Raw genomic sequence first — 41,318 nt, 5'->3', positions numbered from 1 at the left:
TCCCGCCCCGTGTTGAAGGTGTCGCTGCCGCATGGGATCTGGGCATCGGAACCCGCCGTGCGCTGGCACCTCATACAGCAAGCCCAAGGCTTGTGGAGGACACACCGCACGTTGGCGAAGGCGCTGCCTCGTGTCTGAATTGGACGAACTGTCCGAAGCCGTGGGTAATGCCGTCGCGATGGCAGGTGAGGCGCATATGCACACGGGTAACGCTGAGGAGTTGGCGAACCGTATCGCCCAGTTGGGGCACGGTATCGGGTTTGGTAACGACCCGATGCTGATCATCGCCGCTAGCGAGCACATTACGAACGCACTCGGGGTGCTGTTTTCGGCAGCCACCGACCTGGAACAGGCCCAGGCGTTCATTACCCAAGCCCGCGAACAACAGTAAGGGGGATCAAGAGGCCATGTCTGTCCACAGTTACACCGAACAAGGCCCGTGGGGTGACGTGCACGTGAGGGTGTTTGACCCCGAAAGCGCGCCCACACTGCGCTTCGGGCTGATGTACCCACACGGGCCACTGGCTGACAGGGCACGCAAGGTCGGTGAACAGTTCGAGATTCCGAAACGACACCTACCGAAACGGCGCCTCAGAGCCGTCATCGCCCTCGGCTTGTTCCCCCTCTTGTGGGTGCTTCCGAAATGCGGGGAGTGCGGGCAACCCTGGCCCTGCACTCCCTTGACTGACCATTTCAGACACACTCTGGGGTGGGCAGGAGACCTCACAGCGAAGTACAAAGCCATGTCCACGAGGCGCCGTCGCGTCAAGGCAGCCAAGAGAAACCCGACGGCCATCTCGCATCGAGCGCGAGCCCGACGACGTTGGGGAAGATGACGCGACGGCAGATGCAACTCCCCCTGCCACGGCGACTTAAAGAGCGACAGGTTCACGGGGATTGGCGAAACGGCGAGGGAGTCACCAAAAGCGCCAAGGCGCGACGGGAACCAAGTCCTCGTCTCCACGAACGACACGTCCACGAGAGCTGACGACGCGACAGTGGCGGCCCCCCTGATGCTGGGGGCCGCCACTTCGCATGGCACGGAAAAGCCTTCGTACTAGGCGAACATCCTGGCGTTGACGCCCTCGGTGTTCACGTAGTCCTGCTTGGCGAGGCCGACCGAGCGGCCGATCTGGTTCAGCAGGTGGTTGAGGTCGCGCGCGGCGGAGTCCCACTCGCGGCGCTGGGCCTCGTACGACTCCTTGTCGCCACCGGACCACTGCATGCCGTCCAGTTTGGAGCGCAGTCCGTCCAGAATGTTGTCCAGCTCGGCCGACGAGGACTGCAGCTTGCTCGCGAAGCCCTCCAGCTCGGCGGGCGACACCTTGATGATGTCCATGTCTCTCCTTCTCCTGTGGATTAAGGGTTTCAGGCGTTGCCCGACAGCACGCCCATCAGGTTGTTCATGCTGCGGGACTGCAGGTCCTCGTTGCTGGAGTGGTTCGCGGCGGACTTGTCGACCAGGTTGGCGATGGTGTCCAGGGCGTTTTGGAGCTTGCCCGACTTGGTGTCGTACTCGGTCATCAGGTTGCCGAAGGACAGCGCCGCCGAGCCCGACCAGAACGCCTGGGAGGCGGAGACCTCGCCGCGGATCTTGCTCAGCTGAGCACGCGCCTGCTCCACGGCGTCGCGCATGTTGCTGGAGCCGGTGGACAGTGACGCGTGATCGACAAGGATTGGCACGTTGGGCATGTGTCGACCTTTCTGTGGTGGGTGCAGGTTCCTCGACTCTAGCAAAACGTTTTGTAAAGCTCAATGGGGTGAAGGGTCAGCCGCCGTGGACGGGCGGGGACCACGCGGTCTGGATCAGCTGGTTTCCGCTGCGGCGCACCAGCATCCCGCGCCCGGGCGGGCGCGGCAGCGGCTTGACGTCGCCCAGCAGCACTCCCTCGTCCTTGCTGCCCGACATCAACAGCCCCGGCGTCTGGATCTCCCGCAGCCGCTGGACCACGGGCTCGTACATCGCCCGCGACGCCCCGCCCATTCTGCGGGCCAGCACCAGGTGCAGGCCGATGTCGCGGGCCTGTGCGAGGAGTTCCAGCAGCTCCAGGATCGGGTTGGTGGACGCCGAGGACACCAGGTCGTAGTCGTCGACGAAGACGTACAGGTCGGGGCCGCTCCACCAGCTGCGGGCGCGCAGCTGCTCGGGGGTGACGTCGGGGCCGGGCAGCCGCGTGCGGATCGCCTCGGCGGCGTCGCGCATCAGCTGCTGCGCCTCCCCCGCGCCCGCCGCGTAGCCCGCGACGTGCTTGTCGCTCAGCTCCCCCAGCAGGCCGCGGCGGTAGTCCACCACCAGGAAGCGCGCCCGCTCCGGGGTGAAGCGGGCCGCGACCTGCGCGGCGACGGCGCGCAGCAGGTTGGTCTTGCCCGACTCCACGTCCCCGAACGCCAGGAAGTGTGGCTCGGCGGCGAAGTCCAATGTGACCGGGGCCAGGTGGCTTTCGTTGATGCCGATGGGAACCGCGGTGGAGTTGTCCTGCGGCGGGATCCGTCCGATGTCGACCGTCTCGGGCAGCAGACGCACCTTCGGCGCCGCGCGGCCGGGCAGCGCGGAGGCCACCGTGTCCACCAGACTGGCGACCCCGTCCACGAGATCCTCGGTGGAGGAGCTGCCGTCCAGGCGGGGCAGGGCGATGAGCATCTGCATCGCGTCGGGCGACACGCCGCGCCCCGGCGCCCGTTCGGGGACGTTGCGGGCGGCGCGGCGGTTGATCTCGGACTCCGAGGGGTCGCCGAGCCGCAGCTCCAGGCGGGTGCCGAACAGGTCGCGCAGCGCCGCGCGCATGTCCGTCCAGCGGTTGGTGGTGGCCATGATGTGCACCCCGAAGGCGAGTCCGCGTTGGGCGATCACCTGGATGTCGTCCTCCAGGTCCTCGAAGTCGGTGCGCACGGTGGGCCAGCCGTCGATGACCAGGAACGCGTCCCCGAAGGGGTCGGAGGCGAACTCGCCCGCCGCCTTGCGGCGCCGATACCCCGCCATCGAGTCGATCCCCGCCGCGGCGAACGCGGCCTCGCGCTCGTCCAGCAGCGCCGCCAGCTCGGCGATGGTGCGGCGCACCTGGTCGACCTGCTTGCGGCCCACCACCCCGCCGACGTGCGGCAGTCCCTCGAGGGCGCGCAGGGTGCCGCCGCCGAAGTCCAGGCAGTAGAACTGCACCTGCTCGGGGGTGTGGCTCAGCGACAGCGAGGAGATCGCGGTGCGCAGCGCGGTGCTCTTGCCCGACTGGGTCCCGCCGACGACGATCAGGTTGCCGCCCGCGCCCGACAGGTCGATCCACAGGTTGTCGCGGCACTGCTCGAACGGACGGTCCACAATGCCCACGGGGACCCGCAGGCTCCCGTGCGCGTTGCCGATCGGCAGCCCCGACAGGTCGGGGGACTCGCCCAGCGGCTCCAGCCACACCTGGTGCGCGGCGGGCCCCTGACCGTGGAGGCGGCCGGTGATGACGGCCATCAGCGAGTTGTTGATGTCGTCCAGCGAGTCGCCCGCGGGCTTGGGCGCGTCCAGCTCGCTGGCGGGAAGCGGGACGTGCCCGGAGGTGAACAGCCGCAGGCGATCGGACAGCCCGCGCTGGTCGCCGTCGCCCGCCGAGGGCCGCCGGTACGGGCCCGACACGTAGGCGCTGCGGAACCGCAGCATGGTCTGGTTGTCGATCTTCAGGTAGGCGTGGCCGGGGACGTTCGGCAGCTCGTAGGCGTCGGGCACCCCCAGCACGATGCGGCTTTCCAGGGCGGAGAAGGTGCGCAGCCCCACCCGGTAGGACAGGTGGGTGTCGAGGCCGCGCAGCCGCCCCTCCTCCAGCCGCTGCGAGGCCAGCAGCAGGTGGACGCCCAGCGACCGCCCCAACCGTCCAATGGCGACGAACAGGTCGATGAAGTCGGGCTGCGCGCTGAGCAGCTCGCTGAACTCGTCGCACACGACCAGCAGGCTGGGCAGCGGCTCCAGGTCGGCGCCCGCGCGGCGGGCCTTCTCGTAGTCGCGTTGGGAGACGAAGTTTCCCGCGCTGCGCAGCAGCTCCTGGCGGCGCGTGAGCTCGCCGTTGATGGCGTCGCCCATCCGGTCGACCAGGTGGATCTCGTCCTCGAGGTTGGTGATGACGGCGCTGGTGTGCGGGAGCTTGTCCAGGGTGGCGAAGGTGGCGCCGCCCTTGAAGTCGATGAGGACGAAGTTGAGCTCGAAGGACGAGTGCGTGACGGCCAGGCCCGTGACGATGGTGCGCAGCAGTTCCGACTTGCCGGAGCCGGTGGCGCCGATGATCAGGCCGTGCGGGCCCATGCCGCCCTGGGCGGACTCCTTGATGTCCAGGATGATCTTGTCGCCCGAGGGGTCGAGGCCCAGCGGGATGCTGAGCCGGTCGGCGGCGGTGGTGGTGGCCTTCCAGTGTTGGTGCGGGTCAAGGCTTCCCACGTCGCCGAGGCCCAGCAGGTCGGGCAGCTCCGCCGACACCGCCAGGGGTTCGCTGGTACTGGTGGCGGTGGCGGGGCGGAAGCGGGCCAGGCGGCGGGCCAGGGCGGTGGCCTCGGGCAGGCTGAGCCGGTCGGGGGTGCCGAGGCTGGATGTGCTGCCGCTCAACGTCATCGACAGCTCGTCGTCGTCGACGACGTCGAGGCGCAGCAGCCAGGGCCTGGGGTAGCGCGGCACCAGGCCGTGGACGTCGAGGACGGTGACCCCGGACAGGCCGCTGCCCGCCAGGTCGCAGTCGGCGTCGGCGGCTCCCCCGTCCACGATCACCAGCAGATGGGGACGCTCGTGGAAGGAGCCGGGTTCGTCCACATTGCGGGAACGCTTGGACAGCTCCTCCGACAGCAGCTCCTCCAGCTCGGTGAGGCTGGGCACCAGGAGGCGGCGCGGCCCCAGGGCGTCGACGGCGCGGTCGTGGGCGGCGTGCGGCAGCCACTTCACCCAGTCCCACAGCGCGGCGGTCTCGGCGCCGGCGACCACGGCGATCTTCAGGTCGTCGGGCGAGTGGCTCGTGGCTGCCTGGCACAGCATGGCGCGCACCAGATCCCGCTCGGCGTCCAGGTCGCCGCGCAGCACGACGCGGCGAAACGCCCGCACGCGCAGCGCCATGGCGATGCCGGGCAGGTTGGAGTAGGTGCGCACGAAGCGCCGCAGAGCCAAGGCGCTCATGGGTTCCAGGTCCTCCACCGGTTTGGTCTCGGGGGTGACCATCTGGACGGCGAGGCGCTGGCGCCCCACCGACACGCGGATCTCGCCGAAGTCGCCGTCGGTGAAGCGCCGCTCCCACAGGCGGGGGGAGGCGGCCAGGGACCACAGTGCGGCCGGGGAGCGGTGGCGCCAGCGCATGGCGTCGCGCTGCTGGCCGGAGGCGCGGCGCACCTGGCGGCGGACCTGGGCGAGGTAGCGCATGTAGTCGCGCCGCGCCAGGGTCTGGGCGGACTTCTGGTCGCCGCCCGAGGACATGAGGCTGCCGACGAACATGCCCACCATGGACACGCCCATCAGGCCGCCGACCACCATCATGACGACGCCGCCGCCGCGCCCGGCGTACATGAAGACCATGGCGCCGACCATGGCCAGCATCGGCAGCAGCATGAGCATCTGGCCCGCGCTGCGTTGCCCGGGGACGGGCAGGTCGGGCGGCGGCTCCAGGACCAGGTCGCCGGTGGGCATCACCGGGCCCTTCTTGCGGGGCGGCCTGGAGAAGACGCGTTTGCTCATGCGCGGGGCTCCCGTCGTGAGGTAAGCCCCTGCATTCTATGCAAGACGTTTTGTATCGTGGTAGGGGCGCCGCGCTTCGCGGGGCGTTCACAGCCCGGCGAGGAGGAATTCGTCCATGTCCCTTGGTACCCAGCAGGTTCGGGTCACGGTGGTGGCGCCGAACACCCGGATGGACGTGGCGCTGCCCGAGCACGTCCGCCTCTGCGATCTGCAATCCGATTTGCTCGACCACGCCGCGGCCGGCCCCAGCGGCGAGGAACTCCTCGACTCCAGCGGCACCGGCGACGGCTGGGTGCTGACCCGGATGGGCGGCGCGCCCCTGGACGCCCGCCTCACCCCGCGCCAACTGGACATCGTGGACGGCGAGGAACTCTACTTCACCCCCGCCGACCAGGCCGCCCCCGAGACCGTCTTCGACGACGTGATCGACGCCGTCGCCAGCGCCAACCGTTCGCGTGGGCGCAAGTGGACGGTGGCGGCCAGCCGCCGCTTCGGCATCGCCGTCGCGGTCGCCGCGCTCGTCGGCGGTGCCGTCGCCGCGGCCGCCTCGGGCACGACCGTGGCCCGCTGGACATCGGTGGCGATGGCGCTGGCCTGCCTGTGCACCGCGCTGATCCTGGCCCGCGCCCTGGGCCGCACCGCCGAGGCCACCGTGATGGGCCTGGTCGCGGGCGTCTACGGCGCCGTCGGCGGCGCGCTCGTCCTCGGCCGGCCCTCGCCCTTCACCGCGCCCAGCCTGATGGTGGCGGGCGCGGGACTGGCGGTGGTGCTGGTGGCCGCGGGCATCGGCGTCCCCCGCTCCGCGCCGATCTTCCAAAGCGGCGCGATCGCCGCGGCGGCCCTCACGGGCGCCGCCGCCCTGTGTGTCCTGGCCGACGCCACCGTCGCCCGCGCCGCCGCGACCGTCGCCACCGTCGCCCTGGCCCTGATCCCCGCCGCGCCCATGCTGTCGTTTCGCGTCGCCCGCCTCCCGATGCCCTCGGTTCCCCGCTCCCCCCAACAACTTCGCACCGACACCGAGCGGGTCGACGGCCCCACCGCCCTGATCCGCAGCGAACGCGCCGACCAACACCTCACGGGAATCCTCACCGCGGTCGCCGCCACCCTGGGAGCCGCCGCCGTCGCCCTGGCCCTCGACGCCAACCTCCCCGCGCTCCTTTTGGCGTCCCTGTTCACCCTCCTGGCCTTCATGCGCGCCCGCGTCTTCGTCTCGGTGCGCCAACGTCTCCCGTTCCTGCTGGCCGCCACCCTCGGCGCGGCCGCCCTCGCCTACTGCGCCTGGACCAACAACCCCGACCCCACCACCCGCCTCACCCTCCTTTTGGGCGCCCTCGTCCTGGTCGCCGCGGCGGCCCTGGGCTTCGTCCTGGGCATCGCGGGCAAACCCATCGCCCCCACGTGGGGCCGCCTGGTCGACATCGCCGAGGTGACCCTGTTCGTGGCCGTCGTCCCCCTCACCCTGTGGGTCTGGGACGCCTACTGGTGGGTACGCACCCTCAACGGGTGAGCGTGTGCCGGTGGACTTACTTGGTCGCGATGATCAAATAGGTCGCCGGCAGCTGAGACGCCGTCTCGCCCAGGCCCGCGTACATGCCGGGCACCGGGTGTTCTTCGAGGCGCTCTACACACAACCCCGCACTGATCAGCGCGGTAACGACGTCGCTCACCGGCCAGATGAACGACACGAACGCGGAGTCGGATCGCCAGCCGACCGGAAGTTTCGCGACATCGACGCCGTGGGTGTCGCGGGAACGGTTGCGTCCGAAGTAGTCGGCGCCCACCTTGAGTCGGTCGCCATCGACGGTGAGGGCCTCCCAGATCGGATGGTGCTCGTACAAGACGAACCTGCCGCCGGGCACCAGATGATGGGCGACGATCTCCGCCCACTTGCCCAGGTCGGGCATCCAGCACACGGCCCCGGCGCTGGCGTACACCATGTCGAACGCCCCCAGACCGGGCGGTAGACCGTAGACGTCGGCGGCGAGGAATCGCACATCGAGGCCCGCGTCACGCGCGATCCCACGTGCCAGGTCGATCGCGACGTCGCTGATGTCCACGCCAACCACTCGGGCGCCGCGTACCGCCCAGGACAAGGACTCATTTCCATTGGCGCACTGCAAATGCAGCAGTCGCAACCCCGCGACGTCCCCCGCCGCGGCCACCTCGCACTCGTCCAGCGTCGTCCCGCCGGCGGCGAAGAATTCACCGGTCATGGGCCGACGGTCGGGCGCGATCGCGTTCCACTGCACGCGATTGTGCGCGGTCATCTCGAACAACGGGTCCATGCGTCGCACCGTAGGACCGACACCGTTGGACCGCAACAGGATTCGAGACCTTGGACCGGTTGCCCACGCGACAGGTGGCGCGACACGTTCACTCCCCGATGACGGGGGGCGGCGCCTTCTCGTCGGGGCTCCAGGGGTCGTCCTGGGTGTCGCGCCAGCCGTCGCGTTCGTCGCCGGCGGTGTCGTCGTCGGGTTCTTTGGGTTCGGGGTTCACCAGGCACCTCCGGTGAGGCTCGACGCGTACGCGGCGGGGCCGTGGACGCCGTCGCATCGCTTGGGGCGCAGGCCATGACGGCGCGCCAGGGTGGTCAGGTTGGCGCAGGCGGCGTCGACGTGGAAGCTGGGGTCGGCCACGCGCGCCAGGCAGCGGACGACGGGCCCGCGGCGCGGGACGACGTTGAGCGCCACCGACATCACGCACGCCTCTGCGTCCACGTCGGACAGTTCCGCCCACAGCGGCGCCAGGTGCGCGAGGTCGCCGCGCAGGCCGTAGCTGACCTGGTCACGGTCGGTGCCGCGCCAGCGCCGCCAGCGTTCGGTCGCCGAGCCGCCGGCCGCCAGCGTCAGGTGGGTGGCGTCGTTGAGATCGTCCCTGGACAGTGGACGAAGCGGGATTCCCTGGCGCCCCGCCGTTTTCACGACGCGGCCCAGGGCACCGCACAGCGCGCGGTTCACCCCCGTGACCCCCCCTCCTCGGTCGGCGGCCACGGGGAATGAACCGGGCACGTCCCTGCGTACCGCGAGCCAGGTGGCGCGAGAACCGGGCCCGCTGACCTGGGTGAGGAGCTGGACGGCGTTGATCCGGCCGTCCAGCATCGGCTCGGCCACCGCCAGGGCCTCCTCCAGTCCGACGGCGTCGGGGCAGGCCGCGGCGGCGAACCAGCCGCGGCCGTCGAAGGCGACGCCGATGTCGAGCCCGCGCTCGGCGAAGCCGTCGAGGCCCAGCACCGGTCCCGAGTGGACGCGGCGGTCTCTCAGGCGCCGCATGCGCAGCCGCCACCAGCGGGTCGGGGCCGAGCCGATCGCCCCGTGGTGGCGGCGCGGGTGGGGTCGGGGCGGGGCGGTGGCGGTCATGGCGTGGTCCTCGTGGCGGGTGATCGGGACGTCAGCCATACTATCCAAAACGATTTGCCCGCGTTGTCTGGGAGGCATCATGCGCACCAAGCGCGAACAGGTCGCCGCGCACCGCTTCATCGTCCGCCGCATCGTGTCGGCGATGGTCAGCGGCGAGCCCGAGACCCTGGATCTGCCGATGCGGCGGATGGCGACCACCGCCGTGGTGAGCGTCGCGATCGCCGCGCTGGTGTTCGCGGGCTTCTGGGTGGTCGGACTGGTGTGGCCGGGCGGCGCCCAGTCCTGGCAGCAGAACGGTGCCGTCATCGTCGAGGCCGAGACGGGCACCCGCTACGTCTACTGGGAGGGCACGCTGCATCCCGTGCGCAACTACGCGTCGGCCCTGCTCATCATCTCCAGCGGCGACCGCACCGTCCACGAGGTACACCAGTCGTCCCTGGCGGGGACCCCGCGCGGCGCCCTGCTCGGCATTCCCGATGCCCCCGACGCCCTGCCCGCCGCCGACAGCTTCACCGCCTCCCCCTGGCAGACCTGCTCGGCCCCCAGCGCCAACGACCCCACCAAGCGCGAGTCGCACGTGGTGATCGGAAGCGACCTGAAGGGAGGGTCCACACTGGGTGATCACGGGATCCTGTTGTCCTACGGCAAGAAGATCTACCTGGTCATCGGCTCCACCCGCTACCAGGTGCCCGGCCGCGAGGACCTGCCCGCGCTGGGTGCCCGCGCCGACGACATCGTCGCCGCCGACGCCGTCCTGATCAACTCGCTGCACACGGGACCCGACCTCGCGCTGTCGATCCCGCACGACGGGGACGCGGGTCCCGACATCGACGGCGCCTCCCACAAGGTCGGGGATCTGTTCTCCAACAACGGCCACGACTACGTCCTGCTCGACGACGGCCTGTCCCCCATCGGCAAGCTCGCGGCCGAGCTGATCGGCACCGCCGTCACCGCCCTGCCCACCGCCGTGATCGGCGCCAACCAGTCCGACACCGTCGTCGAGCCCGAGGGCTTCCCGTCGCGCCCGCCCACACTGGAGTCCCGCCTCGCCTCGGCCACGTCGGCGATCTGCACCCGCTACGCCAGGGGCGACATGGACGTGCGCGTCTTTCGCGACGTCCCCCAGCGGCTGAGCGACAACCTCACCGCCGCCCCGCAGGGCGAGGACTCCGTGGCCACGGCCGATCACGTGTGGCTGCCGGGCGGCTCAGGCGCGTTGGTGCGCGCCGCCGCCAGCCCGAAGGCCAAGGGCGGCACCGTTTTCCTGGTCACCGACCAGGGCTGGAAGTTCGGTCTGACGTCCGCGGCCCGCTCCGCGCTCGGCTATCGCGGCGTCAAGCCCGCGCCGATCCCGTCGGCGCTGGTGGCCCTGCTGCCCACCGGGCCGGACCTCAGCCAGTCCGCCGCGCTGAGCCCGTGACTGGCGCGGCGCGGCGTTTCGTACTACAGTGATCCGACAACGCACAAAACGATTTGCATTCGGAGGACGCCATGCCGCCACCCCCATCCGAGGGCAGCGTCAATGTCGACGTGGACGCCATCGAGGACTTCCAGCCCACCTTCAACCGGCTCGATGCCCGGGCCAGCACGGCCAGCGGCAAGATCTCTCCCGCCACGGCGCAGGGGCTCGGGTCCTTCACCGACGCCGCCAAGGTGATCAGCGATCACGACCGGCTGCGCACCGAATACCAGACCCGCCTGGAGATGCTGCGCGCCGCCGTGGCCGTGGCCAACCTGAAGACCTCGCGGCTGATCGCCAACTACCGCCGGACCGAGGGAGGCCACGTCACCAGCATGAACGCGCTCGTCGGCCCGATGGCCACCCTCTTCCAGGCCGTGCGAAAGGACTGACCCATGCCCTCATTCGGAATGTCCTTCGAGCAGCTCGAGGCGTACTTCTCCGAGCTGGAACCCACCGGACCGGCATCCAGCGCCCAGTCGACCTGGACCGCGGGCGCCGCCGAGGCCCGGCAGCTCGGCGAGGAACTGCGCCAACAGGTCGCGACGCTCAAGGAACACTGGTCGGGACCGGCCGCCACCGAGTACTACACCGCGATGCAGGCCATTGTGGACTTCGCTCTCGGCCTGTCCGACGACATGGCCAACATGGCCACCGGCCTGGCGTCCATGGCCAGCAACGCCGCCGCCATCCAGCCGCAGGCGCTGTCCATCATCGCCGCGGCCCAGCCGCACCCGTGGACCCGCGCGGCGGCGATCGCGCCGCTGACCGGGCTGCTCAACCAGCTCGGCGGCGGCTACCTGTCGGACAGCGGAACGTACTGGCACGAACCGACCAAGGAGCCGCAGCGGCTTCCCAAGGCCGGCGACGACGCCGACACCCCCGACCCGCAGGCCGACCGCCCCGACGACGTCCACTCCTCGCCGATCTTCGGCGACATCGGAAAGCTCGCCCAGTACGCGCAGCTGGCCAGCACCGCGTATCAGGCGTTCAGTCCCGAGAAGTTCCCCGACGGCTCCGGCGGCGACCTGCCGGTCGGTCAGCTGCCCGGGGACATCTCGACCGAACCCGGCCCCAACCTGCCCGTCGGCACCACCCCGGGCATGCCGTCCCCCAACGACCCCGACTACAAGCCGCTGCCCGACAAGAAACCCGAGATGTCGGAGTCGCCGGTGCAGCTGGCCGGTGCCACGCCGATGACGGCCGCCGGTACCCCGCCGGTGTCGCTGGCGGTCTCCGGCGGGTCGACCATGTCCTCCCCCGGCGGCACCATGCCCATGGCCGCCATGGGGATGGGGGGCATGGGCTCCGCCGGGGGCGCGATCAAGACCCCACCGTCGCGCCCCGGCGGGGCCGGAGGCGGTCCCGGCCTGTTCGGCACGGGAGGCGGCCAGCGCGGCGGCCGCGGCAAGGACGAGGAGGGCGTGCGCACCTGGCTCACCGAGGACGAGCTGGCGTGGGACGCCGACGAGGCACCCGACGGTGTCGTCGGTTGACACCGTGACCCGGCCCGCATCCCCGGCGCCGGGTCGGGTCACGGCCCCGCCGCCCCCCTGGTGGTGCGGCACAATGTTCTTTATGTCCGACCCCGATCGTCCCCTCTGTCTCGGCGGGGTGCCCATGCACGAGGTGGTGCGGCAACGCACCCCTGACCTCGCCGAGCGCCTCACCGAGGTGATTGCCTCCGAAGTGGACAGCTACGGGAAGTTCACCGCCTCCGATCTGCGGCGCTTCATCGTTCCCCTGGTGGCCCTCAATCTCCACCTGATCGCCGAGACCTTCGAGCGCCGCCGGGCGCCCGGGCCCGAGGAGATGGCGCCGCTGGGCGCCGCCGCCGGGCGCGGAGTCCAGGACGGCGTGCCGCTGGAGGACATCCTGTCCGCCTACCACCTTGGCGGCCGCCAGGCGATGGCCGCGCTGTTCTCCGACGCCGCGCCCGCCGACTACGAGGACATGACCGCCGCCTACGCGCTCCTGTTGGACTACAACCAGACCGTGTCGGCCACCCTGTGCTCCAGCTACACCATCGCCAGCGAGGCGCTGCGCAGCCAGGAACAGGACGCCCGCCACACCGTGGTGTCGGCGCTGCTCAGCGGCGAGCGCCCGGTGAACGCCGGGGCGCTGGCGGGGGTGCGGCTGGCGCAGCGCTACGTGGTGCTGACCGCCGCCTTCGACCCCCACCCCGAGGAGGCCGAGGGCAAGGAGTTCGCGATCTACGCCGGGCGCTCCAAGCTGCACCGGATCCGGGCGGTGCTGGACGACTACGGCCCCGAGCCGGTGCTGTCGGTGCTGGATGTGTCCGGTGGGCTGATCCTGGCGCCCGCACAAGAGTCGATGATGGACTGGGACTCGGCGGTGGCCCTGGTGGACCGGGTGGCCAGCGCCGCCGGCGCCCCGATCCGGGCGGCCGGTGAGCTGGCCGACATCGACGCGGTGTCGGCCGCCGCGCGCCTCACCCAGGAGGTGCTGGATGTGGTGCGCTGCTTCGGCAAGGCGCCGGGGCTGTACCGGCTGTCGGACGTGTCCCTTGAGTACCAGCTCACGCGGCCCTCGCAGGCGCTGGACGCGCTGGCCCAGTTGCTGGACCCCCTGGACGAGAACCCCGACCTGCTGCGCACCCTCCAGGCGTACATCGAAAACGGCCTGGACCGCCGCAAGAGCGCGGGCGTGCTGCACGTCCACCCCAACACCGTGGACTACCGGCTGCGCCGGGTCGTGGCGTTGACGGGCCTGGACCCTCTGGAACCGGCTCACCTGCAACGCATCGGGGCGGCGCTGGCGGCGCGTCGCTCGCGTGTGGACGACGCGGGCTAGACGAACGGCCCGGTGACCTCGAAGGTGATCCCGCCGTCGGCGGTGCCGCGGGTGCCGCGCTGCGAGGAGAAGTAGAGCCGCGAGCCGTCCGGGGAGAACGCGGCCCCGGTGATCACCGAGTCCTCGTGGCCCTCCAGACGCAGGAAGTCGGTGACGCGGAAGGTTTCCGCGCCGTCGATGGTGGAGCGCAGCACATTGTGGTCGGCGTCGTAGGCCCAGCAGACCCCGTCGCTCGTGGTGAAGTGGCAGGCCCCGGCCTCGTAGCGGCACTCGGCGCCGCGACCGACGTGCACGGCGCTGGGCACCTGGTGGCGGGTGGCGCGCTCCAGGATCCCCGGGGCGGGTTCGGGCACCGGCAGCCAGTCGACTCCCGAATCGTTGTGGCACAGCACTTCTAGCCGACCGATCGACAGGTCGGCCCACAGGTCGGGCCGGTAGCGGTAGAAGCAGCCGTCGGGTTCGTCCTCGGTGAGGTAGACGACCTGGCGCAGCGGGTCGCACGCGGCGTCGACGTGCGCGAACCGGCCCATGGCCGGATGGGGGCGGGCGGCGCGCGTGGCGCGGGGGTCGACCTCCCAGACGTAGCCGCGCAGGATGCCCTCGCACGACAGCCAGGTGTCCCAGCCGGTGACGCATCCGGCGCGGTTCAGGTTGGTGCACACCAGGACGGGGTACGCGCTGGTGAGGTTGCCGCCGGCGTCGAAGCGCAGCGCGGCGGCGCCGCCGGCCAGCGGGATCTCCGAATTGGACACGTAGATCCACCCGGCGCCGTCGGCGAAGCACGCGCCGCCGCCGGGCGCCGGGTGCCACACGATCCCGCCGATGCGCTGGCCGGACCGGGCGACGACGCGGCTGGAGAAACCGTCGGGCAGGCACACTCCATTATGGTCTCTGGGGCTCAACGCGCCGTACCGGGCGGGCGCGGGGGCCATCGTGGGAATCAACATCGCGATCTCCAAGGGAACTTCTGGGCGTGTTTCACATCCTCTGGGGACCGCACGTCGCGTGTAAATGGACGGGACGTCAAATCCGGTCGGCCGATTCTGTGACGGGTCACAAAACGCCCGTATCCGAGCAGGTCAGGCATCCTCCGGGCGCGCGATGACCTGCGGCCCTTGCGGAATCGGGTACGCGGCGTCGCGCGGCGGTGGCGGATGCGGCGTGAGCGAACCCGCGGTTGACGGCGGGTATCCGGCACGTGTACGGTTTTTTCAACACCTGATGAATTACGCCATGGGAGCCGGAGATGACCGCCGCCACCAAAACCGCGCTCGTTGTCCCACTGTCCGCCCTTGACCGGGACTGGCTGCCCGTCGCCGGTGGCAAGGCCGCCAACCTCGGCGAGCTCATCGCGGCGGGGGCACCGGTGCCGCCCGGCTTCGTGGTCTCCACCGTCGCCTACCGAAACACCCTGCGCGACAACGACATCGCGCCCGGAGACGACCTCGCCGCGCTGCGCGAACGGCTGTCGACCGTGCCGATGGGTGCCGCGATCGAACGGTCAATCCTGGACGCCTACCACGAACTGGGCTCGGGCGCCGTTGCCGTGCGATCCTCGGGAACCGCCGAGGACCTGGGCGACGCCGCCTTCGCGGGCCAGCACGACACCTTCCTCAACGTCGTGGGCGACGAACAGGTGCTGGACGCGGTGCGGCGCTGCTGGGCGTCGCTGTGGACCGACCGGGCGGGACAGTACCGCGCCGAGCGCGGCATCGACGGCTCCGAGGTGGCGATCGCCGTTGTGGTGCAACGCATGGCCGACTCCGACACCGCGGGCGTGATGTTCACCGCCGACCCCGTCTCGGGCGCCCGCGACCTCGCCATCGTGGACGCCTCCCCCGGTCTCGGAGAGGCGGTCGTGTCGGGCCTGGTGACCCCCGATCACTACGTGGTCAACAAGAAGAGCGGCAAGACCCTGGAGTCGCGCCGCGGCCGCCGCGAGGTGGTGATCCGCTCGGCCGAAGGCGGCGGCACCGTCGAATCCCGCGACGAGACCGCCGACGCCCCCGTCCTCACCGCCGCCCGGCTGCGCGCCCTGGTGGCGCTGGGCCGCGACATCGAGACGCATTTCGATGCCCCGCAGGACATCGAATGGTCGCTGGTCGGAGAGAAGTTCTACATCGTCCAGTCGCGCCCCGTCACGGCCCTGCCCGAGCCGATCGGCAGGGTCGGCCGCGTCAACCGCATGCTGGCCAGCATCATGTCCGAGATCGTCACGGTCCGCCCCTACCCGATGGACATGGACACGTGGACCACCGCGATGTTCGAGGGCGTCGGGCGGTTCGTCAGCACGGGCGGCATGCGGACGCCCGCACCGAGCGAAACGTTCGCCGAACGCGACGGCGTGGTGGAGCGGCTGCTGCCCGGCGCGCACGTCGGCATCGGCCCCGGCGTCCCCGTGGCGATGGTGCGCGCCATGGTGCGGGGCCGCAGGTTCCACGTCGACCGCTGGCGGGACGACCCCCGGCTGGCGCAGGTCCTCGACGACGTCAAGGAGCTGCGATCCACCGACGTCGCCGCGGTGCCGTGGGACGACCTGCCCGCGCTGCTGGATCGCGCGCTGGCCGCCTTCTGGCCGATCATCGAGCTGCGCTACGACTTCCTGCCCCGCGCCGCCGCGGCGGTGGGCCGCTTCAGGCTCACCCTCGCCATGTTCCACAGGGGACGCCTGTACACCCGTTTGCTGACGGGCGCGCCCACCAAGACCTCCGAGACCAACGCCAAGCTGGAGGCCCTGGCCCAGCGGATCCGCAGAGACGCCGCCCTGTCGGCGGTGTTCGCCGACCACGAACCCGACACTATCCACTCGCGACTGACCGCAAGCGAAGTCGGCCGCGCCTTCCTCGACGACTTCACGGTTTTCCTGCGCGACTACGGCCACCGCGAGATCAACAGCATCGCCGTGATCAGCCAGCCGACCTGGATCGACTCCCCCGACACGGTTCTGGGGATCCTCAAGGGCATGGCCGCCGCCGAGCCCACCCCGTCCGAGTCGGCGGCGGCGCGCGCCGAGGCCGAGCTGTTCTCGCACCCGTTGTTGCGGCGCGGTTTCCCGCGCCGCTACGTCGCGGGTCGGCTGCGGGCCGCCCGCGCGTTCACGGCGTTTCGCGAGGACACCCACTTCTATCTGACGATGCCTCAGCCCGTGGTGCGCCGCATCGTGCGGGAGTACGGGCGCCGCCTGGCGGAGGCGGGCTGCATCGACACCCCCGACGACGTCTTCCACCTGCGACGCTCCGAGCTCCCCGCTTCCGAACCCACCGCCGCCGACGCCCCCCGCCTGCGCGCCCTGGTCGCCGAGCGACAGGCCACAAGGGATGCATTCCGCGACACCCCGCTCATCGACCGCCGCTACCTGTCCACGGGCAACGTCCCCGCCGACGCCCTGCTCAGCGGCACCCCCGCCTCGGCGGGCACCGCCACGGGACCCGTGCGCGTGGTGCGCGGCCCCGCCGACTTCCACCGCCTGATCGACGGCGAGGTGCTGGTGGCGCCGTTCACCAACCCCGCCTGGACCCCGCTGTTCTCCCGCGCCCGCGCGGTCATCGTCGACACGGGCTCGGCCGTGTCCCACGCCGCGATCGTCGCCCGCGAATACGGCATCCCCGCCGTGTTGGGGACGCTGAACGCGGTGGAGACGCTGAAGGACGGGGATGTGGTGACGGTGGACGGAGACGCGGGGGTGGTGACACGCGGTGAGTTGTAATGCCAGCTAGATCGACCCACAATTATTAGTAGTACACTAATAATAATTGTTCTCATCATAATTGCGGGAGGGTGCGTTGCCGTTCACCAAACCGTCCGACATGTTCGATCGCGACTGGGAATGGAGTAGTCTCACTCGTTTTGTCGGCGACGAAAAGCCCATGGCCACCCTAGGGGTCGTTTCAGGTCGCCGCCGTCAGGGCAAGACCTTCCTGCTGATGGCGGCATGCGACGTCACGAACGGTTTCTATTACGCCGCTACGGAGACATTGCCTCGCTCGGAAGCGCTGCGACAGCTCGCTGAGGCCGTGGCGCGTTTCCTCAACCTCCCAGGCGAAATGCGTTTTCGCGACTGGGAGGAGGCCATCGACGCGTTGCTGGGACTGGGTGATCGGCGCGCGATTCCCGTTGTCATCGATGAATTTCCCTATCTGGTGCGCCAGTCTCCCGAACTCCCATCCGTCATTCAAAAGGCGTTGGCTCCGCGAAGGCCCGAACGCCTCCGTTCCCGAGCGCGCCTACTGCTGTGCGGTTCATCCATCTCGTTCATGGGTGGACTCTTGATGGGCAACGCGCCACTGCGGGGACGCGCCGCCCTGGAACTCGTCGTGCCGACCTTTGACTTTCGTGTGGCCTCCCAGTTCTGGCAATTCGACGACCCGCGGCTCGCCGCCCTGGTGTACTTCGTGCTCGGCGGCACTCCCGCCTACCGCACCGAGTACCTACCCAGCGCCGCGCCCGCCACGGTCGCCGACTTCGACTCCTGGCTAGTCGAACACCTGCTCAGCCCCGACAGTCCACTGTTCCGCGAGGTGCGGTCGCTGCTGGCCGAGGATCCGACCCTGCGTGACACGGGCATCTATCACACCGTGTTGGCAGCCGTGGCCGAAGGAAACGCAACACGCGGCGGCATCGCCAATCGCCTCGAACGTCGCGCCACCGACCTATCACACCACCTGACGGTCCTGGAAGACGCAGGCTTCCTCGTCGTCGACCCCGATGCCTTCCGCCGCAATCGATCCCAGTACCGCATCACCGAACCACTGGTGCGCTTCTACCATGCCATCATGCGCCCGAGATGGCCACAACTCGAACGCTTCAAACCTGGCAGGACCGAACAGATCTGGCGCAACAGCCAGGAAGTCTTCCGCAGCAACGTCATCGGCCCCGTCTTCGAACGCATGTGTCGATTGTGGGCGGAGGACTTCGCCTCCGAGGAGACCTTCCAGGGCATCGCGTCGCGCGCACTGTCGGGCACGGTGTACGACACCCGATCCCGTTCCAGTCACGAAATTGACGTCGCCGTGTTTGATTACAAAAGCAACCTGTTGAGCATCGGCGAGGTGAAGTGGGGCGATGTGATCGGGATGGGCCATCTGGAGCGCTTGGAGCATGTCGGCAGCCTGCTGGCTCAACAAGGCAAGAAACCCAAGGTGATCACGCTATTCAGCGGGAAGGGCTTCATGCCCACGTTGGTCGCGGCCGCCGAACGAAGTGACGGACGCATTCAGTTGGTGGATCTTCCTCGTCTGTACGGGGCTGATTGAGGTTAAGAGTCTATGTATGGACTCTTATCGCGCTTAAGAGTCCATACATAGACTCTTATTCGGTGTCGGCACGCCTGACGGAACGTCCGCGTGAACAGCTTTGACCTGCGCCACAAACCGCTTGTACAACCCCGATATGTAACGGATACTCCAGGTCTCACCCCTGTCACTTTTCCTGGAGCCCGAGTTGTCCGCACGCGGTGATGCCCTCAAGGGCGTCGTCCTGATCCTGTTCGCCTCGCTGTTCTTCGGCGTGAGCGGGCCTTTGGCGAAGTCCCTGATCCACACGGGTTTCAGTCCGCTTCAGGTCACCTGGCTGCGGCTGGCGGGCACGGGGGTTCTGCTCGTCATCGCGGCGGCGCCCGTGGTGCACAAGGTCAGGAAGCCTCCACTGTGGGGTCTGGCGGCGTTCGGGCTGACCGCCGTGGCGGGGGTGCAGGCGTTCTACTTCCTCGCCGTGCAACGGCTTCCCGTGGGCATCGCGTTGATGCTGGAGTTCATGGGGCCCGTGGTGGTGGTCGCGTGGATTCGGTTCGTGCGGCGGACGCGGCTGCCGCGCGCCGCCGTGGTCGGGACGCTGCTGAGCCTCGCGGGGCTGGCCGTGGTGGTGGAGATCTGGACGGGGCTGCGGCTGGACACCCTGGGGCTGTTGGCGGGTGCCGCCGCGTGCGCCTGCCAGGCGGGGTACTTCCTGGGCGGGGAGAAGCTCACCGAGAGCCTGGACATTCGGGTGCTGCTGGCCGGCGGGTTCGTCGTGGGGACCGCCGCGCTGACGCCGCTGGCGCGGCCCTGGTCGATCGACTGGTCGCTGGTCGCCCAGCCCGCGCACCTGGCGGTGCTGTCGATGGACGCCGCTATTCCCGTGGTGGCGCTGATCGTGTCGACCGCGCTGGCCTACGCGTGCGGGTTGCCCGCGCTGAAGCTGCTGTCGGCGCCCGTGGCGGGGGCCATGGGTTACACCGAGGTGGTGGTGGCCTCGCTGGCGGCGTGGGCGTTGCTGGGCGAGGCGTTGACCGTGCCGCAGATCGTCGGCGGCGTCATCGTGATCGCGGGTGTGTTCACCGCGCAGCGCGCCGTGGCGGCCAAGATGCCTGGTGAGGAGCCCACGGTGGGGACGAATAGGACTGAAGCGACGGTCGTTTCGTCCTTAAGGGAGTTACACAGGACGGTTGGATCGGCGGGTCGCTCCGATGTGGCCGCTGAGGTACATATTTCGCGACATCTTACACGGATGGGCCATAACTCAATTGGGCCAACGGTTATGGCGCACAGCGCCGTGTTTGCCACTAGGCTCAGGGGTGGATTTCGCGTCAATTCCTCCGGAAGGATCTGGCATGAACGAACCCCACAACCCCGCCGATGCCCTGTCGGGCAAGGCAAACTTCGACGATATCTACACCTCCCCCGACCCCCGAGCCTTCTTCACGCGCCTGATGCCGTTGGAGTACCAGATACCCCGTCACGCGGTCCGGCTGTTCCGTGCGCTGCTGCGATCCCACCCCAGCGAGGGCCATCGGGTGGTGGACGTGTGCTGTTCGTACGGCATAAACGCGGCCCTGCTGCGGTACGACGTCACATTGGACGACATGTTCGTCCATTATGCTATACCGGAGGCGGCGAAAAGCTCCACACAGGACCTCATCAAGCGGGATCGCCGATTTTACCGGGCGCGGCTGCGCCCCGACGCCCCCGCGTGCGTCGGAGTCGACATCGCGGCGCCCGCCATCGCGTACGCCACCGAGACCAGGCTGCTGGACGAGGGGTTCTCCGAGAACCTCGAGAAGTACCCGCCGAGCCCCGGCCTGAGTGCCGCGGTCTCTGATGCCACCCTGATCACGATCAGCGGTGGCATCGGCTATATCACCCCCGCGACCCTGACTCGCCTGCTCGACGCGGCACCCGGCACCGTGTGGGTCGCCGCGACGGTGCTGCGCAGCGTCCCCTATGAGCAATACGCCGACAGCCTCGACCGGTACGGCCTGGTGACCGAGAAGATCCCGGGCGTCACCGTCAAACAGCGGCGCTTCACCGACGACGACGAGCGCGATTCCACCCTGCGGCACCTGAAGGACCTCGGCATCGACACCAGTGGCAAGGAGGACGAGGGGTTCTACCACGCCGAGTGCTTCGTGTCCCGTCCCAAGGCCGACTGCGCGGCGCGGCCCCTCGAGAGACTCCTGGGCTGAGGTAGGGGTTCAACCCTGAGAAACATTCGGGGATCGTCCCCGATGTAGCGGATCCCACATTTCGACAGCATTGTGCGAAACCACAATGACTGGAGAAGACCCCCATGCCCACTGTCCGAAAACGACGTTCCCCTTGGCCCGCCGCGCTGGGGCTGGCCGCCGCTGCCGCCCTGGTGTTCGGCACCAGCCCCGTCGCGTACGCCGACCCCGCGCCTGAATCCTCGCTGCCCCACCTCGGGTCGTTTGTCGACGACTTCGTCAACAAGCAGCTCAAGGAGGCCGAGGTGCCGGGCGCGGCGGTGACCATCGTGTCCCACGGGCGCGTGGTCTACTCCCACGGTTACGGGTACGCCGACCTGGCACGCAAGACGCCCGTGGACGCCGACCGCACCGCGTTCTACACCGCCTCCACCGCGAAACTGTTCACCACCGCCGCCGCGCTGCAGCTGGCCGCCGACGGCGAGCTCGACATGCGCGCCGACGTCAACAAGTACCTCGGGAAGGTGAAGGTGCCCAACACCTATCCCGGCCACCCCATCACCATGGACAATCTGCTCACCCACACCGCGGGCTTCGACCCCGACTACGGGATGGTCGGGACCACCACCGACGATCCCGACGCGATCGGCACGCTCGCCGACGCCATCGGCGACCAGATGCCCGCGCGGGTGCGCCCTCCGGGCACCGCGATCGCCTACGACAACTACGGTTTCGCGCTGGCCGGGTACATCGTCGAGCGGGTCTCGGGAATGTCGTACGACAAGTACATCAACACGCATGTGTTCGGCGCCTTGGACATGCGCGACTCCACCGCCTCCCAGCCCCACCCGAAGCGCATCGACACGCTGATGGCCAACGGATACCTTGTCGACGGCGGCCGCCAGGAGAAGGCCGAGCGCGAATACAACCCGCTGAGCCCCGCGGGACCCGGGCAGGTCACCACCGCCGCCGACATGGGGCGGTTCATGATCGACCAGCTGTCGCGACACTCGAAGCTCGGTGACGGCATCCCCCAATTGATGCAGAAGCAGCACTACACACAGGACAAACGCATGCCCGGGCTCGGGTACTGCTACGAGGAACGCCCCTACAATGGACAGCGCGTCCTGTTCAAGGCGGGCGACACCACGGGCATGCACACCAGCATGGAGGTGCTGCCGTCCAAGGACCTGGGCATCTTCGCCGCGTTCAACGGCGACGGCAACGACGACTTCGACTCCGGCGACCTCGCCGACGCCGTCATCGACAAGTACTTCCCCGCCAAGAAGACCCCGACCCCGCACGGCATCGGCGACAAGGACGTGTCGCGGTACGCGGGCACCTACCAGACCTCGCGGCTGTCCCACCACGGTGTGGCGCGGGCCCGCGGCCTCACCCAGAAGACCGTCGAGGTGACCGCCAACGCCGACGGCACCCTCACCACCAGCGGCAAGACGCTGTCCACCCACGACGGCGACACCCAGAAATGGGTCCAGATCGACCGGGGCCTGTTCCAGGAGACCAACGGGCCCGGACTCATCGCCTTCGACCACGGCGTCTTGACCGAGTCCGGCAGCCAGAACCAGGTCTACCTCAAGATCGCCTGGTACGAACGACCCCAGCTGCACACGATCGTCGCGGCCGTGGGCATGCTCGGGCTCCTCATCGGACTGATCGGGTGGCCGGTGCTGGCGATCGTGCGCAAGGCGCGGCGCCGCGAGCCGCATCCGGGCGGCGCCAAGGCGGCGCGCGTCCTGGCCTGGTTCACCGCGGCGGCGTCGCTGACCTCGGCGCTCGTGCTGATCTCGATCCTCACCGACCCGGCGTCCCTGCAGCTGGTGACCCACGGGGCCTTCGTGGTCAAGGCGATCATGACGGTCGTGTCGGTGGCGATCGCCGCGGCGGGCGCCATGGTGATCGCGACGGTCGCGGCCTGGTGGCGCGGCTGGTGGCGGGTGCCCGGCCGGGTCTCGTACACGCTGTTCACCTTGTGCGCCTTGGGATTCGCGGTGATCGCGTACTCGTACAACTTCGCCGGTCCTCCGTTCGACTGACAATGGACGGTGGGGCCGCGGGCGGCCCCACCGTCGCCCACATGCCGGGATGCATACTGGTCCAATGTCACTCCCCACTCAGGTAGCCGCGGTCACCGGCGAATATCTCTCCACATGCGACAAAGACCTGCCCGGACGGGTGGTGGGGTTGTACCTCTATGGATCGGTGGCGCTGGACGACTTTCGTCCCGGGGTCAGCGACGTCGACTTCGTGGCGGTGCTGGACGGCCCCGCCGACCACTCCACCGCCCGCGCCCTGCGCCGCGTCCACGAACGGCTCGGCCACCACCAGGACCACCCCCGCTTCGACGGCGTCTACGTCACCTGGGAGGACCTGGCCATCGAGCCGGACGGCACCCACGGGCCCTACGCCTTCGCCAACAAGTTCCACATGTCCGGCGACTTCGAGCGCGGCCCGGTCACGTGGCACACGCTGGCGCAGTGCGGGGTCACCGTGCGGGGCCCGGCCGTCGACGGCGTCAAGTTCGCCCGCGACGCGGTCGCGCTCACCGAGTGGACACACACCAATCTGGACGGTTACTGGCGCGACTGGTGGAAGACCGCCTCCAACTCGCTGTCCAGGATCAGCCTGTGGTGCCTGCGCCCGCAGGGCGCGGTGTGGGCGGTGCTCGGGGTATCCCGGCTGCACTACACGCTGTCCACCGGGCGGGTCACGTCCAAGACCGGGGCGGGCGAGTACGCACGTGAGATATTTGACACCCGCTGGCACCGCATCATCGACGACGCGCTGCGGGTGCGCCGCGGCGAGCCCAGCGGATACCGCAACCCGATCTCCCGCCGCGCCGACACGCTGGCCTATCTCGACATGGTGATCGACGACGCCCACCGTCAAGATCCCGAATGGCGACCGAGCGGCAACACTCGGTAGCTCTCACCAGCGGCGATGCGGCACCACGCCCCGAGAAACTGATGTTAGGGTTGCCTACCCTAGCAACCAGAAAGGTCCGGTCGATGCCGCAAACCAACGCTCGCCGTTCCCGCCGCCCCGTCGAGCTGCGCGTGCTGCGCACCGAATGGCGGACGCCGCACATGGTTCGGGTGGTACTCGGCGGCGCCGGCATCGCGGACTTCCGCGACAACGAAGACACCGACCACTACGTCAAGCTGCTGTTCCCGCGGCCCGGCGTGAACTACCCCGAGCCCTTCGACCTGGAGGCCGTCGAGCGCGACCTCCCGCGCTCCCAGTGGCCGGTGCGGCGCACCTACACCGTGCGTCACTTCGACGCCGGCCTCGGCGAGCTGACCGTCGACTTCGTCTACCACGGCGACGAGGGCATCGCGGGCCCGTGGGCCGCGGCGGCCCGCCCCGGCGACGTGCTGCGGCTGATGGGACCGGGCGGCAAGTACCGCCCCAGCGCCGACGCCGACTGGCACCTGCTGGTGGGCGACGAAGCGGCGATCCCGGCGATCGGGTCGGCCCTGGACCGGATGCCGACCGGCGCCCGGGTGGCGGTGATCCTCCAGGTCGCCAACCCCGACGAGAAGCAGAAGTTCGAGACGCCCGCCGACGCCGACTTCACCTGGGTGTACCGCGACGACGCGAGCGACTTCCGCGATCAACTGGCCGACGCGGTGCGGGCGTGGGAGTTCCCGCCCGGACAGGGCCAGTTCTTCGTCCACGGCGAGGCCGAGGCGGTCATGAAGCGCATCCGCCCGTATCTCCTGTCCGAGCGCGGGGTGCACCGTGACTGGCTGTCGATCTCGGGATATTGGCGCGAGGGCAACAGCGAGGAGAGCTTCCGCGAGTGGAAGGCCGCCGAGGCGACCTCAAAGGGTTAGTTGCGTCACGCGCTGTGACAATACCGGCGATATCCGGCGAACGGTTTGAAAAGTTCGGCCGGATGCCATTGACCTAGTTCGATCTTCATCAATAGACTTGAAAGTCTCCTTGGGTCGGCCAGCCGTGCCGGGGCTGACCGCCCCAAGGGGGCTTATTTTTGCGCCGAGGCGGCGCGGGGGCCGTCGGTGCCGGGGGGCAGCACCCGCTTGGTCGTCATGACCGGAAGCGTCTCGGTCTTCGCCCGCTCCAACAGCGTCGCCGGGTAGTCGCTGATGATGGTGTCCACGCCGTGCTTCAGCGACCAGTCCATGCCCTCGGTGGTGTCCACCGTGTAGGTCGCCAGCGTCAGGTTGGTGGAGCGCACCCGCTTCAGCCCCGCGGTGTCGAGGTTGCGGTAGTCGGTGCCGAACTTGTCGGCCCAGCCGTCGAGCTTCTTCAGCTCCGCGCTGCTGGGCACGGTGGGGTTCAGCCACAGCAGCGGAACCTCGGGCCGCAGCACCGACATGCGGCGCAGCGACGCCGCGTCGAAGGACAGGAAGGTGAGCCGCCCGGTGGCGACCATGCCCTGCCAGCGGGAGTCGACCGCCATCTGGTGCGCCACGGTCTTCTCCAGCCCCGGCGACAGGTCGGGGTTCTTCAGTTCCAGGAACAGCCCGATGTCGTGGGGGTACACGTAGTCCAGGATGTCGCTGAGCGCGGGAATCCGCTGTCCGGCGTACTTCTTGCCGAACCACGAGCCCGCGTCGAGCTTGCGGACCTCCTTGTAGGTGAAGGTGCCCACCTTGTCGTGCGCCCGGTCCGGGAAGACCGTCTCCACATTGGTGGTCCGGGCGAAGGTGCGGTCGTGCACCAGGATGGGCACGCCGTCGGAGGTGAGTTGGACGTCGGCCTCGAAGCAGGTGGGGTGCACCTTGACCGACTTGGCGTACGCGGCGGCGGTCTGCTCCGGGGCCACGCCGGCGCCTCCGCGATGCGCCACCGACACCAGGGGGCGCGGTGACTGGGTGTAGATCGACTCGCCGAGAACCGGCCTGCCCATATGGGACGGTGGGGTGGGGTTGTCGTTGGCCCGGGCGACTCCCGCGATACCGAGAATCGCCGCCACGAACAGCGATGTCGCCGTGATCATCAGTGTGCGTCGTCCAAACATTTCTGTCCACTTCCGGCAGAGGAGTAACGCTTCGACTGCCCAAAATGTAAATGAGAAACGCACAAACGGGTAGACATTGGAACAAATCGTCGGCAAGTGTTCGTCCGGTGGACACCGGGAATTAGCGCGCCGAATGTCCACAAACCACGCGAAAGCCGCACCCGCGGGCGGCAGCCTCCACCTTAGAGGCCGCCGACCGCACCGCGGTCAATTCGGCGAAACTAGCCGCCGGGCCGGTTCTTGTTCTTGTTGACCAGCAGTATCACCGTGAGCACCACGCCCGCCACGACCGCCAGACAGCAGGCCAGGGCGAGGAAGTGCCAGGGTGCGAGGGAGACAGCACTCATTCAATCAGTCCAAAATGGTCAAAGGGGTTCAGGACTTCTTGACCGCCTTGTCGAAGTCGGCCAGCGCCTTGTCGAGATCGTCGAGCGCCTTGCCCAGCGCGGTGAAGTCCTGCTTCTTCATGGCGTCCTTGATGTCGCTCCTGGCCTTGATGACCCTGTCCAGCGCCTCCTGGGCCGTCGTCGACAGCTTTCCGTTGTCGCCGTGGTCCCCGGAGTTGTTGTCGCCGGGGTTGGTATCGGGCACCGCGGTACCCGTCAGATTCTTCAGCGCCACATCCAGGGGCCGCGCGTCAGACGTGTCCTTGATGTCCGGGTCGTTTTCGTCGAGTCTGACGAAGGTCTTCTGTTCCCCATAGGACACCAGCAGGCCCTGGAGCAGGGGCAGCCTGGTCCCCGAGGACTTCGGCGTGATGTAGACCGGTTCGACGTACACCATGCCGTTGCCCGCCGGCACCGCCAGCAGGTTTCCCCAGGTCAACGTGTTATTGGACGAGTAGTCCCGTCTGAAGCTGGCAAAGGACTTCTGGTCCGTGAGGGTCTTGAACTGCTGACTGGTCGAATTCACCTGGCCCGACCCGAACTGGTACAGCGTCAACACCGGGTTGTCGTGCTCGTCGTAACGTCCCGACATCATCCCCGACATCGACGAGTCGCGGTTCTTCGGCGAGAACGTCGAGGTCAACTGGAACTGCGGTTTGTCGCCCTGCTTGGGCAGCTTCGCCACCATGTAATACGGGGGCAGCGTCTTGTTGTTGTCCACTGGGTCGTCGGCGATCTGCCATTCCTGGCTGCCGTCGATGAAGGCGCCCGCCTTGCCGACGTGGTACTTCTGCAGCAGGTCGCGCTGCACCTTGAACTGGTCGACCGGGTAGCGGAAGTGGTCCGCCAGCACCGACGGGATCTTGCTCTCGGGCTTGACGATGCCGCCGAAGGCCTTGTTCCAGACATTCAGCACCGGGTCCTTGGCGCCGAACTTGTACAGCTCGACCTTCCCGGTGTAGGCGTCCACGGTGGCCTTCACCGAGTTGCGCATGTAGTTGATCGACTCGTCGGCCTGCTGCGACTCGCCCTGACCCGTGGTGCGGTCGGTGGTGGCGTCCTGCAGATTGACCTTCTGCGAATACGGGAAGGAATCACTGGTGGTGTAGCAGTCCAGCACCCACTTGATGTCCCCGTTGACGACCGTCGGGTACGGGTCGCCGTCGACGGTGAGGAACGGCGCCACCTGCTGCACGCGGTCCCGCGGCGAGCGGTGATAGAGGAGCTGGGAGTCCTTGTTGATGCGACTGGACAGCAGGAAGTTGGTGTCGCCGAACTCCCAGGCGTAGGCCAGCTGCCGACCGAACGAGCCGATCGGGACCCCGCCGTTGCCCTCGTACGTGGAGTAGACGTCGCCGCCGGTGGTCCTGTGCTTGCCCTTCTTGGCATCGGTGTCCGAGGTGGTGCCGCTGGCGGGGTGGTCGTACTCGCGCGGCTTCTCGCCCGTGGGAACCCCGGCGATCGCGAAGTCCTTGTCGAGCTCCCCGAAGTAGATCTGCGGGTGCTCGATCTTGGCGGCCTTGCGATCCTTCACATTCGGGAAGTCCTCATCGGACTTGCATGTGGAATTGTCGTCCGAGCCGTTGCCCTTCAGCTCGTTCAGCGAGCCCGACTCGAAGTACGGCCCGTTGGCGCACACCCGATTGCCCGAGGCGGAGACCAGGCCGTAGCCGTGGGTGTAGGTGGTGTGCCGCGCCGACCACAGCTGGGAGTTCGACACCTTGTCGGGGTTGATCTCCCGCACGCCCACCACGTAGTCCTGGACCTGACCGTCATTATCGGTGAAGTGGTCGACGTCCAATTCCTGATTGAACTCGTGGAAGCCCTTGGCCTGCTGCTTCTGCGTGAAGTTGTCGGACACGATGGACGGGTCCATCATCCGCAGGGAACCCAGGCTTTCCTCGTTGTCCTTCAGGCCCGAGATATCGGGTTCGTTCGTCAGCTTGAGATCCTGGGTCTTCAGGTTACCGAGCCCATACGCCGACATGGTGCCGTCGATCGTCCGCTGGACGTACGTGCTCTCCTTGTCCTGCGCGTTCGGCCCCGTGCTGACCTGGCTGACCACGTACGGATAGATGCCGCCCAGCGCGATCGCGGACACCAGCACCAGCCCCAGCGCCATGCCGGGGATCACCAGCGTGCGGGCGAAGTAGTTGGAGAACACCACGACGGCGACCGCCGCCAGTACCGCCACGAAGATCAGGATCTCCTTGGCGGGCAACAGGGCCGTCATCTCGGTGTAGCCGCCGCCGGTCACGCCGATCGACTGGTTGTCGTCCAGGGTCAGGGCGTAGCGGTCCAGGAAGTACGCCACCGCCTTCAACAGCACGAAGGCGCCGATCAGCAGCGACAGGTGCCAGCGGGCCGCCGGGGTGACGCGCTCGCCGCGGCCCGACAGCCGCAGCGCCCCGTACAGGTAGTGGCCGCCCAGCGCCGCGATGATCCCGATGATGATCATGGTGAAGCCGACGCCCACCACGTACTCCCAGAACGGCAGGTCGAACACGTAGAAGCCGATGTCCAGGTGGAACTGCGGGTCCTTGGTGCCGAAATTCTCGGAGTTGGAGAACATCAACCATTCGCGCCAGTGGTCCATGGCGGCGATGCCCGCGAAGACGCCGACGACCCCACCGATGATCCCGATCCACCAGCCGATGCGGGGCTGAATCATGGCGCGGTAGCGCTCCATGTTCTGCTGCTCGGGGGTGTGGGGGACGCTGTCGGGGCGGAAGCGGAACGTCACGTACAGGTTCGCCGCGGTCCACAGTGTCAGGAGGAGCCCGACGATCACGAACATCCAGATCCGGGTCCACAGCATGGTCGAGTACACGCCGCTGTAACCGACCGAGTCGTACCACAGGAAGTGCGTGTACACCCCCGTGAGCCATCCGGCGATCATCACCAACGCGATGGCCACCAGCAGCCCTATGAGTACGTAACGGCCGCGTCGGTTGATGCGTGGCATCGGTGCCCGCGTCGCCATGGATTCTCCCTAGAACGTCGCGTGAAAGGTAAAACTGGAACGTTAAGTTAAGCAGGTCGGCGGATTGCCGCCGGAGCTCAGGGTCTTGAGGGTCTGGACGGCGCCGTGCAGGGTGTGGATCTTCAGCAGGCGCAGCCCGTGTGGCGCGTTCTTCTTGGCGGCGGCGCAGTTCTCCGCCGGGGTGAGGAAGATGGACGCTCCCTGTTCGGAGGCGGCCACCACCTTCTGTTCGACACCGCCGATCGGCAGGACGTGCCCGTCCTCGTCGATCTCGCCGGTGCCCACGATGTCCCTGCCGCCGGTCAGGTCCTCCTTCGACACCCGGTCGATCATGGCCAGCGCGAAGATCGTCCCGGCGGAGGGGCCGCCCACGTTGAGGCCCTCGGCGGTGACCTTCAGGCCGTACGGGTCGTCCTGTACCGGCTTGACCTTGACGCCGGGCAGGTAGACGTTGCCCTTCCTGGTCTTGGCCGGAGCCAGCTTGACGGTCTTGTTCTTCTTGTCGCGCACGATGCCCAGCTTCGCGGGCTTGCCCGCCGCCTTGTCCTGCGCGTTCTCCAGAAGGGAGACGAACTTCTGCTGCGAGGTGACCTTGCCGCCGTTGACGGAGGCGATGACGTCGCCCGGCTTCAGGACCTTGGACGCCGCGGAGCCCTTGTCGACGGTCTTGACGGTGACGTGGACCGGGTGGCCGAGCTCCTGCAGGGCCGCGGTCTCGGCGGCCTGCTGCGAGTTCTGCCACATTTTCTGCTGCTCCTCGGCGATCTGTTCGTCCGTCTTGTCGGGCGGAAACTGCAGATCGCGCGGGATCACCGCGTAGTCCTTCGACAACCAGAAGTAAATGGCCCGCACCAGCTCGACGTGGTCGTAGATGCGCACGGTCACCAGCCGCAGCTCGCCTTTGGACTTGGTGGAGTACTTGTCGTCGGCGCTGATCAGTTCGACGTTCTTCTTGCCCACCTTGTATTTGGCGAGGGCGTCGTAGGTCGGCCCGGGGCCCAGCCCGACGTAGGCCACGTTCATGGACAGGGCCTGCCACGTCAACAAGGACACCAGGATCGCGCCGATCAGTACGGTCCAACCTCGCCTCTTCATTCCGGTGAGCTTACGTGGGTCCGCGGGGGCCGGAGCATCACGGTGAGGGCACCCACATCGGCTTGAGCCGTCAGCGAACCGGCGGTTCAATCGCCCCGGCCCGCGAATCATTGACGTACGGTGGGGTTGTGAGTCCGGATAACCCGTTCGGCTTTGGGCTTCCCGAAGGGATGCCCGACCCGAATGACCCGAGAATGCAACAGATGATGGCGCAGTTGCAGCAGATGATGCAGCAACAGTCCGGTTCGGGGCCCGTCAACTGGGACCTCGCGCGGCAGGTGGCCAACGAGCACATTGGCGACGACCCGATGGTGGATTCGGTGTCGTCCAAGGCCAATGAGGAGACGCTGCGTCTGGCCGACCTGTGGCTGGAGAACACCACGACGCTGCCGTCGGGAATCTCGACGACGGCCTCGTGGACCCGCAAGGACTGGGTGGCGCACACGGTGGGCACCTGGAAGGAGCTCGCCGAACCCTTGGCGGCCAAGATGTCCCAGGCTTTGGGAGAGATGGTCCCCGAGGACGTGCGCGGGCTGCTGGGCCCGATGGCGAACCTGATGCAGGGCATCGGCTCGACGCTGTTCGGCGCGCAGCTGGGACAGGCGCTGGCGGAGCTGTCCAAAGAGGTCATCACCTCGACCGAGATCGGCCTGCCCCTGGGCCCGGCCGGCACGGCGGTGATCCTGCCGGCCAACCTCGCCGAGTACGCCGACGGCATGACCGACATCCCCCGCGACGACGTGCGGCTGTACGTGGCGCTGCGCGAGACGGCGCACCACCGCCTCTACGGCCACGTGCCGTGGCTGCGCGCCCACATGATCGGCGCGGTCGAGGCGTACGCCAACGGCATCCACATTGACCAGTCGGCGATCGAGGCGATCGCCAACGACTTCGACCTGTCGGACGGCGAGGCGATCCAGCAGATCGATCTGAGCCAGCTGATGCGCCCCGACGACACCCCGGCCCAGCGCGCCGCCGTGGCCCGCCTGGAGCACATGCTGGCCCTGGTGGGCGGCTGGGTGTCGCACGTGGCGGCCGAGGCCGCCGGCGACAAGCTGCCCTCCCTGTCGAAGCTCACCGAGACGGCGCGCCGCCGCCGGGCCACCAACGGCCCGTCCGAGCGCACCTTCGAGGCGCTGGTGGGTCTGCAGCTGAGCCCGAAGAAGCTGCGCGAGGCGACCGTCCTGTGGGACAAGATCACCCGGGTGCGCGGCGTCGAGGGCCGCGACGCGGTGTGGAACCACCCCGACCTGATGCCGACGCCGGAGGACCTGGACAACCCCGACGCCTTCGCCGAGAACGACGCCGAGATCGGCGACCTGGACATGTCGATCTTCGACCAGCTGGCCGTCAACGACCCGAAGCCGCCGAAGAAGCGCGAGGACTCCGAGGACGACGAGGACTAGCGCGGCCGGGAGCCGCGCGGCGTGGACATGCTCGCGTCGGCGATGCCCTCGAGGTAGCCGCGGGCGCGTTCGGTCTTGGGGTAGCGCTCCACCAGGGACCAGAACTCCTTGCCGTGGCGCGGTACCACCAGGTGGGCGAGCTCGTGGAGCAGGACGTAGTCGATGACCCAGCCGGGCATGGTGGCCAGCCGGGTGGACAGGCGGATGGTGCGGTCGTCGGGGGTGCACGAGCCCCAGCGGCTGTTCTGGTTGTCGACCCAGCGGACGCTGGTCGGGGCGGCGGCCACCGGGTATTCCGGGTAGTAGCGGCCGGCCAGGCGGACCGCGCGGGCGCGCAGCGCCGAGTCGCCGCCCTTGCCGGCGCGCTTGTCCCGGGCGCTGAGCCGGCCGAGCATGCGGTCGACCCACTCGGCTTCCTCGGCGCTCGAGAACTGATCCGGTATCAAGACGACCACTCGTTCCCCGTCCCTGTAGGCCGACACGGTGCGGCGGCGGCGCGTACTGCGCCGCACGTCGACCGGGGGGCTGACTTTCCGGGCCATGTGGGTACGCTATCGACCTCATGCGACGGAGTACAGGTCATCGCCGTGTGACTTGTACCGATTCGTCCGTGTACGTACGCAAAAATCCCCGCCGGCGTCTCAGCATGCGGACACCGACGGGGGATGCGTTGCCGCCGCCGGCGTCAGTCGTTCTTTCCGAGGATGCGGTTCATCTTCGTCCCACAGACCGGGCAGGTCCCCTTGGCCATCCGGCGTCCGGTCTTGGTCTCGGTGACGGTTCCCTCGAAGTCGCGTTTTTCCCGGCATTTGACGCAGTAACCGTTGTATGTCTTCGCCATGCTGGCCCCCTTGAGTTGTCGGGCGTGGTGGCCCACGCGAACGTCAGAATGCCATGAAAGGGGCAATTCCGGCGCCAGGCACGCGGCGTGCCTCACGCATTCTCAGGCTCGGCTAAGCGTGCGCGTGCACACGCATGGCACGATTGGGGGCGTGACCGACATTCCGCGCGGGCCGGTAGCGCGCACCGCCCGACTCGCCGCCCTGCCGCTCGGCTTCGCCGGACGGGCGGCGCTGGGCATCGGCAAGAAGGTCACCGGGTTCGCCGAGGAGATCATCAGCGACAAGCTCCAGCAGCGCACCGCCGAGCAGCTGTTCAGCGTGCTGGGCCAGCTCAAGGGCGGCGCCATGAAGCTGGGGCAGGCGCTGTCGGTGTTCGAGGCGGCGCTCCCGGAGCACCTGGCCGCCCCGTACCGGGCGGCGTTGACCAAGCTTCAGGAGGCGGCTCCGCCGCTCCCCGCCGCCAGCGTCCACAAGGTACTGGAGGCCGAGCTGGGCGAGGGCTGGCGCTCCAAGTTCGCCGAGTTCGACGACTCCCCCGCCGCGGCGGCCAGCATCGGCCAGGTGCACCGCGCGGTGTGGAGCGACGGCCGCGAGGTGGCCGTCAAGGTCCAGTACCCCGGCGCGGGCGACGCCCTGGTGTCCGACCTGAAGCAGTTGGGGCGCTTCGCGTCCCTGTTTCGCATCCTGCAGCCCGGCCTCGACGTCAAGCCGCTGATATCCGAGCTGCGGGAGCGGGTCGTCGAGGAACTCGACTACACGCTGGAGGCCAAGTCGCAGCGCGCCTTCGCCAAGGCCTACGACGGCGACGCCGAGATCCTGGTGCCCAAGGTGGTGGCCGCCGCCGACAAGGTGCTGGTCACCGAGTGGGCGCCGGGCACGCCGCTGTCACGGATCATCGCCTCGGGCACCCAGGAGCAGCGCGACCGCGCCGGTCACCAGCTGTCCACCCTGCACTTCTCGGGCCCGGCGCGCGCCAAGCTGCTGCACGCCGACCCGCACCCCGGCAACTTCCGGATCGCCGAGGACGGCCGCCTGGTCGTCCTCGACTTCGGCGCGGTGGCGCGGCTGCCGCGCGGCCTGCCCACCCCGATCGGCACCCTGGTGCGCCTGGCTCTGGACGGCGAGGCCCAGCAGGTGCTCGACGGTCTGCGCGGCGAGGGCTTCATCCCCGAAGACGCCGACATCGACGCCGAGGCGGTGCTGGAGTACCTGCTGCCCATGCTGGAGCCCATCGCCAGCGACGACTTCCAGTTCACCCGCAAGTGGCTGCGCCACGAGGCGGCGCGGATCGCCAACCCGAAGTCCGAGGCGTACGCGATGGGCAAGCAGCTCAATCTGCCGCCGTCCTATCTGCTGATCCACCGGGTGACGCTGGGCTCGATCGGCGTGATGTGCCAGCTGGAGGCGCGGGCGTCGTGGCGCTCCATTCTGGAGAAATGGCTGCCCGGCTTCGCCGAGTGACGCCTCCCCATCGCGAAAGGGCCCCCGATCCGCTGCGGATCGGGGGCCCTTTGAGGGAAGAGATCATCGGATCGCCGCGCGATCCTTACCGGCTCCGCTCTTTGCGGTGGACGTCGGCGATGATCTGATACGCCCGGCGTTTGTGCCGATGCTCGTGCCGCCATAGGTCGCGCATTCGCGCGCGGGCCAAGGCTTCATTGATGAGATTCAACTTCTCGATTCCGTTCTTGAGCGCGGGCATGGCCCGCTTCGTGGTCAGCTGTTTGATCTGGTGAGTACGGGCGGTGGGAACCGTGGAGGTCTCCACGCCGTGGGGTTCGTTGTGGCGGTACATCTCAGGCCGCCTCCATGCCGGTCAGCACGCCCCGGGTCCGCTCTTCCAGAGCGGCCTGCGCGGCGGCCTCGACGACGGCGGCGTCCTTGCGGGGACGTCCCCGGGGCCGCTTGCGCGCCACGATGGCGCCGGCCTCGAAGATCTCTCCGCCCCAGACGCCCCAGGGCTCGGCCCGGTCCACGGCTCCGGCCAGGCACTCGACCTTCACCGGGCAGTCCGCGCACAGCGACTTGGCGAACTCCAGCTCGGTCGGGGTGTCGGCGAACCACAGGTCCGCGTCGTACTCGCGGCAGGGGATGTCCCTGCCCTTGTTGATGGCCCGCTCACGCAGGCCGGGGCCGAGGGTCAACACCTCGGTCACCTCGCTTTCGGTCGTGATCGTCATTTGTTCCTTCTCGGGTAAATGAAAGAGGCCGCGGATCCCGGTGACGGGTTCCGCGGCCTCGAGGTGAGCCGGTGGGCAAATGCCCAGCTATACCGGCCTGCCTCGAGGCGGAATCCCGCTACCGCGTCCCATCTGGACCCGCAGTGCTTTGCCCTCGGGCTTGGCATCGCGGTGGATGAGAACGGCATTGTCGGCGGTGGTCAGGGTGAACAGGTTGGTCCGCGAAGACGTGGTCTCGACAGCGGACACACCGGTCCCCTGGCCCGTCGCGGTTTGTGGCGCCATGCATCGAATCGCCGTGCTGATGCCGGACGCGTTCACGCCGTACGCGGACGCCGACAAGGGCGCGCTACCGCGATACCACTTGTTGATGATTGCCACCGTGAACACCTCCTCATCTGGTGACTCGATACCCGTCACTGTGACGGCGCTAGTCAGGCTATTACCGGCCACTTCGGTTTCGCAACCGAATTAACGGGGAATCTCAAAACTTTCTTTGAATCGCCCGTTCGGCCGATCCTCCACCGCCTCATTAGTCGGTGGAGGCGGGCTGTTCACCGGCCACAAGGGCCAGTACCGCCGCGCCGTACTCCTCGAGCTTACGCGGTCCGATTCCGGCGATGGAACTCAACTCGGTGTCGGATTTGGGACAACGTTCGGCGATCGCGGTCAGCGTGACGTCGGTGAACACGATGTACGCGGGCACCTCGGCGGCGTCCGCGGTTTCCTTTCTCCACTGTCGCAATCGTTCGAACAAATCTTCATCCATATTGGATGGACAGGTCTCGCAGCGGCCGAGCTTCCGCGCCCGGCCGTCGGTGAGTGTGGCGCCGCACACCCGGCACGCCGCCCGTGACGCGCCTCGCGACTTCGAGGACTTCTTCTTCGGCTTCGGCGCCGCCGACGCCCCGAAGCCCTTCCCGGCCAGGAAGGAGCTGGCGTCGCGGGTGCGTCCCCCCGCCGAGCGGGCCAGGCCGTAGGACAGGAACAGCCACTGCCTCGCCCGGGTCACCCCGACGTACAGCAGCCGCCTCTCCTCCTCCAGCTGCGCGGCCGAGCGGGCCCGGGTGGTGGGCAGGGTGCCCTCGGCCAGGCCGACCAGGAACACCGCGTCCCACTCCAGCCCCTTGGCCGAGTGCAGCGACGCCAGCGTCACCCCGTCCAGGCTGGGCGCGTGCTGGGCCGCGGCCCGCTGCCCGAGCTCCGCCACGAACTCCTCCAGCGACAGCTCCGCGTGGTCGCCGGCCAGCCGCACCAGGGCGGCGACCGCCTCGTGGCGCTCCCGCGCGGCGCCGCCGGGCGGCGGGGCGTCCGGGCGCCACCCGATCGCCTCCAGGGCCGTGACCACGATGGACGGAAGCGGGTCCTCTCCGGTGTCGGTGTGCACGGCCTGGCGCAGCGCCACGATCGCGCTGCGCACCTCCGGGCGCTGGAAGAACCGCTCGGCCCCGGACACCACGGTGGGGACGCCCGCCTCGGCCAGCGCGGTCTCGTACGCCTCCGACTGGGCGTTGGTCCGGTACAACACGGCGATCTCGCGGGCGGGCGTCCCGTCGGCGATCAGCCGGGCGCAGCGCTCGGCCACGGCGGCGGCCTCGCCGGCCTCGTCGGGATAGGTGTCGAAGGACGGCGCGGGCCCGGCGGGGCGCTGGCCCTGGAGCTGAAGCCGCAGCTTCGCCTCGGTGCCCGCGGCCGAGGCGATCACCTCGTTGGCCAGCGACACCACCTGCGGCGTGGAGCGGTAGTCGCGCACCAGCCGCACGATCGTGGCGTCGGTGAAGCGGCGGGTGAAGTTCACCAGGTACCGCGAGGTGGCGCCGTTGAAGGAGTAGATGGTCTGGCTGGCGTCGCCGACCACGGTGAGGTCGTCGCGCTCGCCGACCCACGCGTCCAGCAGCCGCTGCTGCAGGGGGTTGACGTCCTGGTACTCGTCGACGACGAACAGCCGGTACTGGGAGCGGATCTGCTCGGCGATGTCGGGGTGGTCCTCGATCGCGGTGGCGGTGTGGCCCAACAGGTCGGCGAAGTCCATCACCCCGGCGCGCTGCTTGGCCTCCAGGTAGGCGGCGTACGCCTTGGACACGTCGGAGGCGTCCATCGGGGGGATGCGGTCGGTGCGGGCCACGGCCGCGGGGTACTCGTCCGGCGTGATCAGGCACGCCTGGGCCCAGTCCAGTTCGGTCGCCAGGTCGCGGTTCTTGGTCTTGTCCATGCGGCGCAGGCCCGCGCGGGCCGCGGCGATCGACACGAACTTCCAGGTGTAGTCGAGCAGCTCGGGCATCTCGCCGCCGAAGATCCGGCGCCCGAAGAAGCGCAGCTGCCGCAGCGCGGCGGCGTGGAAGGTGCGGGCGTTGACCCCGGTGATCCCGAGAAGGCGCAGACGGTCGCGGAGCTCGCCGGCGGCGCGGGCGGTGAAGGTGACGGCCATGACGTGCTGGCCGCGCACGTCGCCGCGCTTCACCCGGTAGGCGATGCGGTGGGTGACGGCGCGGGTCTTGCCGGTGCCGGCCCCGGCCAGGATGCACACCGGCCCCGGCGGCGCGGACACGGCGGCGGCCTGCTCGTCGTCCAGATCGGACAAAACTTCGGCGAGGCGCTCGGACGTCACGGTCATCCATGCTGCCATCCCGGTGGGACATCGGCGACGGCGGTCGGAACCGGCTCGACATCGAGGGCAACCAAACGCCCCACCGCTCACATCTACGTCAGTGGGAATGACACCGATAACACCCTGGGAGGGCGGATGTGCGGCATTGCTGGATATGCCGGGGAACTCGAAGTGGACGCGGCACCCATGCTGCGACGCATGACCGATGCCATGGAGCATCGGGGCCCCGACGGTGAGGGATTCACTTACGGACGCGGCTTCGGGCTGGGTCACCGCCGCCTGGCGGTGATCGACCGCAAGGGCGGCGACCAGCCCATGTGGTCCCCCGATCGCCGGTACGCCATGGCGTACAACGGCGAGGTCTACAACTACCGCGAGCTGCGGGACGAGCTGTCGGCGGCGGGCTACGCGTTTTCGTCCGCATCGGACACCGAGGTGGTGCTGGCGGCCTGGCGGCACTGGGGCAACGACGCGTTCGACCGCTTCAACGGGATGTTCGCGCTGGCCATCGCCGACACCCACACCGGCACCGTGGTGCTGGCGCGCGACCAGTTCGGCATCAAGCCGCTGTACCTGGCCCACACCTTCGGCGGCGCCTGCGCGTTCGCCAGCGAGATCCGCCCGCTGCTGGCCACCCGGGTGGTGCCGCGCGAGCCCGACGACGCCACGATCTACCGCTACCTGCGCTTCCGCGTGCACGACGACACCGAGCGGACGTTCTTTTCGGGCATCACCCGGCTCATGCCCGGGCACCTGGCGGTCGTCGGGCCCGACGGGCGGGTGCGGAGCGAACCGTACACGCTGCTGTCGGATCGCATGCGCGCCAAGGGAAGTCGGCCGTATGACGAGGCGGTAGCCGAGCGCTTCGGCGCCGAGCTGCGCGAGGCGGTGCGGCGGCGGCTGGTCAGCGACGTGCCCGTCGGCACGGCGCTGTCGGGCGGCCTGGACTCGTCCACGATCGTGGCCCACGCCCACGATCTGCTGGCGCGGTCCGATCGGGACGCGGGCTCGCTGGGCGAGCGCCAGCGGACGTTCTCGGCGGTGTTCCCCGGGGAGCTGAACGACGAGGAGCGCTACGTCGACGCGGTGGCCGAGGGGCGGACAGACGCACTGACCGTCCACAAGGTCCATCCGACGCCCGAGCGGTTCCTCGCCGACCTGCGCGACTTCGTGCGCACCCAGGAGGAGCCGGTCATCTCCACGGGCCCCTACGCCCAGTACTGCGTGATGCGGGAGGCGTCGGAGCACGTCACGGTCATGATGGACGGACAGGGCGCCGACGAGATGATGGCGGGCTACGTCCCGTACTACATGGTCCACATGCGGCAACTGTGGCGCGAGGGCCACCGGTTGCGCGCGCTGCGGGAGCTGGCCCGCTCCGTCGACGTGCTGTGGCGGCTGGGCCGCTTCGCCCTGGCCGACAGGCTGCGCGGGCGGCGCAGGGTGCCCGTCAACACCCTGCTGGCACGCGACTTCCGCGCCGCGCACGCCGACGAGCGCCTGGGCATGGTCGACGACGACCTGAAGACCCGGCTCGCCGACGACATCTTCCGCCACAGCCTGCAATCCCTGCTGCGCTACGAGGACCGCAACACCATGCGCTTCTCCATCGAGGGGCGGGTGCCGTTCCTGGACGCCAACCTGATCGACCTGCTGTGGTCACACGACGAGTCGATGATCCTGTCGGGCGGCTGGAACAAGCGGGTGCTGCGCGACGCCACGCGCGGCCTGCTGCCGCCGATGATCAACCAGCGCCGCAACAAGATCGGCTTCACCACGCCCGAGGACGCGTGGTTCAAGCGGATCAAGAACGCCGTCTACGAGATCTTCGCGTCCGAGTCCTTCGGCAGGCGTCCCTACTTCGACCAGGCGTCCGTCCTCGAGGCGTTCAAGTCCTATGTGGCGGGACGTTCCGGCGCCGAGACCATGACGTTCTGGCGCCTCATGAACGTCGAACTGTGGATGCGCGAGTTCATCGACACCGACCCGCCCGAAACGACCGGCGCGGCCGTCGAGACCGAGTCGCGGTCCAAGGGCGACCTTGTCCCCAACCCCGACAAGCACCTCCTCACCCCCGACGGCGCCTGGGCCCGCTTCCCGCTGCGCTGCGACCTGGTCGGCCCCCGCGACGAGATCCCCGCCCTGGTGGCCACCCGCGTCTCGGCCTTCGCCGCGAATCTCGCCGCCGCCGAACCCCCGACCCGCGACCTCGCCTGGGGCCCCTGGTACGCCTTCGTCAGCGAGAAGATCGTCGCGATCGCCCAGGAACGCTCCTTCTTCGTCTGGGACATCAACCCCGGCTGGTGGGCGCGCCGCCTCTCCAAACACGTGGTCCGCACCCCGTTCGGCATCGGCCTCGGCGACCCCACCACCATGCACCTGGCCATCCAGGAAGCGGGCCTCCCCCGCATCCTGGCCGCCAGCGCCGCCTCCGCGGCGGGCAAGCTCGTCGGCAGACGCGGCCTCTTCTACCAGGTCGCGGGCTCCCAGGTCCGCGCCATCGACGGCCCCACCCCCTACTCGGCCTACCCCGCCAACGTCTCCGCCAAGCTCGCCCCCGCCAACCCCCACGCCGTGGCCCGCCAGATCTCGGCGGCCCTCACCCTGGCCCTGCCCGTCCCCCTCCTGGAGCGCTTCGGCGGCACGGTCATCATCGACGCCAACGACATCGGCCAGAACATCCTCGGCCACGACACCACCCTGACCGAACCCCAACTCGCCGCGGCCTTCGCCGACAACCCCCTGGGTCAGGGCCGCGAACAGACCCCCATCGCGGTCGTCTTCGCCCAGGGCGACGACACTCACGCCCGCCTCGGGAATCAACCCCACATGACAAGATGTTGACCCCGGTGATTCTCGACGAAAGGCATCGACAATGGTCACTATGTACTCGACCACCTGGTGCGGCTACTGCCGCCGCCTCAAGAGCCAGATGGACCGCGAGGGCATCGAATACACCGTGGTCGACATCGAGGAGAACCCCGATTCGGCCGAATACGTCATGAGTGTCAACGGCGGCAACCAGACCGTCCCGACGGTGCAGTTCCCGGACGGCAGCGCCATGACGAACCCGACCATCGTCCAGGTCAAGGACAAGCTCGCGCTCGTGTAGCGACGACGACTCGACGGGGCGCGGGCCACACGGCTCGCGCCCCGTCGTCATGTGCCTACGGTGCCGTCGATCCGCTCCCGCAACAGGTCGGCGTGTCCATTGTGGCGCGCGTATTCCTCGATCATGTGCACATACACCCACCGCAATGACATCTCGCCCCACCGCGACTCCTGAAACGTCGTCGTCAGCGGCAGGTCCGCCACCGCCCGATCGCAGGCCTCCCGCTCGGCACGCAGCCGCTGGAAGTCGGCCTCGGCGTGGGAGGGATCGAGCTCCTCGGTCTCGCTCTCGCCTGGATACATCCGTTCGACATCCTCGCCCGCGACCCGAAGCCGAAACCACGTACGTTCCACGTTGGCCATATGCCGGACGAACCCCAGCAACGTCAGGCTCGACGGCGGCACCGCCGCCTCAGCCAGTTGCGCGCCAGTCAATCCCGCACACTTGTGCAGCAGCGTGTCGCGCTGCCAGTCCCGATATCCCTGAAGCAGATCGCGTTCCGAGGCGACAAACGGTTCGTCCTTGCGCACCACCGATGGCGCTGTCCATTCGCTCATCCGTCCATGGTGCCGCACCAGGCATTGACGGCGATCCGCTAACGTGACTGGCGTCGCTTTTCGTGGCTATCGACGGGATGGGCGTTTATGGGCTGGCAGCAGGAACTCGGGCGGGCGAGCCAGCGGTTTCGCGATGGCGAGTTTCATGTGGCGCGGGCCGAGCAGTTGGTGGCGCGGCGGGCCGCGGAGGTGCCCGCGGCGGATGCCGGGGCCGGGCGGCAGGTCGAGTTGGCGGGGGCGCTGACGCGGGCCGCCGAGGGCTTGGCGCCGGGGTTCCTGGGGGCGGAGCTGGCGGGGTTGCCCGACGACACGCCCCCGCGGCTCAATCCGCCGCCCGGGGTGGTGCACGTGAGGGTGGGGAGCGCGCGACCCGTTGGGGTGGCGGCGTTTCCCGCGTTGGTGCCGCTGTTGG

At 68.9% G+C, this 41,318-nt stretch carries 34 protein-coding genes and 2 pseudogenes; 18 read left to right on the top strand and 18 right to left on the bottom strand.

Annotation, left to right across the window (positions count from 1 at the left end):
- Positions 1-130 precede the first annotated feature (130 nt).
- A complete protein-coding gene (locus tag VE172_RS10000; RefSeq protein WP_324800640.1) occupies positions 131-391 on the top strand; it encodes a hypothetical protein in 261 nt (86 codons plus the stop codon).
- 666 nt (positions 392-1,057) lie between these two features.
- Here VE172_RS10000 and VE172_RS09995 read toward each other — a convergent pair.
- From VE172_RS09995 to eccCa, 3 genes are all read right to left on the bottom strand, one after another.
- Positions 1,058-1,339 carry a WXG100 family type VII secretion target gene (locus VE172_RS09995; protein WP_324800637.1) on the bottom strand — a complete coding sequence of 94 codons (282 nt, stop codon included), beginning with the start codon at positions 1,337-1,339 and terminating at the stop codon, positions 1,058-1,060.
- A gap of 29 nt (positions 1,340-1,368) precedes the next feature.
- On the bottom strand, positions 1,369-1,692 hold the full coding sequence (locus tag VE172_RS09990; RefSeq protein WP_324800634.1) for a WXG100 family type VII secretion target: 324 nt from the start codon (positions 1,690-1,692) through the stop codon (positions 1,369-1,371).
- A gap of 76 nt (positions 1,693-1,768) precedes the next feature.
- Positions 1,769-5,683: a type VII secretion protein EccCa gene (eccCa, locus tag VE172_RS09985; RefSeq protein ID WP_324800632.1), complete on the bottom strand. Its 3,915-nt coding sequence runs from the start codon at positions 5,681-5,683 to the stop codon at positions 1,769-1,771.
- A 115-nt stretch (positions 5,684-5,798) separates the two neighbouring features.
- Between eccCa and eccD the strand changes: the two genes are divergently transcribed.
- Positions 5,799-7,190 (top strand): type VII secretion integral membrane protein EccD, encoded by a 1,392-nt coding sequence (eccD, locus tag VE172_RS09980; protein ID WP_324800629.1) that lies wholly within the window; start codon positions 5,799-5,801, stop codon positions 7,188-7,190.
- A gap of 16 nt (positions 7,191-7,206) precedes the next feature.
- Here the strand turns inward: eccD and VE172_RS09975 are convergent, their stop codons facing one another.
- The 3 genes from VE172_RS09975 to VE172_RS09965 all read right to left on the bottom strand — a co-directional run bounded on the left by VE172_RS09975 (position 7,207) and on the right by VE172_RS09965 (position 9,081).
- Positions 7,207-7,968: a class I SAM-dependent methyltransferase gene (locus tag VE172_RS09975; protein ID WP_324800626.1), complete on the bottom strand. Its 762-nt coding sequence runs from the start codon at positions 7,966-7,968 to the stop codon at positions 7,207-7,209.
- Positions 7,969-8,056: 88 nt separating this feature from the next.
- The gene (locus tag VE172_RS09970; RefSeq protein WP_324800624.1) at positions 8,057-8,182 is read right to left on the bottom strand and encodes a hypothetical protein; all 126 of its coding nucleotides are present in this window, start codon (positions 8,180-8,182) and stop codon (positions 8,057-8,059) included.
- Positions 8,179-9,081, bottom strand: coding sequence for a type VII secretion protein EccE (locus VE172_RS09965; RefSeq protein WP_324800621.1), 903 nt, complete (start codon positions 9,079-9,081; stop codon positions 8,179-8,181). Before VE172_RS09965 ends, VE172_RS09970 begins: the two co-directional genes overlap by 4 nt.
- A 40-nt stretch (positions 9,082-9,121) precedes the next feature.
- Between VE172_RS09965 and eccB the strand changes: the two genes are divergently transcribed.
- The 4 genes from eccB (at position 9,122) to VE172_RS09945 (ending at position 13,315) form a co-directional block, all read left to right on the top strand.
- Positions 9,122-10,462: a type VII secretion protein EccB gene (eccB, locus tag VE172_RS09960; protein ID WP_324800618.1), complete on the top strand. Its 1,341-nt coding sequence runs from the start codon at positions 9,122-9,124 to the stop codon at positions 10,460-10,462.
- Positions 10,463-10,533: 71 nt separating this feature from the next.
- Positions 10,534-10,893, top strand: coding sequence for a hypothetical protein (locus VE172_RS09955; protein WP_324800615.1), 360 nt, complete (start codon positions 10,534-10,536; stop codon positions 10,891-10,893).
- 3 nt (positions 10,894-10,896) lie between these two features.
- Positions 10,897-11,997, top strand: a complete 1,101-nt coding sequence (locus VE172_RS09950) for a WXG100 family type VII secretion target (protein WP_324800613.1) — start codon at positions 10,897-10,899, stop codon at positions 11,995-11,997.
- A gap of 82 nt (positions 11,998-12,079) precedes the next feature.
- Positions 12,080-13,315, top strand: a complete 1,236-nt coding sequence (locus tag VE172_RS09945) for a PucR family transcriptional regulator (RefSeq protein ID WP_324800611.1) — start codon at positions 12,080-12,082, stop codon at positions 13,313-13,315.
- Here VE172_RS09945 and VE172_RS09940 read toward each other — a convergent pair.
- Complete coding sequence (locus VE172_RS09940; protein ID WP_324800608.1) at positions 13,312-14,262, bottom strand: alkaline phosphatase PhoX; 951 nt, start codon at positions 14,260-14,262, stop codon at positions 13,312-13,314. The two genes, VE172_RS09945 and VE172_RS09940, sit on opposite strands and share 4 nt — an antisense overlap.
- 299 nt (positions 14,263-14,561) lie before the next feature.
- On the opposite strand from VE172_RS09940, the gene VE172_RS09935 reads away from it, so the two are divergent.
- The 7 genes and pseudogenes from VE172_RS09935 to VE172_RS09905 all read left to right on the top strand — a co-directional run bounded on the left by VE172_RS09935 (position 14,562) and on the right by VE172_RS09905 (position 24,586).
- On the top strand, positions 14,562-17,021 hold the full coding sequence (locus VE172_RS09935; protein WP_324800605.1) for a PEP/pyruvate-binding domain-containing protein: 2,460 nt from the start codon (positions 14,562-14,564) through the stop codon (positions 17,019-17,021).
- Positions 17,022-17,121: 100 nt separating this feature from the next.
- On the top strand, positions 17,122-18,567 hold the full coding sequence (locus VE172_RS09930; protein WP_414715083.1) for an AAA family ATPase: 1,446 nt from the start codon (positions 17,122-17,124) through the stop codon (positions 18,565-18,567).
- A gap of 253 nt (positions 18,568-18,820) precedes the next feature.
- Positions 18,821-19,567: pseudogene (locus VE172_RS25405) on the top strand (EamA family transporter); the annotation flags it as partial.
- 334 nt (positions 19,568-19,901) lie between these two features.
- The gene (locus VE172_RS09920) at positions 19,902-20,753 is read left to right on the top strand and encodes a hypothetical protein (protein ID WP_324800596.1); all 852 of its coding nucleotides are present in this window, start codon (positions 19,902-19,904) and stop codon (positions 20,751-20,753) included.
- A gap of 104 nt (positions 20,754-20,857) precedes the next feature.
- The gene (locus tag VE172_RS09915) at positions 20,858-22,786 is read left to right on the top strand and encodes a serine hydrolase (protein WP_324800593.1); all 1,929 of its coding nucleotides are present in this window, start codon (positions 20,858-20,860) and stop codon (positions 22,784-22,786) included.
- 64 nt (positions 22,787-22,850) lie between these two features.
- Positions 22,851-23,675: a nucleotidyltransferase domain-containing protein gene (locus tag VE172_RS09910; protein ID WP_324800591.1), complete on the top strand. Its 825-nt coding sequence runs from the start codon at positions 22,851-22,853 to the stop codon at positions 23,673-23,675.
- Between the two features lie 83 nt (positions 23,676-23,758).
- The gene (locus VE172_RS09905; protein WP_324800588.1) at positions 23,759-24,586 is read left to right on the top strand and encodes a siderophore-interacting protein; all 828 of its coding nucleotides are present in this window, start codon (positions 23,759-23,761) and stop codon (positions 24,584-24,586) included.
- A gap of 152 nt (positions 24,587-24,738) precedes the next feature.
- On the opposite strand, the gene VE172_RS09900 is transcribed toward VE172_RS09905, so the two are convergent.
- The 4 genes from VE172_RS09900 to VE172_RS09885 form a co-directional block, all read right to left on the bottom strand.
- Positions 24,739-25,716 carry a glycerophosphodiester phosphodiesterase gene (locus VE172_RS09900; protein WP_324800585.1) on the bottom strand — a complete coding sequence of 326 codons (978 nt, stop codon included), beginning with the start codon at positions 25,714-25,716 and terminating at the stop codon, positions 24,739-24,741.
- A 242-nt stretch (positions 25,717-25,958) separates the two neighbouring features.
- On the bottom strand, positions 25,959-26,084 hold the full coding sequence (locus tag VE172_RS09895; protein ID WP_324800582.1) for a hypothetical protein: 126 nt from the start codon (positions 26,082-26,084) through the stop codon (positions 25,959-25,961).
- 28 nt (positions 26,085-26,112) lie between these two features.
- Positions 26,113-29,106: a UPF0182 family membrane protein gene (locus VE172_RS09890; RefSeq protein ID WP_324800580.1), complete on the bottom strand. Its 2,994-nt coding sequence runs from the start codon at positions 29,104-29,106 to the stop codon at positions 26,113-26,115.
- Positions 29,107-29,148: 42 nt separating this feature from the next.
- A complete protein-coding gene (locus VE172_RS09885) occupies positions 29,149-30,201 on the bottom strand; it encodes a YlbL family protein (protein ID WP_324800578.1) in 1,053 nt (350 codons plus the stop codon).
- Between the two features lie 194 nt (positions 30,202-30,395).
- Between VE172_RS09885 and VE172_RS09880 the strand changes: the two genes are divergently transcribed.
- Complete coding sequence (locus VE172_RS09880) at positions 30,396-31,607, top strand: zinc-dependent metalloprotease (RefSeq protein ID WP_324800575.1); 1,212 nt, start codon at positions 30,396-30,398, stop codon at positions 31,605-31,607.
- On the opposite strand, the gene VE172_RS09875 is transcribed toward VE172_RS09880, so the two are convergent.
- Together VE172_RS09875 and VE172_RS09870 are read right to left on the bottom strand one after the other, a co-directional pair.
- Complete coding sequence (locus VE172_RS09875) at positions 31,604-32,149, bottom strand: M48 metallopeptidase family protein (RefSeq protein WP_324800572.1); 546 nt, start codon at positions 32,147-32,149, stop codon at positions 31,604-31,606. The two genes, VE172_RS09880 and VE172_RS09875, sit on opposite strands and share 4 nt — an antisense overlap.
- A gap of 143 nt (positions 32,150-32,292) precedes the next feature.
- Entirely contained in the window at positions 32,293-32,448 is a 156-nt protein-coding gene (locus VE172_RS09870; RefSeq protein ID WP_324800569.1) for a DUF5679 domain-containing protein, read from the bottom strand.
- A gap of 151 nt (positions 32,449-32,599) precedes the next feature.
- Between VE172_RS09870 and VE172_RS09865 the strand changes: the two genes are divergently transcribed.
- Positions 32,600-33,910: an ABC1 kinase family protein gene (locus VE172_RS09865; RefSeq protein WP_324800566.1), complete on the top strand. Its 1,311-nt coding sequence runs from the start codon at positions 32,600-32,602 to the stop codon at positions 33,908-33,910.
- Between the two features lie 85 nt (positions 33,911-33,995).
- Here VE172_RS09865 and VE172_RS09860 read toward each other — a convergent pair whose 3' ends face one another.
- The 4 genes from VE172_RS09860 to VE172_RS09845 all read right to left on the bottom strand — a co-directional run bounded on the left by VE172_RS09860 (position 33,996) and on the right by VE172_RS09845 (position 37,243).
- Entirely contained in the window at positions 33,996-34,244 is a 249-nt protein-coding gene (locus VE172_RS09860) for a hypothetical protein (protein ID WP_324800563.1), read from the bottom strand.
- Between the two features lies 1 nt (position 34,245).
- Positions 34,246-34,593, bottom strand: coding sequence for a WhiB family transcriptional regulator (locus tag VE172_RS09855; protein ID WP_414715082.1), 348 nt, complete (start codon positions 34,591-34,593; stop codon positions 34,246-34,248).
- Positions 34,594-34,716: 123 nt separating this feature from the next.
- Positions 34,717-35,049 (bottom strand): hypothetical protein, encoded by a 333-nt coding sequence (locus VE172_RS09850; RefSeq protein WP_324800557.1) that lies wholly within the window; start codon positions 35,047-35,049, stop codon positions 34,717-34,719.
- 112 nt (positions 35,050-35,161) lie between these two features.
- Positions 35,162-37,243: an ATP-dependent DNA helicase UvrD2 gene (locus tag VE172_RS09845; protein WP_414715081.1), complete on the bottom strand. Its 2,082-nt coding sequence runs from the start codon at positions 37,241-37,243 to the stop codon at positions 35,162-35,164.
- Positions 37,244-37,372: 129 nt separating this feature from the next.
- Between VE172_RS09845 and asnB the strand changes: the two genes are divergently transcribed.
- Positions 37,373-40,081: an asparagine synthase (glutamine-hydrolyzing) gene (gene asnB / locus VE172_RS09840; protein WP_324800553.1), complete on the top strand. Its 2,709-nt coding sequence runs from the start codon at positions 37,373-37,375 to the stop codon at positions 40,079-40,081.
- A gap of 31 nt (positions 40,082-40,112) precedes the next feature.
- Positions 40,113-40,349: a mycoredoxin gene (locus tag VE172_RS09835; protein WP_349258322.1), complete on the top strand. Its 237-nt coding sequence runs from the start codon at positions 40,113-40,115 to the stop codon at positions 40,347-40,349.
- Between the two features lie 47 nt (positions 40,350-40,396).
- Here VE172_RS09835 and VE172_RS09830 read toward each other — a convergent pair whose 3' ends face one another.
- The gene (locus tag VE172_RS09830) at positions 40,397-40,906 is read right to left on the bottom strand and encodes a DinB family protein (protein WP_324800548.1); all 510 of its coding nucleotides are present in this window, start codon (positions 40,904-40,906) and stop codon (positions 40,397-40,399) included.
- Positions 40,907-40,993: 87 nt separating this feature from the next.
- On the opposite strand from VE172_RS09830, the pseudogene VE172_RS09825 reads away from it, so the two are divergent.
- Positions 40,994-41,318: pseudogene (locus VE172_RS09825) on the top strand (hypothetical protein); the annotation flags it as partial.

The organism is Stackebrandtia sp., from assembly GCF_035643755.1.
In the GTDB taxonomy this organism is placed as follows: domain Bacteria; phylum Actinomycetota; class Actinomycetes; order Mycobacteriales; family Micromonosporaceae; genus Stackebrandtia.
The sequence above is the reverse complement of the archived record's forward strand: the minus strand, read 5'-3'. Positions and strand labels throughout refer to the sequence as shown.

Bases quoted from the DNA above. Each gene is read 5' to 3' on its own strand.
- VE172_RS09920 (WP_324800596.1), top strand. From the start codon at position 19,902: ATGAACGAACCCCACAACCCCGCCGATGCCCTGTCGGGCAAGGCAAAC.
- VE172_RS09965 (WP_324800621.1), bottom strand. From the start codon at position 9,081: ATGGCTGACGTCCCGATCACCCGCCACGAGGACCACGCCATGACCGCC.
- VE172_RS09915 (WP_324800593.1), top strand. From the start codon at position 20,858: ATGCCCACTGTCCGAAAACGACGTTCCCCTTGGCCCGCCGCGCTGGGG.
- eccCa (WP_324800632.1), bottom strand. From the start codon at position 5,683: ATGAGCAAACGCGTCTTCTCCAGGCCGCCCCGCAAGAAGGGCCCGGTG.
- VE172_RS09990 (WP_324800634.1), bottom strand. From the start codon at position 1,692: ATGCCCAACGTGCCAATCCTTGTCGATCACGCGTCACTGTCCACCGGC.
- VE172_RS09875 (WP_324800572.1), bottom strand. From the start codon at position 32,149: ATGGCCCGGAAAGTCAGCCCCCCGGTCGACGTGCGGCGCAGTACGCGC.
- asnB (WP_324800553.1), top strand. From the start codon at position 37,373: ATGTGCGGCATTGCTGGATATGCCGGGGAACTCGAAGTGGACGCGGCA.
- VE172_RS09860 (WP_324800563.1), bottom strand. From the start codon at position 34,244: ATGTACCGCCACAACGAACCCCACGGCGTGGAGACCTCCACGGTTCCC.
- VE172_RS09935 (WP_324800605.1), top strand. From the start codon at position 14,562: ATGACCGCCGCCACCAAAACCGCGCTCGTTGTCCCACTGTCCGCCCTT.
- VE172_RS09905 (WP_324800588.1), top strand. From the start codon at position 23,759: ATGCCGCAAACCAACGCTCGCCGTTCCCGCCGCCCCGTCGAGCTGCGC.
- eccD (WP_324800629.1), top strand. From the start codon at position 5,799: ATGTCCCTTGGTACCCAGCAGGTTCGGGTCACGGTGGTGGCGCCGAAC.
- VE172_RS09910 (WP_324800591.1), top strand. From the start codon at position 22,851: ATGTCACTCCCCACTCAGGTAGCCGCGGTCACCGGCGAATATCTCTCC.
- VE172_RS09930 (WP_414715083.1), top strand. From the start codon at position 17,122: ATGTTCGATCGCGACTGGGAATGGAGTAGTCTCACTCGTTTTGTCGGC.
- VE172_RS09870 (WP_324800569.1), bottom strand. From the start codon at position 32,448: ATGGCGAAGACATACAACGGTTACTGCGTCAAATGCCGGGAAAAACGC.
- VE172_RS09830 (WP_324800548.1), bottom strand. From the start codon at position 40,906: ATGAGCGAATGGACAGCGCCATCGGTGGTGCGCAAGGACGAACCGTTT.
- VE172_RS09880 (WP_324800575.1), top strand. From the start codon at position 30,396: ATGCAACAGATGATGGCGCAGTTGCAGCAGATGATGCAGCAACAGTCC.
- eccB (WP_324800618.1), top strand. From the start codon at position 9,122: ATGCGCACCAAGCGCGAACAGGTCGCCGCGCACCGCTTCATCGTCCGC.
- VE172_RS09955 (WP_324800615.1), top strand. From the start codon at position 10,534: ATGCCGCCACCCCCATCCGAGGGCAGCGTCAATGTCGACGTGGACGCC.
- VE172_RS09995 (WP_324800637.1), bottom strand. From the start codon at position 1,339: ATGGACATCATCAAGGTGTCGCCCGCCGAGCTGGAGGGCTTCGCGAGC.
- VE172_RS09890 (WP_324800580.1), bottom strand. From the start codon at position 29,106: ATGGCGACGCGGGCACCGATGCCACGCATCAACCGACGCGGCCGTTAC.
- VE172_RS09950 (WP_324800613.1), top strand. From the start codon at position 10,897: ATGCCCTCATTCGGAATGTCCTTCGAGCAGCTCGAGGCGTACTTCTCC.
- VE172_RS09975 (WP_324800626.1), bottom strand. From the start codon at position 7,968: ATGGACCCGTTGTTCGAGATGACCGCGCACAATCGCGTGCAGTGGAAC.
- VE172_RS09940 (WP_324800608.1), bottom strand. From the start codon at position 14,262: ATGTTGATTCCCACGATGGCCCCCGCGCCCGCCCGGTACGGCGCGTTG.
- VE172_RS09835 (WP_349258322.1), top strand. From the start codon at position 40,113: ATGGTCACTATGTACTCGACCACCTGGTGCGGCTACTGCCGCCGCCTC.
- VE172_RS09885 (WP_324800578.1), bottom strand. From the start codon at position 30,201: ATGAAGAGGCGAGGTTGGACCGTACTGATCGGCGCGATCCTGGTGTCC.
- VE172_RS09895 (WP_324800582.1), bottom strand. From the start codon at position 26,084: ATGAGTGCTGTCTCCCTCGCACCCTGGCACTTCCTCGCCCTGGCCTGC.
- VE172_RS09900 (WP_324800585.1), bottom strand. From the start codon at position 25,716: ATGATCACGGCGACATCGCTGTTCGTGGCGGCGATTCTCGGTATCGCG.
- VE172_RS09945 (WP_324800611.1), top strand. From the start codon at position 12,080: ATGTCCGACCCCGATCGTCCCCTCTGTCTCGGCGGGGTGCCCATGCAC.
- VE172_RS09845 (WP_414715081.1), bottom strand. From the start codon at position 37,243: ATGACCGTGACGTCCGAGCGCCTCGCCGAAGTTTTGTCCGATCTGGAC.